Annotated in this window: 50 protein-coding genes, 4 tRNA genes, 4 rRNA genes and 2 riboswitches (1 of these 60 running past the window's edge); of the genes, 26 read left to right on the top strand and 32 right to left on the bottom strand. The window is 47.5% G+C overall.

The features are described 5' to 3' along the window. The 3 genes in view from INR79_RS00290 to INR79_RS00280 are tightly spaced (each overlapping or abutting the next) and all read left to right on the top strand, a layout consistent with a single transcriptional unit that may run on beyond the window. Positions 1-96: the final stretch of a DUF692 domain-containing protein gene (locus INR79_RS00290; protein ID WP_223095497.1), read on the top strand. The gene continues 753 nt to the left of window position 1, outside the view; only the last 96 of its 849 coding nucleotides appear in the window; its start codon lies beyond the left edge, outside the window; it ends in the stop codon at positions 94-96. Next, positions 77-856 carry a DNA-binding domain-containing protein gene (locus tag INR79_RS00285; protein WP_262415365.1) on the top strand — a complete coding sequence of 260 codons (780 nt, stop codon included), beginning with the start codon at positions 77-79 and terminating at the stop codon, positions 854-856. The genes INR79_RS00290 and INR79_RS00285 overlap by 20 nt, the downstream gene beginning before the upstream one ends. Then, on the top strand, positions 853-1308 hold the full coding sequence (locus tag INR79_RS00280; protein ID WP_223095496.1) for a DoxX family protein: 456 nt from the start codon (positions 853-855) through the stop codon (positions 1306-1308). The genes INR79_RS00285 and INR79_RS00280 overlap by 4 nt, the downstream gene beginning before the upstream one ends. Positions 1309-1728: 420 nt before the next feature. Here INR79_RS00280 and INR79_RS00275 read toward each other — a convergent pair whose 3' ends face one another. Together INR79_RS00275 and INR79_RS00270 are read right to left on the bottom strand one after the other, a co-directional pair. Beyond that, the gene (locus INR79_RS00275) at positions 1729-2013 is read right to left on the bottom strand and encodes a hypothetical protein (RefSeq protein ID WP_004407702.1); all 285 of its coding nucleotides are present in this window, start codon (positions 2011-2013) and stop codon (positions 1729-1731) included. 121 nt (positions 2014-2134) lie between these two features. Continuing rightward, complete coding sequence (locus INR79_RS00270; RefSeq protein WP_223095495.1) at positions 2135-3331, bottom strand: multidrug effflux MFS transporter; 1197 nt, start codon at positions 3329-3331, stop codon at positions 2135-2137. A 102-nt stretch (positions 3332-3433) separates the two neighbouring features. Between INR79_RS00270 and INR79_RS00265 the strand changes: the two genes are divergently transcribed. Then, positions 3434-4402, top strand: coding sequence for a LysR family transcriptional regulator (locus INR79_RS00265; RefSeq protein ID WP_022552131.1), 969 nt, complete (start codon positions 3434-3436; stop codon positions 4400-4402). Between the two features lie 150 nt (positions 4403-4552). Further along, a complete protein-coding gene (locus INR79_RS00260) occupies positions 4553-6346 on the top strand; it encodes an aminopeptidase P family protein (protein ID WP_223095493.1) in 1794 nt (597 codons plus the stop codon). Between the two features lie 101 nt (positions 6347-6447). On the opposite strand, the gene thiH is transcribed toward INR79_RS00260, so the two are convergent. From thiH to INR79_RS00170, 18 genes are all read right to left on the bottom strand, one after another. After that, positions 6448-7560 carry a 2-iminoacetate synthase ThiH gene (gene thiH / locus INR79_RS00255; RefSeq protein ID WP_004407689.1) on the bottom strand — a complete coding sequence of 371 codons (1113 nt, stop codon included), beginning with the start codon at positions 7558-7560 and terminating at the stop codon, positions 6448-6450. A gap of 3 nt (positions 7561-7563) precedes the next feature. Beyond that, entirely contained in the window at positions 7564-8325 is a 762-nt protein-coding gene (locus INR79_RS00250) for a thiazole synthase (RefSeq protein WP_223096926.1), read from the bottom strand. 2 nt (positions 8326-8327) lie between these two features. Then, entirely contained in the window at positions 8328-8537 is a 210-nt protein-coding gene (thiS, locus tag INR79_RS00245) for a sulfur carrier protein ThiS (RefSeq protein WP_223095491.1), read from the bottom strand. Further along, positions 8537-9307, bottom strand: a complete 771-nt coding sequence (locus tag INR79_RS00240) for a HesA/MoeB/ThiF family protein (protein WP_223095489.1) — start codon at positions 9305-9307, stop codon at positions 8537-8539. The genes thiS and INR79_RS00240 overlap by 1 nt, the downstream gene beginning before the upstream one ends. 4 nt (positions 9308-9311) lie before the next feature. Next, the gene (locus INR79_RS00235) at positions 9312-10508 is read right to left on the bottom strand and encodes a thiamine phosphate synthase (protein ID WP_223096924.1); all 1197 of its coding nucleotides are present in this window, start codon (positions 10506-10508) and stop codon (positions 9312-9314) included. Continuing rightward, positions 10505-12445, bottom strand: coding sequence for a phosphomethylpyrimidine synthase ThiC (gene thiC / locus INR79_RS00230; protein WP_022590274.1), 1941 nt, complete (start codon positions 12443-12445; stop codon positions 10505-10507). The genes INR79_RS00235 and thiC overlap by 4 nt, the downstream gene beginning before the upstream one ends. A gap of 145 nt (positions 12446-12590) precedes the next feature. Then, positions 12591-12710: riboswitch (TPP riboswitch) on the bottom strand. Positions 12711-12760: 50 nt separating this feature from the next. Next, positions 12761-13144 carry a fluoride efflux transporter CrcB gene (crcB, locus tag INR79_RS00225; RefSeq protein WP_004407667.1) on the bottom strand — a complete coding sequence of 128 codons (384 nt, stop codon included), beginning with the start codon at positions 13142-13144 and terminating at the stop codon, positions 12761-12763. A 199-nt stretch (positions 13145-13343) separates the two neighbouring features. Continuing rightward, positions 13344-13460: ribosomal RNA gene (gene rrf, locus INR79_RS00220) — 5S ribosomal RNA — on the bottom strand. A gap of 50 nt (positions 13461-13510) precedes the next feature. Next, a tRNA-Thr gene (locus tag INR79_RS00215) sits at positions 13511-13586 on the bottom strand. Positions 13587-13655: 69 nt separating this feature from the next. Then, positions 13656-13771, bottom strand: a 5S ribosomal RNA gene (gene rrf / locus INR79_RS00210). A gap of 93 nt (positions 13772-13864) precedes the next feature. Continuing rightward, positions 13865-16750, bottom strand: a 23S ribosomal RNA gene (locus tag INR79_RS00205). A gap of 375 nt (positions 16751-17125) precedes the next feature. Further along, a tRNA-Val gene (locus tag INR79_RS00200) sits at positions 17126-17201 on the bottom strand. Between the two features lie 30 nt (positions 17202-17231). Next, positions 17232-17307: transfer RNA gene (locus INR79_RS00195), tRNA-Lys, on the bottom strand. Between the two features lie 2 nt (positions 17308-17309). Further along, positions 17310-17385: transfer RNA gene (locus tag INR79_RS00190), tRNA-Glu, on the bottom strand. Between the two features lie 88 nt (positions 17386-17473). Continuing rightward, positions 17474-19025, bottom strand: a 16S ribosomal RNA gene (locus INR79_RS00185). The 16S, 23S and 5S rRNA genes sit together here with 4 tRNA genes alongside, the layout of an rRNA operon. A gap of 441 nt (positions 19026-19466) precedes the next feature. Then, positions 19467-20000 (bottom strand): menaquinone-dependent protoporphyrinogen IX dehydrogenase, encoded by a 534-nt coding sequence (gene hemG / locus INR79_RS00180; RefSeq protein ID WP_004400169.1) that lies wholly within the window; start codon positions 19998-20000, stop codon positions 19467-19469. A gap of 27 nt (positions 20001-20027) precedes the next feature. After that, positions 20028-21485 (bottom strand): TrkH family potassium uptake protein, encoded by a 1458-nt coding sequence (locus INR79_RS00175; RefSeq protein ID WP_004400170.1) that lies wholly within the window; start codon positions 21483-21485, stop codon positions 20028-20030. A 51-nt stretch (positions 21486-21536) separates the two neighbouring features. After that, the gene (locus INR79_RS00170; protein ID WP_223095487.1) at positions 21537-22157 is read right to left on the bottom strand and encodes a YigZ family protein; all 621 of its coding nucleotides are present in this window, start codon (positions 22155-22157) and stop codon (positions 21537-21539) included. A gap of 207 nt (positions 22158-22364) precedes the next feature. On the opposite strand from INR79_RS00170, the gene fadB reads away from it, so the two are divergent. The 17 genes from fadB to INR79_RS00085 all read left to right on the top strand — a co-directional run bounded on the left by fadB (position 22365) and on the right by INR79_RS00085 (position 40571). Next, a complete protein-coding gene (fadB, locus tag INR79_RS00165) occupies positions 22365-24536 on the top strand; it encodes a fatty acid oxidation complex subunit alpha FadB (protein ID WP_223095485.1) in 2172 nt (723 codons plus the stop codon). A 25-nt stretch (positions 24537-24561) separates the two neighbouring features. Further along, positions 24562-25728, top strand: a complete 1167-nt coding sequence (gene fadA / locus INR79_RS00160; protein ID WP_223095483.1) for an acetyl-CoA C-acyltransferase FadA — start codon at positions 24562-24564, stop codon at positions 25726-25728. Positions 25729-26074: 346 nt separating this feature from the next. Further along, positions 26075-28612 (top strand): leucine-rich repeat domain-containing protein, encoded by a 2538-nt coding sequence (locus tag INR79_RS00155; RefSeq protein WP_223095481.1) that lies wholly within the window; start codon positions 26075-26077, stop codon positions 28610-28612. A gap of 267 nt (positions 28613-28879) precedes the next feature. Further along, complete coding sequence (gene phnC, locus INR79_RS00150) at positions 28880-29749, top strand: phosphonate ABC transporter ATP-binding protein (protein ID WP_022549492.1); 870 nt, start codon at positions 28880-28882, stop codon at positions 29747-29749. 2 nt (positions 29750-29751) lie between these two features. Next, positions 29752-30747: a phosphonate ABC transporter substrate-binding protein gene (gene phnD, locus INR79_RS00145; protein WP_223095479.1), complete on the top strand. Its 996-nt coding sequence runs from the start codon at positions 29752-29754 to the stop codon at positions 30745-30747. A 78-nt stretch (positions 30748-30825) separates the two neighbouring features. Then, on the top strand, positions 30826-31608 hold the full coding sequence (gene phnE / locus INR79_RS00140; RefSeq protein ID WP_038143002.1) for a phosphonate ABC transporter, permease protein PhnE: 783 nt from the start codon (positions 30826-30828) through the stop codon (positions 31606-31608). 56 nt (positions 31609-31664) lie between these two features. After that, positions 31665-32360: a phosphonate metabolism transcriptional regulator PhnF gene (gene phnF, locus INR79_RS00135; protein ID WP_004400179.1), complete on the top strand. Its 696-nt coding sequence runs from the start codon at positions 31665-31667 to the stop codon at positions 32358-32360. Positions 32361-32362: 2 nt separating this feature from the next. Next, the gene (gene phnG, locus INR79_RS00130) at positions 32363-32818 is read left to right on the top strand and encodes a phosphonate C-P lyase system protein PhnG (RefSeq protein WP_022549490.1); all 456 of its coding nucleotides are present in this window, start codon (positions 32363-32365) and stop codon (positions 32816-32818) included. After that, positions 32815-33426 (top strand): phosphonate C-P lyase system protein PhnH, encoded by a 612-nt coding sequence (phnH, locus tag INR79_RS00125; protein WP_223095477.1) that lies wholly within the window; start codon positions 32815-32817, stop codon positions 33424-33426. Before phnG ends, phnH begins: the two co-directional genes overlap by 4 nt. Beyond that, positions 33417-34511: a carbon-phosphorus lyase complex subunit PhnI gene (locus INR79_RS00120; RefSeq protein WP_223095475.1), complete on the top strand. Its 1095-nt coding sequence runs from the start codon at positions 33417-33419 to the stop codon at positions 34509-34511. Before phnH ends, INR79_RS00120 begins: the two co-directional genes overlap by 10 nt. Further along, positions 34504-35418: an alpha-D-ribose 1-methylphosphonate 5-phosphate C-P-lyase PhnJ gene (locus INR79_RS00115; RefSeq protein WP_262415364.1), complete on the top strand. Its 915-nt coding sequence runs from the start codon at positions 34504-34506 to the stop codon at positions 35416-35418. Before INR79_RS00120 ends, INR79_RS00115 begins: the two co-directional genes overlap by 8 nt. Beyond that, complete coding sequence (gene phnK, locus INR79_RS00110) at positions 35412-36236, top strand: phosphonate C-P lyase system protein PhnK (protein ID WP_223095473.1); 825 nt, start codon at positions 35412-35414, stop codon at positions 36234-36236. The genes INR79_RS00115 and phnK overlap by 7 nt, the downstream gene beginning before the upstream one ends. A gap of 4 nt (positions 36237-36240) precedes the next feature. After that, on the top strand, positions 36241-36957 hold the full coding sequence (phnL, locus tag INR79_RS00105) for a phosphonate C-P lyase system protein PhnL (protein WP_022597406.1): 717 nt from the start codon (positions 36241-36243) through the stop codon (positions 36955-36957). 28 nt (positions 36958-36985) lie between these two features. After that, positions 36986-38122: an alpha-D-ribose 1-methylphosphonate 5-triphosphate diphosphatase gene (phnM, locus tag INR79_RS00100; RefSeq protein WP_223095471.1), complete on the top strand. Its 1137-nt coding sequence runs from the start codon at positions 36986-36988 to the stop codon at positions 38120-38122. Between the two features lie 28 nt (positions 38123-38150). Beyond that, entirely contained in the window at positions 38151-38726 is a 576-nt protein-coding gene (gene phnN, locus INR79_RS00095) for a ribose 1,5-bisphosphokinase (protein ID WP_223095469.1), read from the top strand. Then, complete coding sequence (gene phnP / locus INR79_RS00090) at positions 38717-39472, top strand: phosphonate metabolism protein PhnP (RefSeq protein WP_223095467.1); 756 nt, start codon at positions 38717-38719, stop codon at positions 39470-39472. The genes phnN and phnP overlap by 10 nt, the downstream gene beginning before the upstream one ends. 118 nt (positions 39473-39590) lie before the next feature. Further along, on the top strand, positions 39591-40571 hold the full coding sequence (locus tag INR79_RS00085; RefSeq protein WP_022606837.1) for an MDR family oxidoreductase: 981 nt from the start codon (positions 39591-39593) through the stop codon (positions 40569-40571). Positions 40572-40623: 52 nt separating this feature from the next. Here INR79_RS00085 and INR79_RS00080 read toward each other — a convergent pair whose 3' ends face one another. Continuing rightward, on the bottom strand, positions 40624-41574 hold the full coding sequence (locus INR79_RS00080; protein ID WP_022612375.1) for a LysR family transcriptional regulator: 951 nt from the start codon (positions 41572-41574) through the stop codon (positions 40624-40626). A gap of 186 nt (positions 41575-41760) precedes the next feature. Next, entirely contained in the window at positions 41761-41943 is a 183-nt protein-coding gene (locus tag INR79_RS00075; RefSeq protein ID WP_079655540.1) for a hypothetical protein, read from the bottom strand. Positions 41944-42079: 136 nt separating this feature from the next. Here INR79_RS00075 and tusA point away from each other — a divergent pair, with 136 nt between their 5' ends. Beyond that, on the top strand, positions 42080-42328 hold the full coding sequence (gene tusA / locus INR79_RS00070; RefSeq protein ID WP_004400191.1) for a sulfurtransferase TusA: 249 nt from the start codon (positions 42080-42082) through the stop codon (positions 42326-42328). 49 nt (positions 42329-42377) lie between these two features. Here the strand turns inward: tusA and INR79_RS00065 are convergent, their stop codons facing one another. Both INR79_RS00065 and INR79_RS00060 read right to left on the bottom strand, forming a co-directional pair. Then, positions 42378-42635, bottom strand: a complete 258-nt coding sequence (locus tag INR79_RS00065) for a hypothetical protein (protein ID WP_004400192.1) — start codon at positions 42633-42635, stop codon at positions 42378-42380. An 87-nt stretch (positions 42636-42722) separates the two neighbouring features. After that, positions 42723-43286, bottom strand: coding sequence for a TMEM165/GDT1 family protein (locus tag INR79_RS00060; RefSeq protein WP_038123376.1), 564 nt, complete (start codon positions 43284-43286; stop codon positions 42723-42725). 92 nt (positions 43287-43378) lie between these two features. Further along, positions 43379-43511: riboswitch (yybP-ykoY riboswitch) on the bottom strand. A 207-nt stretch (positions 43512-43718) separates the two neighbouring features. Here INR79_RS00060 and glyQ point away from each other — a divergent pair. Together glyQ and glyS are read left to right on the top strand one after the other, a co-directional pair. Further along, positions 43719-44651 carry a glycine--tRNA ligase subunit alpha gene (gene glyQ / locus INR79_RS00055; protein ID WP_223095465.1) on the top strand — a complete coding sequence of 311 codons (933 nt, stop codon included), beginning with the start codon at positions 43719-43721 and terminating at the stop codon, positions 44649-44651. Positions 44652-44653: 2 nt separating this feature from the next. Further along, positions 44654-46720, top strand: coding sequence for a glycine--tRNA ligase subunit beta (glyS, locus tag INR79_RS00050; protein ID WP_223095461.1), 2067 nt, complete (start codon positions 44654-44656; stop codon positions 46718-46720). Positions 46721-46781: 61 nt separating this feature from the next. Here glyS and INR79_RS00045 read toward each other — a convergent pair whose 3' ends face one another. Then, positions 46782-47147, bottom strand: a complete 366-nt coding sequence (locus INR79_RS00045; protein ID WP_022549477.1) for a hypothetical protein — start codon at positions 47145-47147, stop codon at positions 46782-46784. Between the two features lie 107 nt (positions 47148-47254). Then, positions 47255-47617, bottom strand: coding sequence for a hypothetical protein (locus tag INR79_RS00040; protein ID WP_223095458.1), 363 nt, complete (start codon positions 47615-47617; stop codon positions 47255-47257). Positions 47618-47961: 344 nt separating this feature from the next. Between INR79_RS00040 and INR79_RS00035 the strand changes: the two genes are divergently transcribed. Beyond that, complete coding sequence (locus INR79_RS00035; protein WP_223095454.1) at positions 47962-49212, top strand: valine--pyruvate transaminase; 1251 nt, start codon at positions 47962-47964, stop codon at positions 49210-49212. Positions 49213-49288: 76 nt separating this feature from the next. On the opposite strand, the gene INR79_RS00030 is transcribed toward INR79_RS00035, so the two are convergent. From INR79_RS00030 to dnaA, 6 genes are all read right to left on the bottom strand, one after another. Next, a complete protein-coding gene (locus INR79_RS00030; RefSeq protein ID WP_262415363.1) occupies positions 49289-50407 on the bottom strand; it encodes a Wzz/FepE/Etk N-terminal domain-containing protein in 1119 nt (372 codons plus the stop codon). A 282-nt stretch (positions 50408-50689) separates the two neighbouring features. Continuing rightward, positions 50690-51124 (bottom strand): Hsp20 family protein, encoded by a 435-nt coding sequence (locus INR79_RS00025; protein ID WP_223095451.1) that lies wholly within the window; start codon positions 51122-51124, stop codon positions 50690-50692. Between the two features lie 449 nt (positions 51125-51573). Next, positions 51574-53991 (bottom strand): DNA topoisomerase (ATP-hydrolyzing) subunit B, encoded by a 2418-nt coding sequence (gyrB, locus tag INR79_RS00020; protein ID WP_004400201.1) that lies wholly within the window; start codon positions 53989-53991, stop codon positions 51574-51576. A gap of 14 nt (positions 53992-54005) precedes the next feature. Beyond that, positions 54006-55085, bottom strand: coding sequence for a DNA replication/repair protein RecF (gene recF, locus INR79_RS00015; protein ID WP_223095449.1), 1080 nt, complete (start codon positions 55083-55085; stop codon positions 54006-54008). 12 nt (positions 55086-55097) lie between these two features. Continuing rightward, positions 55098-56198 (bottom strand): DNA polymerase III subunit beta, encoded by a 1101-nt coding sequence (dnaN, locus tag INR79_RS00010; RefSeq protein ID WP_223095445.1) that lies wholly within the window; start codon positions 56196-56198, stop codon positions 55098-55100. A gap of 15 nt (positions 56199-56213) precedes the next feature. Continuing rightward, positions 56214-57614, bottom strand: coding sequence for a chromosomal replication initiator protein DnaA (gene dnaA, locus INR79_RS00005; RefSeq protein WP_004400204.1), 1401 nt, complete (start codon positions 57612-57614; stop codon positions 56214-56216). Between the last annotated feature and the right edge of the window lie 57 nt (positions 57615-57671).

Here is a 57671-nt window from a genome sequence, read left to right as displayed (position 1 = left end):
ATTCCTGAGCCACAAGTTTTGCTGCAGGAAGCAAGTAAAGCCAGCCATTACCTGCTTCAGGCGCAAGGAGACAACCATGTCACTGCCTCTCGCTAAATTGCAGTCTCAGTTTGCCCAAGCGCTGCACTACAAAGCCACAGGGGAGTCGTGCGAAGTGGTCTCGGATGTATTTACCGCTGATGAGCGCATGCAGATCTACCGCAATAACTTCGTCATGAGCCTTTGTGAAGTGCTGGAAGTGACCTATCCGAAAGTGTTGGCATTGGTTGGAGAAGAGTGTTTCCACCAGATGGCTCGACAGCACGTTTTAACGCAGCCACTCACAGAAGGGGATGTATCCGGTTATGGTGAGGGGTTTGGCGACACTATCCGCCAGTTTGATCAGGTGATAGCTGCTGTGCCTTATCTATCCGATATGGCAGATCTGGAATGGAAAATAGACACCAGTGAATACAGGTTGTCTTCCACTCAAGAGACCAATTATTTCCCAATGGAAGCTTTGGCAGAGGTAACAGAAACACAACAACCTGCATTGGTGTTTCATCTCGCGCCTCAGGTACAAAACATTCAGAGTGCCTTTGCCATTTTTTCGTTATGGGAAGCCTTGGAAAAAGAAGAGTTTGAAGGCTTAGAACTTAACGTACCAGAGCAGGGAGTTGTCTGGTTAGACATAAACCGTCAGCTCCATCTGGACCCAGTAGCCCAAGAAGTATGGGCTCTGATTAACGCCTGTTCGATGGGGTTAGCACTAGCAGAAATTGAACCGGAATTATTAGGACATCTGAACACATTGATGGCTTCAGGTTATATCGATGGGTTTAGCTTAAAAGAACAACAATTAGAGGAAGAGTTATGAGTTCAGCAGTCAGAAATATCATCGACGCCTACGACGGTATCGTAGAAAAGCTCCAGGCAGGGTTTATCCCTTTACTGCTTTTATTCTGCCGACTTTGGGTCGCCTGGGTATTTTTCAATTCAGGGCTAACCAAAATTGCCTCTTGGGACAGTACTCTTTATCTGTTCGAGTTTGAGTATGTGGTTCCTTTACTTCCCTGGGAGTTGGCTGCGTATACAGGTACTGCCGCAGAGTTGATTCTACCTGTCTTTCTCGCATTAGGGTTGTTTACCCGCCCTATGGCAGCAGCTTTGTTCATGTTTAACATCATTGCCGTGGTTTCGTATCCCCTGCTTTGGGAAAAAGGCTTCTACGACCACCAGCTATGGGGCTTGATGATTCTGTTGAATGTGGTTTGGGGTGCTGGTGTGATCTCGGCAGACTATATCCTGAAGAAGAAATTTACCGACTGAATCTCCCTTTAGTAAAGTAGCAACCTGTAAGCTACCTACCAATTTGCCCCAGTTTTTGGGGCATTTTTTTGTTTGTATGTTTTATAAACCTGATTAAAGATTCTATTAATATCAATATTAGTAATGTATTCGAATTGCTCAGATGTTTATCAGTCATGCACCAAGGCTCGGTGCAAAAGCAATATGAGCAAATATCCTTAATTAGTTAGAAAGGGATTTAGCCAATCACTCCCCCTCAAAACGGTGATTGGCGTCGGCAGCAGACTACGGCTGCCTTTTTTTTCTAAAAGTTTCGATTACCTGAATTTGTCACCAATAAATTAAGAAATGAAATTAATATTCATCTCTTAATTATCTTTTCCTGTGACTAATTAAATTAAAAGCCAGCACTTTGGCTGGCTTTTAATTCGAACAATTCATTTATTTCTTAGCAAGAAATTCTTTTAATTCTTCTGCGGATATTCCCTGTTGAGCTAATTCAGCGGCGAGCTGCTGAACGCTTTCGCTTTTACGCGATTCTATGACTTGCTGAAATTGATAAACAATATCTCTTAGCATGTGAAGGGGTACTTGTTTAGCCGCACTGCGAATACGTTCTTCGCTTTGGTTACCAAGTTCATTTAGCAGCTTCCCAAACATTACTTTTTCTGGAGACTCTTCTAACTGCTCAAGAATACGAGCCATCTCATAAGTTGTCATCGACATTGATTATGTATCTTCCAAATAGGTAGAACGGAATAATTATATAAGAGGAGCTAAATATACACCCCTTTTGCTGCTGGGAAAACAATCAATTTCAATTATTCGTCATTTATTTGTATAGAAATTAATTCACTGCTTCTGTATGCCAGTTTTTTCCTTTGCGGCTAAATAATATTAGCAGTGCCGGTGCTAAAAGCCACATATGCAAAGCAATTAATACCTCAGATTCAAGTGGTAAGCGCTGCATGATACCGACCATTAAGCCAGAGCCACTCATCTGCATCAATCCAAGTAACGCTGCGGCAGTACCCGCTTTGTCACCAAATGGTGCCAACGCTTTACCAGCTCCTGCCCCCATCAGACAAGCAAAGCCAATAGAAGACATAAAGATAGGTAGCATAAACCCAATTGGAGTCTGCCATGACTTCATGACCAACATCACAAGGCCACCGATTAGAAGCATGGATACGCCAAATACCAATGTACCGTGTGTACCCCATTCATCCATCAGCTTTGGTGCCGCCATACAAAAGACAATATTGAAGACGGCGTTAATACCAAACCAGAAAGTAAATGCATTCATGGAAATACCCATATTTTCCATTAATACCACGGGGGCAGACGTGACATACGCCAATATCACTGCCATAGCAAACATGCACAGTGACGAATGGAAAATGAAGCTTTGGTGTTTAAGTACGCTGAGGTAACGAGAAGGTCTGAATAGTGGCTCTTCAGAACGGGCTGGATTGGTTTCCTTGAAGTTGACCAGTAGGCAAAGCCCGACAATTACTGCAAAGCCAGCCATAAAACTAAAGTTACTTCGCCACCCAAACTGCTGCGTCAGCCAGCTTCCAAGAATAGGAGCCAAAGCAGGGATAAAGCAGATAGCACCATTAAGGTAGCTGATCATACGTCCGCTTTTCTTGGGTCCAAACATATCGCGAACTGTTGCAAAAGCCGCTACCGATGTCGCACACGCACCTAAGCCTTGTAGCAGCCGAGCCATCAGCATCCATTCAATAGACTGAGCGACCCACGCCAAATAAGCGCTCAAGCCATAGATCGCGATGCCTCCTAATGCAACAGCTCGACGTCCGTATCTGTCGGCGATAGGTCCAGCAAATAACTGCCCGACTCCCATAGCAAACAAGAACCAGGTAATGGTGTCTTTAGCCAGCCCATTATCCACCTGAAATGCCTGTGCCATGGTTGGCAACGCTGGAAGGTAGATATCTATAGCCAAGGGGCTGAATAGCACCAGCATAATCAGCATGGTGAACTGGAGCCTGGACACTTTTTCTGGATTTATCGTCGACATAATTACCGTCACTTTTGTTTTCTGAGGTGGCAGTTTATTATTGAAGCAATATGAATAGAAATGGTCTATTTTCATCTCAGATATTCCGATGGGGAATTTCTTATGAACATTGAACAATTGGGTCGAATCGACCTTAACCTACTGGTTTGCCTTAACGTATTGCTCGAAGAAAGAAACGTCACGCGTACTGCGTCTCGGCTGTGCCTGACTCAGTCTGCAGTCAGTAAGTCTTTAGCTAAGCTGCGAACCCAATTTGATGATCCTCTCTTTTATCGCAGTGCCCATGGATTGAATCCCACGCCAAGAGCCTTGTTCCTAAAGCCCAAACTGGAAGCGTTGATCTACCATCTGGAATCCATAACGCAACCTGAAACTTTCGACCCTAAGACATCAAAACGTAGATTTCATATAGCCTTAGTTGAAAGTGTGTACCCACTTATCTTACCTCACTTTCTTCCCAGTATGTTTCAGCAGTCACCCGGTATAAAAATCACGACTCATCCATGGAAAGACGATACGTTCAAGTTACTACAGTCCGGTGATATTGATTTTGGTATTACAGGCAAGGATATCGATATTAACGATGCAGCGTTGACGCTCCTTCCGCCATCAGACATCGACACTCAGGAAATTTATCGGGATCAGCAGGTATGTCTGGTGCGAAAGTATCACCCCGTTTTAAGCAGACACTGGGATTTGGACGCGTATCTGGCTGAAAGGCATGTACAGGTACGTTGCGACGGCAACGATCGCTGGCTGTTGGATTACAAACTGGCGGATATCGGGTTAGAGCGTGATATTGCTTTGTACGTCCCGGATTTCAACAGCGCAGCCAGTTTGTGTACTTACACCGATTTTGTCTTTACAGCCCCGATGCATTTCGCGCAGTACATTTCCAGCTATCTGGATCTGGTGGTACTTCCTTTACCAACGGAGTTACCTCCTATGGCTTACACCCTGTTCTGGCATAAAGACAGAAGTGAAGACGCGGCATTAAGTTGGTTTCATCAGATTATTAAATCCAACACGCTTCATTTGAACAGCAAGGATTCAGGCTCAAAGAGTGATTAGGAAAGACTATATTGTGAGACGCCTGAAACTCCTCAATTTTGGTAGCACTTCTTACCGCAGAATACATTGCTTGTCGGATCAAAAAGCGATAGTTTGTACGCAATTTCGTCATTAAAACGAATATAAGAACAGGTAAAAGGATTCCTACGGATGGATGTCATGATTAAAGAAAGAGTAGAAGCCCTGCGTAAGTGGTTGGCAGAAAGCAACGTTGACGCACTGATCATTCCTCATGAAGATGAGTTTTTAGGGGAATACGTGCCTGCTCATCACGAGCGTTTACTTTGGGCGACTGGGTTCACAGGCTCAGCAGGTGCTGCAGTTATTACTGCCGACAAAGCTGCAATTTTTGTTGATGGTCGTTATACCGTTCAGGTCACCAAGCAAGCGCCTGCAGAAGTGTTCGAATACCGCCACCTGATTCAAGAGCCTGCTTTAGACTGGGCAATTGAAAACCTGCCAAGCGGAGCGAAACTCGCTGTTGATCCTAAAATGCATTCTCACACATGGCTGCAAAAAGCGCAGGATAAGCTCGAAGATCAGCTTGAACTGGTATTGGTTAGTCATAACCCTGTTGATGCGCTTTGGGATGATCGCCCGGAGCCAACGGTAACAGACGCTCGCTTGATGGGCATCGACCTTGTTGGACAAAGCAGTCAAAGTAAACGCACTGAAATCGCAGAACTTGTCAAAGAGAGCAAAACAGACGCAGCGTTACTGACCCAGTTGGATTCCATCTGCTGGCTACTGAACATTCGCGGGTTAGACGTATCTTGCCTTCCTGTTCTTCTTTCGCATGCCATTATTCACTCTAATGAACAAGTAGAGTTCTTCATCGATCCAGCTCGACTGCCTGAAGCATTTTCTGAGCACGTCGGTAGTGGTGTTACCGTCTATTCTCCACAAGAGCTTGAAGCGCGACTACAGGCTCTTTCGGGCAAAAATGTATTGGTTGACCCAGCAACAAGCAATGCTTGGTTCACTCTCACTCTTCAAAATTCAGGCGCAGAAGTCATCAACGGTGATGACCCATGCTTGCTACCTAAAGCGGCAAAGAATGACGCTGAAATTCAAGGTATGCGTGCCTGCCACCTGCGCGACGGCGCTGCTATGGTGAACTTCTTGTCCTGGTTGGACGGTGAAGTAGAAGCCGAACATTTCCACGATGAAGCAGTGCTGGCTGATAAGCTTCACGAGTTCAGAAAAGTAGACCCTACTCTTGCGGATTTAAGCTTTGATACTATTTCTGCATCAGCAGGTAATGGCGCGATGTGTCATTACAATCATTTAAATCAGCCAGAACCTGGCAAGCTTGAGCCTAACTCGCTTTACCTTGTCGATTCAGGCGGTCAGTATTCAGATGGCACAACAGACATCACTCGTACCGTTGCCATTGGAAAACCAACAGATGAAATGATTCAGCAGTTTACTTTAGTTCTGAAAGGTCACATTGCACTTGCAAATGCAGTGTTCCCTCACGGTACGACTGGTCATCAGCTGGATATTCTGGCTCGCCAATTCTTATGGTCCAATGGTTATAACTTTGACCACGGTACTGGTCACGGTGTCGGACATTTCTTAAGTGTTCATGAAGGTCCGCAAAGAATTGCTCCTGCAGTTAACACTGTTGCCTTGCTAAAAGGCATGGTGCTTTCTAATGAGCCGGGTTACTACCGCGCTGACGAGTTTGGTATTCGTATTGAGAACTTAGAGCTGGTTGTCGATGTAGAAACACAAGGCGACTCCAACATGCTAGGGTTTGAATCTTTAACCCGTTGTCCTATCGATAAGCGAAACATCGACGTTAATCTGCTGACTCGTCCTGAGCTTCAATGGCTGAATGATTACCACCAAAAAGTTTGGGATGAAATTAGCCCGCTAGTTTCCGGTAATGCTTTAGAGTGGTTGAAAGACGCAACGTCACCACTGTCCTACCCTAATTAATCTGGCTTCACTAAAGATAAAAATGCCGCTTTAAAAAGCGGCATTTTTGTTTCTTCATAGTGTGTTTCACGTGAAACACTCACTGGTCTAAACCAGTAACTCTATCCCGAATAAGCATGATGCCAATCCTTCCAAACAGGTTCAAACCCGCGATTTTTCACAGCTTGCGCCACCTGCGCAGCAGAACGCTCATCACTGATCGCGAATTGCTCTAGTTCTACGTCGTCGTTCGCATACCCACCCGGTTGAGTTTTAGAGGCGGCTGACAGACTGGTCACGCCCAAGGGTAAAACATTATCTCTAAATGACTCAGATTCACGTGTGGAAAGCGACAGTTCAACTTCAGGGTTAAGCATTCGATAAGCACAAATCAGTTGCACTAACTGTTTGTCAGACATAACCGATTTGGGCTGAAGAGCGCCTTCGCAAGGTCGAAGCCTTGGGAAAGAAATGGAGTAACGCGTTTTCCAATAAGTCCTTTCCATGTAACTTAAGTGAGCCGCAACATAAAAGCAGTCTGTGCGCCACTCTTCCAAACCGATTAGCGCACCCAGCCCAATCTTGTCTATACCAGCAGATGCAAGTCGATCTGGCGTGTTGAGTCGGTAATTGAAATCTGTTTTGTTTCCTCTCAGGTGGTGCTGACCATAGGTAGAAGGATGATAAGTTTCCTGATAGACCATCACCGCATCTAAGCCTAACGTTTTTAGCTCTGCGTAGCATTCCTGGTCAAGGGGCTGCACTTCCATGGCAAGATAGCTAAACCGCTTTTTAATCTCTGGTACCACTTCGCGGAAATACTTCATTCCCACTTTTGTTTCATGTTCACCAGTCACCAGAAGAACAGAGTCAAAATTCATTTTCTTGATCGCGTCAATTTCCAAATGAATATCTTCAACGTCAAGGGTTCTTCTCTTGATGCGGTTTTCCATCGTAAAGCCGCAATAGGTACAAGAGTTCGCGCAAAGGTTGGATAGATAAAGGGGGATATAAAAGCCAATCGTATTACCAAAGCGTTTCCGCGTCAGGGCGTAAGATTGCTGCGCCATTAACTCTAAATACGGCTCCGCCGCAGGAGAAATCAGTGCCTTAAAATCTTCTAGATCTCGCTTGGGTTTGGCTATCGCCCGCTTTACATCTTCAGCCGTTTTACTGTAGATGGACATGCGGATTTCGTCCCAATTCATCTGTTCAAACTGATCTGAAAAGTTCATGTTCTACCCCAGAAACGATGTCAGAGGGCTTGAGGCTACCGCGTGATTCACCTGCCCCGCCAGACCGGATTCATAGGCTAAACGACCACTTTCTACAGCCAACTTAAACGCTTTTGCCATTTGCACTGGATCCGCCGCTGCTGCGATTCCGGTATTAACTAGCACGGCATCGGCACCTAGCTCCATGGCTTCTGCCGCATGAGAAGGGGCACCAATCCCCGCGTCGACAACCACTGGAACATTAGCCTGATCAATGATGATTTCCAGAAAGTCGCGTGAGGCAATCCCCTTATTGGAACCGATTGGAGCACCAAGCGGCATGACGGCGGCACAACCTACTTCTTCAAGATGCTTACACAAAACAGGATCGGCGTGGCAATAAGGCAGAACGATAAACCCTTGCTCAACCAGTTTTTCAGCTGCTTTTAACGTTTCAATCGGGTCAGGCATCAGGTATTTCGGATCGGGGTGTATCTCGAGTTTCAACCAATTTGTCTCTAATGCCTCGCGAGCAAGCTGAGCTGCGAAGATGGCTTCCTTGGCATTTTTGGCACCGGAGGTATTAGGTAACAATCCGATGTTTTGCTCAATCAACGGCGAAAGAATGTCATCGTCTTTTGCGTCCAAGTCGACGCGCTTAAGTGCCATTGTTGCAAGCTGAGAACCCGATGCAATGATTGCCTCACTCATAACGCGACTGTTTGAAAACTTACCCGTTCCCGTAAACAACCGAGATTCGAAGGTCTTGTTTGCGATAGTTAACATCATTAACCTCCTGCTATTGCTTTAAAAACGACGACGTCATCACCTGCACTTAGGAAGGTTTGATCCCACGTTGTTTTTGGCTGAACTTCTTGGTTGATTGCCGCAGCAATCCCTTTAAGTTCAATGTTTTTGCTTTCCAGCAACTTGGTCAGTGTCGTGCTTGAATCAGCCTCTTCCGACTCACCATTAAATATAATTGTAAAAGTACTCATTATTCTTCCTGAGTATCTGAGTTTGTATTGCAAACAGGGCAAGCCGGGTCTTTGGCGACTTTGAGCTGATGAAACTGCATTGACAGTCCATCAAACAAAGTGAGTCTGCTTTCCACAGCTTTTCCTGTTGTAATAATTCTTATGGCAGTAAGCGCTTGATGAGTACCAATGATTCCCACAACCGGTCCAACAACACCGGCATCAGAGCAGCGCATGTCGGGTTGTGATTCATTGATAGGATATAGACAGTGGTAACAGGGCTGTGAATCCTGATACAAAAACGTAGAAAGTTGACCATCCCACCCGATTGCGGCTCCGGAGATAAGCGGTGTTTTTGATTTCATGCAAGCCAGATTAACTGCTTGCCTGGTTTCAAAGTTATCGCTGCAATCCAGAACTAAGTCAGCCATCATACATTCCAGTTCGAGTTGGCTTCCCTCGAGCCGCTTGTTTATGGTTCTGACTTTAGTTGATGCGTTGAGACGCGCGATGGCTTTCTTCGTCGCTTCTACTTTTGTTAGACCTACTTCGTTTTCCGTGTACAGAATCTGTCTTGGAAGATTGCTAATTTCTACCGTGTCTCCGTCGGCGACAACAAGGTTGCCGACACCGGAGCAGGCTAAATGCTGTATTGCAGAACAACCAAGCCCGCCACATCCAATGACCAGCAATCGCGCTTTTTTCAGCTTACTTTGCCCACTATCACCAATCTCAGGAAGAGCGATCTGTCTTTGATAACGGAGAAATTCTGAATCAGAAATCGAAGCCACTCTTTTACCTACTACTCATCAAAGTGTGAAACTGTTCGATCACTTCTTTTGGATCGTCGCTCAGCGTAATCGCTCTAACTACAGCTAAACTCGAAACGCCACACTTCCATACGGAAGGAGCACGTTCCAGATCAATTCCACCTATTGCTACTGTTGGAAAAGCCCCTACAAGCTTTTGGTATAGTTCGAGTCGAACCAGTCCTTGGGGTCTCGAAGGCATGACCTTAGTCGTCGTTGGGAAGATATGCCCGAGTGCAATGTAGCTCGGATTGACCTGCTTGATTCGCAAGATTTCGTAATAGCCATGAGTAGACAACCCAATACGTAGCCCTGCATCAGCGATGTCATCAAGCTCTGCTACTTCCAAATCTTCCTGACCAAGATGCACGCCGTAAGCACCATGCTTGATGGCTAGCTGCCAGTAATCATTGATATATACCTGAGCATCATACTGTTGCCCTAGCTCTATCGCCTGTTTCACCTTTGACTCAAGGTCTGGGTCTTGCGAATCCTTAATTCTTAGCTGGACGGTTTTTAAACCCAGCTCAAGCAACCTTGCAACCAACTCTACCGTATCGACTACTGGGTATAGTTTTAGTCTTTCGGAATCTGTAGACGGGAACTGAATATCACTCTCGATATTCCAACCTACATCAATATTCAAAAGGCTATCGGATAACACCGGGACAGGAAAAGCCTCGAGATTCAAAGGCCATGTTTCACGTGAAACATCCTCACGGACTGCCGCTCGAGCAATAACTAATGCGTCCTCAATAGGAAAATCAATGACCAAAGCCGTCAGTAGCCAAGCAACATATGACTCTTGTTCTTGCTCATTGAGTGGCGAACCTTCAAAAGCAATCGCTCGGTTTGTACCTTCATGAGCCCATAAGTCGACCAACTGAAAATCATGGTAGACATCCAGCAGCAGCAAATTAGCCTGCTTAGACAGATCAGAAATCGCCAAAGGTGAAGCCTGACCAGAAGCAAAGCGACAAACAAAATCGGCGTCGCTTTCTCCTTCACCAAGAAACAGTGTTGTCGTCCTGTCATCAACATGGCACTGAACAAGTGGAGTTGGGCTAATGCCCAACTCGATATCGGAAATATCAAATCCCTGTTCTTTCGCTAGCAATAAGCGCGACTGCACCAAACCCGTAAGATGTACTTTATCTTGCGGAAGAAGTAGCTGTGGCATTATTCCTCCAAAACGCTTTGCTTAGCGGGATGGTAAAGTTCCGATCCTGATGCCTTAAATTCCTCAGACTTCTGGCGCATGCCCTCAAGTGGGTCATCTAGCATTTTGATCTCAATTGCCTGATCGAGCGCAACCTGTTTGGTGTCTTTTGCGTATTCACGGACTTCCTGAGAAATCTTCATAGAACAGAACTTAGGTCCACACATAGAACAGAAGTGCGCTACTTTTCCAGACTCTTGAGGGAGAGTTTCATCGTGGTAAGTACGTGCTGTATCCGGGTCTAGAGCCAAGTTGAACTGGTCTTCCCAGCGGAATTCAAAGCGAGCCTTAGAGAGTGCGTTATCACGAATCTGCGCACCAGGGTGACCTTTCGCCAAATCAGCGGCATGAGCTGCAAGCTTATAAGTGATAAGACCGGTTTTAACGTCTTCCTTGTTTGGCAGACCTAAGTGCTCTTTAGGCGTCACATAACACAACATGGCACAGCCGTACCAACCGATCATGGCGGCACCGATACCTGAAGTGATGTGGTCGTAGCCAGGTGCAATATCAGTTGTTAGTGGCCCAAGTGTATAGAATGGCGCTTCATGACAGTGCTTAAGCTGCTCGTCCATGTTCTCTTTGATCATGTGCATTGGGATATGACCCGGACCTTCAATGATCACCTGCACATCGTATTCCCAAGCAACCTTAGTCAGCTCACCCAACGTTCTTAGCTCAGAAAACTGAGCTTCATCGTTTGCATCGGCAATGGAGCCAGGACGAAGACCATCACCCAGTGAAAGCGCTACGTCGTACTTGGCACAAATTTCACAGATTTCACGGAAATGCGTGTACAGGAAACTTTCCTGGTGATGAGCCAAACACCACTTAGCGATGATTGAGCCGCCACGAGAAACAATACCTGTGACTCGCTTAGCCGTCATCGGAACATAACGAAGCAACAATCCAGCGTGAATGGTGAAGTAATCAACCCCCTGCTCCGCCTGCTCGATAAGGGTGTCTCTCATCACTTCCCAGTTGAGGTTTTCTGCGATACCGTTCACTTTCTCAAGCGCCTGATACATTGGAACCGTACCAATCGGAACCGGGCTGTTACGCATGATCCATTCACGTGTTTCGTGAATGTTTCGACCGGTTGAAAGGTCCATAACCGTATCGCCACCCCAACGAGTTGCCCAAACCAGCTTTTCTACTTCTTCTTCAATTGAAGAGGTGACCGCAGAGTTACCAATGTTGGCATTTACTTTAACCAGGAAGTTTCGACCAATGATCATTGGTTCTGATTCAGGGTGGTTAATGTTGGAAGGAATGATGGCACGACCTTCTGCCACTTCTTTACGAACAAACTCTGGGGTGATTTCTTTCGGTAAGTTCGCTCCAAAGCTTTCACCTGGATGCTCGATATTCAGTTGCTCATCCGCAAACTTACGACGCTGCATGTTTTCACGAATGGCGATGTATTCCATCTCTGGAGTGATGATGCCTTGGCGCGCATAGTGTAGCTGTGTAACACACTGTCCCTCTTTTGCACGGCGAATTTTTGGAAGGTTTCCGTAACGAAGATCGTCAAGTGTATCGTCTTCAAGGCGCTCTTTAGTGTAGACCGAGCTTACATCCGCAAGGATTTCTGTATCGGCACGCTCTTCAATCCACTTCTCTCGCAGTTTTGGTAAACCGCTGTACAAGTCGATGTCGTAATTTGGATCTGTGTAAACACCGGAGGTGTCATAAACGCGAATTGGGTCATTTGGCTCGAATATAGGGTCTTTCTTAGTACCACCAACCAGGCTATCAGCCAGGCTGATTTCACGCATTGGGACCTGAATGTCACTACGTGAACCTTCTACGTAAACTTTATGAGAGTTTGGATAGGGTTGGGTCGACAGATTATCAATAAACTGTTTGGCTTCCAGTCTCGCTTGCTTGCGATTCGACATAGCATTTTTCCTTGCATCATTATTTTTGAGGGCATAACCCTAGGAAGAAAATGCTTGACGGATTGTTGTGACAAGAGGGCAGTGAGCAGATAAAACAAGTTCGTGCTCAACTGTAAATCAGATAGATCTCGATTGTATTCGAGTGATGGTATCTTCTCTTGTTCCCTTCGCAGGTATTAGCCTGATCAGGTTCAACGGATCCCGCTACGCGGTCTCAGCTCTTTATTTAACACGCTACGTGTTGCGAGCACTCCGACAAGTGAAGCCAGTATAAGGGAAAGGCTATGTCAAAACCAAGACTAAAGGTAAAAAAGACTAACTTTTAATCAACAATTGAAAACCGATCCAGGCAGCAGAGATACTGAGAATAACATTTAACAAAACATTCAGACCCATCTTAAAAAAAGCGCCCTGCTGCATCAGTAAAACATTATCCATAGAGAAAGTTGAGAAGGTGGTCAGCGCCCCCAAGAAACCTAACCCGATAATCTGTCTCCAGGGCTCTGTGGCAAGACTTCCATTCTCAAACGAGGCAATGAGCATTCCCATCGCTAAAGAGCCCACAACGTTCACTGTGAGCGTTCCATAGGGAAACCCTCGCCCAAATAAACTTGCACATAACTCCGACACCAAAAATCGTGAGCAGGCACCAAATGCACCACCTAGTGCAATAAAGCCAAGAACGGATAATTGTCCCATCTTTCCCTATCCTTCATTTGAATATTGCGATTATTCTATCTCTATATGCATAAAAAATTGTTTTTATTTTCGGATACATTGAGACACAAAGAGTGTGAGATATTAAAAGTTACAGGAGTCACTTTTGGTGACTTGGAACAAGTTTTTATGGTGTAGAAACGAAAAAGCCCTGATCGGCTGATCAGGGCTTGGGAATTGAACCTGGCGATGTCCTACTCTCACATGGGGAAACCCCACACTACCATCGGCGCTATTGCGTTTCACTTCTGAGTTCGGCATGGAAATCAGGTGGGTCCACAATGCTATGGTCGCCAAGAAAATTCTTTTTTGTTTCAGACTGACTCACAATCTGTAAACAATAATTAATGGTGCTAGTACCCAGATTTGAACTGGGGACCTCACCCTTACCAAGGGTGCGCTCTACCAACTGAGCTATACCAGCACATTCAATTCTTTTATGCGATGGATTAAAAAAGCCCGTTCTTGCAAACGGGCTTCTTTTAAATTTGAAGCCTGGCGATGTCCTACTCTCACATGGGGAAGCCCCACACTACCATCGGCGCTATTGCGTTTCACTTCTGAGTTCGGCATGGAATCAGGTGGGTCCACAACGCTATGGTCGCCAAGCAAATTCTTTAATCTGGAAAGCTGTTTTTTTAAGTTCTAGTTCTTACACATTCAATGTTCTTATCTGAGCCCACAAAACCCCTTGGGTGTTGTATGGTTAAGCCTCACGGGCAATTAGTACAGGTTAGCTCAACGCCTCACAACGCTTACACACCCTGCCTATCAACGTTCTGGTCTCGAACAACCCTTTAGGATACTTAAAGTATCAGGGAAGACTCATCTCAGGGCTCGCTTCCCGCTTAGATGCTTTCAGCGGTTATCGATTCCGAACTTAGCTACCGGGCAATGCCATTGGCATGACAACCCGAACACCAGAGGTTCGTCCACTCCGGTCCTCTCGTACTAGGAGCAGCCCCCTTCAATCTTCCAACGCCCACGGCAGATAGGGACCGAACTGTCTCACGACGTTCTAAACCCAGCTCGCGTACCACTTTAAATGGCGAACAGCCATACCCTTGGGACCGACTTCAGCCCCAGGATGTGATGAGCCGACATCGAGGTGCCAAACACCGCCGTCGATATGAACTCTTGGGCGGTATCAGCCTGTTATCCCCGGAGTACCTTTTATCCGTTGAGCGATGGCCCTTCCATTCAGAACCACCGGATCACTATGACCTGCTTTCGCACCTGCTCGAATTGTCATTCTCGCAGTCAAGCGGGCTTATGCCATTGCACTAACCACACGATGTCCAACCGTGTTTAGCCCACCTTCGTGCTCCTCCGTTACTCTTTGGGAGGAGACCGCCCCAGTCAAACTACCCACCAGGCACTGTCCTCACTCCCGATAAGGGAGCCAAGTTAGAACATCAAAGCTACAAGGGTGGTATTTCAAGGACGGCTCCACGCAATCTGGCGACTGCGTTTCAAAGCCTCCCACCTATCCTACACATGTAGGTTCAATGTTCAGTGCCAAGCTGTAGTAAAGGTTCACGGGGTCTTTCCGTCTAGCCGCGGGTACACTGCATCTTCACAGCGATTTCAATTTCACTGAGTCTCGGGTGGAGACAGCGTGGCCATCATTACGCCATTCGTGCAGGTCGGAACTTACCCGACAAGGAATTTCGCTACCTTAGGACCGTTATAGTTACGGCCGCCGTTTACCGGGGCTTCGATCAAGAGCTTCGTCCGAAGACTAACCCCATCAATTAACCTTCCGGCACCGGGCAGGCGTCACACCGTATACGTCATCTTACGATTTTGCACAGTGCTGTGTTTTTAATAAACAGTTGCAGCCACCTGGTATCTGCGACTCTCGTCAGCTCCATCCGCAAGGGACTTCACCGATAAGAGCGTACCTTCTCCCGAAGTTACGGTACCATTTTGCCTAGTTCCTTCACCCGAGTTCTCTCAAGCGCCTTGGTATTCTCTACCCGACCACCTGTGTCGGTTTGGGGTACGATTCCTTACAATCTGAAGCTTAGAGGCTTTTCCTGGAAGCATGGCATCAATGACTTCATCACCGTAGTGACTCGACATCGTGTCTCAGCCTTAAAGAGAGCCGGATTTACCTAACTCTCAAGCCTACGCACTTGAACCTGGACAACCGTCGCCAGGCCCACCTAGCCTTCTCCGTCCCCCCATCGCAATTGTAAGAAGTACGGGAATATTAACCCGTTTCCCATCGACTACGCTTTTCAGCCTCGCCTTAGGGGTCGACTTACCCTGCCCCGATTAACGTTGGACAGGAACCCTTGGTCTTCCGGCGAGGGAGTTTTTCACTCCCTTTATCGTTACTCATGTCAGCATTCGCACTTCTGATACCTCCAGCAGCCCTTACAGACCACCTTCAACGGCTTACAGAACGCTCCCCTACCCCGCATACAAAGTATGCAGCCGCAGCTTCGGTGTATTGCTTAGCCCCGTTACATCTTCCGCGCAGGCCGACTCGACCAGTGAGCTATTACGCTTTCTTTAAATGATGGCTGCTTCTAAGCCAACATCCTGGCTGTCTGAGCCTTCCCACATCGTTTCCCACTTAGCAATACTTTGGGACCTTAGCTGGCGGTCTGGGTTGTTTCCCTCTCCACGACGGACGTTAGCACCCGCCGTGTGTCTCCCGGATAGTACTTACTGGTATTCGGAGTTTGCAAAGGGTTGGTAAGTCGGGATGACCCCCTAGCCTTAACAGTGCTCTACCCCCAGTAGTATTCGTCCGAGGCGCTACCTAAATAGCTTTCGGGGAGAACCAGCTATCTCCAGGTTTGATTGGCCTTTCACCCCTAGCCACAAGTCATCCGCTAATTTTTCAACATTAGTCGGTTCGGTCCTCCAGTTGATGTTACTCAACCTTCAACCTGCCCATGGCTAGATCACCTGGTTTCGGGTCTATATCCAGAGACTGAGCGCCCAGTTAAGACTCGGTTTCCCTACGGCTCCCCTAGATGGTTAACCTTGCCACTGAATATAAGTCGCTGACCCATTATACAAAAGGTACGCAGTCACCCCGAAGGGCTCCTACTGCTTGTACGTACACGGTTTCAGGTTCTATTTCACTCCCCTCACAGGGGTTCTTTTCGCCTTTCCCTCACGGTACTGGTTCACTATCGGTCAGTCAGTAGTATTTAGCCTTGGAGGATGGTCCCCCCATATTCAGACAGGATATCACGTGTCCCGCCTTACTCGATTTCACTTTAAATCCGCTGTCGGTTACGGGGCTATCACCCTGTATCGCGCTCCTTTCCAGAAGCTTCACCTGACGCATAAAAAGCTTAAGGGCTAATCCAATTTCGCTCGCCGCTACTTTCGGAATCTCGGTTGATTTCTCTTCCTTCGGGTACTTAGATGTTTCAGTTCCCCGAGTTCGCTTCACTGAGCTATGTATTCACTCAGCAATACTTACTTATGTAAGTGGGTTTCCCCATTCGGAAATCCCAGACTCAAATGACTCTTACTGTCTTATCTGGGCTTATCGCAAGTTAGTACGTCCTTCATCGCCTCTGACTGCCAAGGCATCCACCGTGTACGCTTAGTCACTTAACCATACAACCCCAAGAGGTTTCTGTATGTTCAAACAACCAAGGTTTGTGTCTCTCATTATTGAATGAGCGAGAGACATTCGATTTTGCCGGACTCAAATATAAACATCACAAGGATGTTTCCAAGAACACTTGAATGTGTGTTGGTACCTAATTCATAGAATTAGGATTTGAGAACTTTTAATTGAATAACAACGCTTATCCGTAGATAAGGGGATTGTTGTTATTCGTCAGCTTTCCAAATTGTTAAAGAGCGAATCACTTCCTAAGAAGCACATTTTCTAAAGACTTTCAGCTACGCTGCATAGGCGTCAAAAATTCCAACCACATACGTTTTAATGAAGTGGTTTGGAAAGATTATCCAAAAATACTTAGAGAATGGTGGGCGATACCGGGCTCGAACCAGTGACCCCCTGCTTGTAAGGCAGGTGCTCTCCCAACTGAGCTAATCGCCCACATATATTTTGATTTCCTGTGGCAGGAAATGGTGGGTCGTGCAGGATTCGAACCTGCGACCAATTGATTAAAAGTCAACTGCTCTACCAACTGAGCTAACGACCCAATGGTATCCCGTAGGGGAGTCGAACCCCTGTTACCGCCGTGAAAGGGCGGTGTCCTAGGCCTCTAGACGAACGGGACACTAGTTGTGAGTGTTTGGGAACACTCTGCTCTCTTACGTTATAAACCGTACCAATCTGTGTGAACACTCATCGCAATAATCATCGTATAAGGAGGTGATCCAGCCCCAGGTTCCCCTAGGGCTACCTTGTTACGACTTCACCCCAGTCATGAACCACAAAGTGGCAAGCGTCCTCCCGAAGGTTAAACTACCTGCTTCTTTTGCAGCCCACTCCCATGGTGTGACGGGCGGTGTGTACAAGGCCCGGGAACGTATTCACCGTGGCATTCTGATCCACGATTACTAGCGATTCCGACTTCATGGAGTCGAGTTGCAGACTCCAATCCGGACTACGACGCACTTTTTGGGATTCGCTCACTCTCGCAAGTTGGCCGCCCTCTGTATGCGCCATTGTAGCACGTGTGTAGCCCTACTCGTAAGGGCCATGATGACTTGACGTCGTCCCCACCTTCCTCCGGTTTATCACCGGCAGTCTCCCTGGAGTTCCCACCCGAAGTGCTGGCAAACAAGGATAAGGGTTGCGCTCGTTGCGGGACTTAACCCAACATTTCACAACACGAGCTGACGACAGCCATGCAGCACCTGTCTCATAGTTCCCGAAGGCACCAAAGCATCTCTGCTAAGTTCTATGGATGTCAAGAGTAGGTAAGGTTCTTCGCGTTGCATCGAATTAAACCACATGCTCCACCGCTTGTGCGGGCCCCCGTCAATTCATTTGAGTTTTAATCTTGCGACCGTACTCCCCAGGCGGTCTACTTAACGCGTTAGCTCCGAAAGCCACGGCTCAAGGCCACAACCTCCAAGTAGACATCGTTTACGGCGTGGACTACCAGGGTATCTAATCCTGTTTGCTCCCCACGCTTTCGCATCTGAGTGTCAGTATCTGTCCAGGGGGCCGCCTTCGCCACCGGTATTCCTTCAGATCTCTACGCATTTCACCGCTACACCTGAAATTCTACCCCCCTCTACAGTACTCTAGCCTGCCAGTTTCAAATGCAGTTCCGAGGTTGAGCCCCGGGCTTTCACATCTGACTTAACAAACCACCTGCATGCGCTTTACGCCCAGTAATTCCGATTAACGCTCGCACCCTCCGTATTACCGCGGCTGCTGGCACGGAGTTAGCCGGTGCTTCTTCTGCAGCTAACGTCAAAATGCGCATCTATTAAATACACACCCTTCCTCACTGCTGAAAGTGCTTTACAACCCGAAGGCCTTCTTCACACACGCGGCATGGCTGCATCAGGCTTGCGCCCATTGTGCAATATTCCCCACTGCTGCCTCCCGTAGGAGTCTGGACCGTGTCTCAGTTCCAGTGTGGCTGATCATCCTCTCAGACCAGCTAGGGATCGTCGCCTTGGTGAGCCTTTACCTCACCAACTAGCTAATCCCACCTGGGCATATCCTGACGCGAGAGGCCCGAAGGTCCCCCTCTTTGAGCCGAAGCTGTTATGCGGTATTAGCCATCGTTTCCAATGGTTATCCCCCACATCAGGGCAATTTCCCAGGCATTACTCACCCGTCCGCCGCTCGACGCCGTTGTCGTTCCCCGAAGGGTCAGACAACTCGTTTCCGCTCGACTTGCATGTGTTAGGCCTGCCGCCAGCGTTCAATCTGAGCCATGATCAAACTCTTCAATTTAAGATTTTGGTCGGCTCAATGAATACTGATTACATTACATAGTAATGTTGAATTGACTGTGCCGGTATTGCTACCGATTGGTCACTCAGTTCATTGAAACCTAATTTGAAACCGAAGTTTCTCATTGGATTATCATCAACGAGTGCCCACACAGATTGATAGGTCTATATTGTTAAAGAACATTGATTTGAGCTCTGCTCAAATCGGACGGCTATTTTAGCGAGATAAACATTTGTGTCAAACACTTTTTTTCAGTTTATTTCGTTTGCTTTTCAGCGTTCTAATCTAACCTCTGACTCGCTTGGTTTCTTTAGAAGCCATCCCGTGTCAGCGAGGGTGCATTATAGAGATCGGCATCACTTTGACAACCCTTTTTTCCTATTTTTTTCGCCTTTTTCGTTGTTCGGGCAAAAAGCATTCAAAAAAGGAGATTTATGACGGTTATTTACTCAAATTCTTCACGGAATCTACGAAAAGAGACACCTTTTCCCAGTTTGTGTATTCCACTTCTTTTGTCGTATCGGTCTCTCCACCTGTCATCTTCATAATAAAACGTATCATTACACGGTCGAACCAACGATAACGGGGATAATAGAGTGCTCCGGCAAACACGCCAATCAAGGAAGGTTTCCACGGAGACTTCGTCAGGAACTTTCTAATATAGGCACTTCCTTCCGGAGTGTCTTTTCCTTCGGCTTCTTTTCGAGCCGTCAGATTGACACAAAAGAAAGCTGCGTTTGCCTGATTGAGAGCCTCAAGATGACGATCAATAAACTGATAAAGCTTTTTATTAAGATGCCCGTATCGGATAGAAGCGCCAATGACCACTTTGTCGTAGCCAGATAAATCCACCGTTTCGATTTGATGGAGATCCATCATGGTGCAATCGACCGAACCCAGCTTCTCTTCTATATAGTGTAGAATTTTGATGGTTTGCCCTTCGCGGCTTGAATGCAACAGCAGTACTTTTTCCATCGAATGCCCTTTATCGCTCTTTTGAAGTTAGCTACGCCAAAAAGTTGGTGTCAGCAAAATTAGGAGAGTAAATATTTCTAATCGCCCGAACAGCATAGAAACCACAAGTACCCACTTTGCCGTGTCGTTGATGTCGCCAAAGTGTAATGCCACATCACCCAAACCAGGACCAAGGTTGTTAAGTGTAGCGGCAACAGCAGAGAAAGCACTCAGCTCATCCATGCCTGTAGCAATAAGTGCCAGCATACAAACTACAAAGACCAGCGCGTAGGCTGAGAAGAAACCCCACACCGCATCCACAACCCGTTGAGATAGTGCGGTTCCACCCACTTTGATGGTGTACACCGCTCTTGGGTGAACTAAGCGTTTTAATTCACGCGCACCTTGCAACGTCAGCAAGAGAATGCGGATAACCTTCATTCCTCCCCCGGTTGACCCTGCGCATCCTCCTATAAAAGAGGAGAACAGAAGTAATACTGGTAAGAACAAAGGCCACTCGGAGAAACCCGTAGTGGTAAAGCCTGCTGTGGTCGAAATAGAGACGGTTTGGAAGAGTGCCTGATCAAAGGCATCAAACACCGAATTATAACTGTGGTGTTTGAGCAAAAGTAAGAAGCAGATTAAGAAGAGTATGCCCTGTATAAAGAAGAAGGCACGAAACTCAGGGTCTTTCCAATAGTATTTCGGATGCACGCCACCAGACGCAAATGCCGCAAAGTGAAGCGAATAGTTACACGCCGAAATCAGTAGAAACACCACGGTGATCATATTAATGGCGGTACTATCGAAATAGCCGATACTGGCATCGTGTGTTGAAAACCCACCAATCGCGATAGTTGAAAAGCTGTGGCTGATTGCATCGAACAAGCTCATTCCCGCCAGCCAGAATGCGGCGGCACAGGCAATGGTCAAACTTAAATAGATGTACCAGAGGGCTTTGGCCGTTTCGGCAATGCGCGGAGTCATCTTACTGTCTTTGACTGGACCAGGAATCTCCGCACGATAAAGCTGCATACCACCGATCCCCAGTACTGGAAGAATCGCGACGGCTAATACGATGATCCCCATTCCACCAAACCATTGAAGAAGCTGTCGGTAAAAGAGTATCGCTTTGGGTAAATCATCTAACCCCACCAGCACTGTTGCTCCCGTGGTGGTTAGAGCAGAAAAGGATTCGAAAAAGGCGTCGGTTACCGAGATGTCCGGAGTGTCGGAGATGAGAAAAGGCAGCGCACCCGCACTGCCGATTACCGTCCAGAATAGCACCACAATAAGAAAGCCATCTCGGGCTTTGAGTTCGTGTCTGTGATGACGATTAGGGAACCAGAAAAATCCACCCGCGATCAGCAGAACGAAAAAGGTGGTCACAAAAGGCACACCTGCACCATCTCGATAGATGAGTGCGACAAAGGCGGGCGCCAGCATGGATACGCTAAACAACGCGAGTAACAAGCCGACGATACGGATAATTGAACGAAATTGCATTCTTGCTTCAGAAGCAGAGCTTCTTTGATTCCTAATCTAGGGTCTGTTGACCTAATGTTCTATTGGTGTGACAGATGCTTTAGCGCCACTTTTATTTATAACAGCCTGGGTAAACCGTTCCACTTGGCTCACTTCAATTTCAACGATGACCTCAATGGACTCACCGTATTGCGCATCAACCTGAACCGCTTGATAGGCTTCCATTAAAGCCTGAGCTATGGGCATAAACGAATAGTCTAACCTTAGCTTAAGATTTGTGGTTATTTTTTTCTCTATTGTTTGAAGCAGCTTAAGGGCTTGCTGCACACCGCCACCGTATGCTTTCACTAAGCCACCGGTTCCCAGCTTAATCCCGCCGGAATAACGCGTTACCACCGCACTGATTTCGCCAACACCAGAACCCGATAACTGAGCCAGAATTGGTTTCCCTGCCGTTCCTGACGGTTCACCATCATCACTGAACCCGTATTTCATGGAGTCTTCTGGTCGACCAGCGACAAAACCCCAGCAGTTGTGACGTGCAGAAGCGTGTTCTGTTTTAACTGAATCAATGAACGCTTTGGCATGTTCGATGGAAGGGGTATGCGCCAGATGAGTAATGAAAATACTCTTTTTGATCTCTTCTTCGAATATCGCAGGTTCGGCTGGTATTAAAAATGGGAGCAAATTCATGGCACATAGGTCCGCTTTCAAGGGGAGCGAAGTGTATCACGTGACATTACAAAAAGTGTACAACTCGACAAAAATCAAACACGCGTTTGAAAATGTATTGAAATTAACCAAAAGTCAGCGCAAACTTACAAAGTCGAACAATAAGACAACATAACTATAACATTCACTCTCTCAAGCAATCTCGGATTGCGTATCGCGGAGTTAGACATGATTTACCAATCAAATACTCTACAAGTAAAGGAACTGAAAGACGGCATCGCCGAGCTTAGCTTTTGCTCTCCAGGCTCAGTCAATAAGCTCGACCTTGCTACTTTAGAATCGCTCGATCAGGCGCTGGATGCACTTAAAGACCATTCAGGCTTGAGAGGGCTGATTCTCACCTCGGATAAAGACAGCTTTATTGTGGGTGCGGATATCACCGAATTTCTTGGCTTGTTTGCAAAGCCTGAAGACGAACTGGACCAGTGGGTGCAGTTTGCAAACAGTATTTTCAGTAAGTTGGAAGATTTGCCCGTTCCGACTCTATCAGCAATGAGCGGTCACGCTCTGGGTGGTGGCTGCGAATGCGTTCTGGCTACCGATTTTCGTATTGGTGATGCCACTACCAGCATTGGACTACCAGAAACCAAGTTAGGCATCATGCCGGGCTTTGGTGGCTGCGTCAGGTTGCCTCGTGTTATCGGCGCAGACAGCGCCATGGAAATCATCACACAGGGTAAAGCTTGCCGAGCTGATGAAGCGTTAAAAGTTGGACTGCTGGACGCCATAGTAGATACCGAATCACTTCGCCAATCGGCGATCACGACCGTTTCCCAAGCTGCAGACGGCACTCTGGACTGGCAAAGCCGCCGTCACCAGAAAACATCAGCCCTCACCTTGAGCAAAATGGAAGCCATGATGAGCTTTACCATGGCCAAGGGCCTGGTTGCGCAAAAAGCAGGTCCACATTACCCAGCACCGATGACAGCAGTAGTCGCAATTGAAGAAGCGGCTCGCAGCGCAAGAGACGAAGCGCTTGATGTTGAACGCAAACACTTTGTTAAGCTCGCCAAATCAGAAGAAGCCAAATCTTTGGTTGGTTTGTTCCTGAATGACCAATATATCAAAGGGCTGGCGAAGAAATCCGCCAAGTCCGCATCGAAAGATACAGCACGTGCCGCGGTACTCGGCGCTGGCATCATGGGGGGCGGCATCGCTTACCAATCGGCTCTGAAAGGTGTGCCAGTGATGATGAAAGATATCGCACAGGCATCTCTCGATTTAGGTATGACGGAAGCATCGAAACTGCTGAACAAGCGTCTGTCTCGTGGTCGCATCGACGGGTTTAAGATGTCTGGAATTCTGGCTTCGATTACCCCAAGCTTGCACTACGCAGGTATTGAGAGTTCCGATGTCATCGTAGAAGCGGTTGTAGAAAACCCGAAAGTTAAAGCAGCAGTGTTGAGCGAAGTGGAAGCTTTGGTTGATGACAATACTGTGATCACCTCCAACACTTCAACCATCCCCATCAACTTGCTGGCAAAGTCGCTGAAGCGACCAGAGAACTTCTGTGGTATGCACTTTTTCAATCCGGTACATCGCATGCCTCTCGTCGAAATTATCCGAGGTGAGCACACCTCAGAAGAGACCATCAATCGCGTTGTGGCGTACGCTGCGAAAATGGGTAAATCCCCGATCGTAGTCAACGATTGCCCGGGATTCTTCGTCAACCGCGTGCTCTTCCCGTACTTCGGCGGATTCAGTCAATTGCTGCGCGATGGCGCTGACTTCACCAAAGTCGACAAAGTCATGGAGCGCAAATTCGGCTGGCCAATGGGTCCGGCGTATTTGCTTGATGTGGTCGGGATTGATACCGCTCATCACGCCCAGGCTGTTATGGCAGAAGGCTTCCCAGAACGAATGGGTAAAGAAGGCAAAGATGTCATTGACGCGTTGTTTGAATCAGATCGCTACGGTCAGAAAAACGGCACAGGTTTTTACCAATACAGCGTAGACAAGAAAGGCAGACCAAAGAAAACGTTCAGCGATGAAATTCTCCCTGTTATTTCCTCTGTCTGTTCTGATCAACAAGCTTTTGACGAAGACACCATCATGCAACGTATGATGATTCCTATGATCAACGAAGTCGTGTTGTGTTTAGAAGAAGGCATTATCGCCTCTCCTCAAGAAGCCGACATGGCATTGGTGTACGGATTAGGTTTCCCACCATTCCGAGGTGGTGTCTTCCGCTACCTAGACAGCATCGGTATTGCCGAGTTTGTAGCAATGGCAAAACCATACGCGGACCTCGGTGCTATGTATCAGCCACCACAAATGCTGATCGACATGGCGGAAAGAGGCGAAAGCTTCTACCAAACTCAACAAGCTGGCACGTTATAACCCTCTTTGGAAAAGGAATCTTAAAATGAACAATGTAGTGATCGTTGATTGCCTTCGAACCCCAATGGGTCGCTCCAAAGGCGGGGCATTTCGCAATGTCCGTGCAGAGGATCTCTCTGCACATCTGATGAAAGGAATCTTAGAGCGTAACCCTCAGGTTAACCCATCTGAAATTGAAGACGTTTACTGGGGGTGTGTTCAACAAACCCTGGAGCAAGGGTTTAACGTCGCGAGAAACGCCGCGCTGCTCGCTGGTTTGCCTATTGAAGTAGGCGCGGTGACGGTGAACCGTTTGTGTGGCTCTTCCATGCAAGCACTGCACGATGCATCGCGCGCTATCATGGTGGGCGATGCCGATATCTGCCTGATTGGTGGTGTCGAGCACATGGGGCACGTCCCTATGACGCACGGCGTTGACTTCCACCCTGGCTTATCCAAAAACGTGGCCAAAGCCGCGGGGATGATGGGTTTAACGGCTGAGATGCTGGGTAAACTTCATGGCATCAGCCGAAAGCAGCAAGATGAGTTTGCAGCACGTTCTCACGCTCGTGCCTACGCCGCCACGCAAGAAGGCAGGTTCAAAAATGAAATCTTGCCGACCGAAGGTCATGCGCCAGATGGCTCATTGATGCTGCTGGATTACGATGAAGTGATTCGCCCAGAAACAACCGTCGACGGATTATCTCAGCTTCGCCCAGTATTTGACCCTGCAAACGGTACGGTAACCGCAGGGACATCATCTGCCCTGTCGGACGGCGCGTCTGCGATGCTGGTAATGAGTGAGAGCAAAGCCAAGGAACTTGGATTGAACATTCGTGCGCGCATTCGCTCTATGGCGGTTGCAGGCTGCGATCCATCCATCATGGGTTACGGTCCAGTTCCTGCGACCAAAAAAGCACTCAAGCGTGCCGGATTGTCGATTGAAGATATGGATGTCATTGAGCTGAATGAAGCCTTTGCAGCCCAATCGTTACCATGTGCGAAAGACTTAGGCTTACTGGATGTGGTTGACGAGAAAGTGAACCTTAACGGAGGCGCTATTGCATTGGGTCACCCACTGGGTTGTTCAGGCACTCGTATCTCGACAACCCTGATCAATTTAATGGAAGCAAAAGAAGCCAAATACGGTCTTGCGACCATGTGTATCGGTCTCGGACAGGGCATCGCAACGGTGTTTGAACGAGTCGATTGAAGCTCACCTACCTCCTAGAATCAACAAAGCCAGCGTTCAAACGCTGGCTTTCTATTATCAAACAACGAATTAGAGTCACTTCACGCTTTTATCATTTCCGTTGATATGAACATAGTTTCTAACTGTCAGAGATTATAAACTGCGCTTATATTGATCATTGCCATATAAATTCAAATAGTTACAAGCGCAATATCATCAAAACACCGTTAGGCAGTCTAATAATAATTCTAACGACTAAATCATTTGTTGGCTCTGAACCCCCACTTACCCCTGTTATGTGTACAGGGCACTGAAAGTGCGGGTATCAAAAATTTAGAAATACTCAAGTATTCAAAGGCTAGGTACCATGAACATTATTAGAACCGCAACACTGATCGCGGCGCCCTTATTGCTTTCTGCGTGTGGAGGAGGAGGGGACAGCTCGACACCGTCAACCCCTTCTACACCTAGTACTCCTTCAACACCAAACGTGGCTCCCGTGATAACCACAAATGGCGACAAGGTGGCATCTGGTGCACAAACTGTCATTCTGTCAGCCAACATCTCCGACTCGGATAGCGGTATTGCCTCTTACAAATGGGAACAAGTTTCAGGTCCAGCCGTCACTATTTCTGAGATCAATGGCACTATGGTGTCTTTCGTTGCCCCCTCTAATTCACAACAGCAAACTCTGGTATTCAAGCTGACGGTTACGGATACCCAAGGGGCAGTAAGCAGTGAAACAGTCACTGTCACAGTAAATGCAACAATCTCCACAAACCGTGCACCAACTATTGCTCCTATTGCGGCTCAAACTCTTAGACCCAATGTCAGTGCCAGTATTACAGGCAACGCTTACGACTTAGACGGTCATATAGTGAAGTATCAGTGGGTACAGCGATTTGGTACCAGTGTCACATTGACCAACTCGGATACTGCGCAACTTTCCTTTACTGCGCCGTCAATTACTCAAGCTGAGTGGCTAGAGTTTCAGCTCACCGTCACAGATAACCAAGGTGCAACGACCAGCCAGCAAGCTCGGGTGCATGTAAAGCCTAACCAAGCGCCTGTATTTCACTTTATTGGTGATGTGACTACAGATATTAACCAACCCGTGACTATTGCGGCTTCTGCCTACGATAGAGATGGCAGCATCCAATCCTATCGCTGGGAGCAAACCTCGGGAACGAACGTCACAATTGCTAACCCGGATTCGCAAACCTTAAGCTTCACATCTCCAACCCTAAACAGAGAAGAAACCCTGACGTTTAAAGTTACAGCGACGGATAATGAAGGAGCAACGGGTTCGAGAACGGTTGATGTGACTGTTCAGAACGCGAGTAATTTGATTTCCAACCTGACGTTTGAAAATAACCTCAATAAGAATTGCATGGATGTCATCGCACAAAACAAAGGTTGGAAGTACATTGATGAAGTCACTGAATTTGGTTGCAGTTATAGTGGGTATGAAGCCACTGTAGCAGAGCTTTCTTCGCTCACCCGACTCTATATTGGTTCACTGAAATCTGCTACTGCCAGCTTAGATGTCTCACTATTTGACAATCTGAAATCCCTAACCATTAGCGGTCAGGCATCAAGTGCGGCTCAAAATGATAATATAACCCTATCTCAACATGCCAATCTTGAAGACGTTACTCTGAAACACTTAGGTGAAGGCAGCATCGTTGTATCTAACAACCCTAAGCTAAAAACCATCACCTTAGATAATGTCCGCTCAAGCACCATAGATTTATCCCGAAACACACAGCTCAATTACATTTCGTTGCTTGCAAATCCCGAGCTAACAAGTTTAAACGTGTCAAATAACTCTGCCTTGGACACGTTTTTAGTCAGAGACGCCTCTTCGCTTTCGGGAATTGATATCGCGAGTACCCCCGCACTGCGTCGATTGACGATTATGCGATCATCGCTCGAAACACTAGACCTAAGTAATAACGCAAGCTTAGAGCAGCTAGTTATCGCAAATCTCAAAGGTCATTCTTTATTTGATGGTAAGCTCCATACGATCACACTTCCTTCATCAAGCCGTCTCCAACAAGTAGTGATTAAATCTAACAAACTGATCACCATCAACACAGCACAACTTCCAGCTCTCAAGGTGTTAGTTTTACCCTTGAATGAACTCACCAGTATTGATTTGTCGTCTAATGTGGCGTTGACTCATTTGTCCTTGCAAGGTAACCCACTAACAAGCCTCGATTTAACCAACAATTCGCTTTTGAGCCACTTGAATATCAGTGAAACAGGTAGCGCGGTTATCAATATTGACCACCTCTCAGAGCTAACAGAGTTGTTTATCGCAAACAAAGGTCTGAGTACATTTGCCACCCAACTGTACCCTAAGTTGATCAAGCTAGTTTTATCGACTAACCCAATTACCACGATTGAACTGGGTAATCTGCCTCTTCTGCGACAACTGAGACTCAACGAGACCCAAGTCGATACTATTGATGCCTCATCTGCTTCTCAATTGATCTATCTAGAAGCGAAATCAACGCCACTAACTTCTATTGAACTTCCGACAGAAAAGGGCACTCTCGCTTGGCTACGACTTAGCTACAACCGCCTAACCAGCCTTTCTCTTAACGGCTACTCCCAGCTATCTGATTTACATTTAGCGGGTAACCAGCTCAGTAGCATTGATGTAAGTACTCTCTCAAACCTCAAAACGCTGCACGCAGGTGCCAACCTGTTTACGGACCTCGATATCAGCCAAAACAGCCTTCTCACGTGCCTTTCGGTCTATGATAGTCAACTAACACAAAGCGCCAAAGACTCCCTCAACCGCTATGTCTCTGAGTTTGAGAACCTCGATGCAATAACCTACACCCAAGCCACCAGCGAAGGGCAATGTGGATACGACCCTTATACTCCGGCCCCTTAGTCACATCGCTACCTCCAACTTCGGTTGGAGGTAGCATCTTCAAAACCAGCTTCACTTCAAGCTTTTCACGCTATTCCATGAACTTTTGATGAAACACCTATCTAGACAACTGCTCACACTTGTCTAGACATCTCTTATCAAGCCTTTTAACAACAGACTTTTAAGCGAATTACCAATATTTCGCTGCATTTTTCTGACATTTCGCTGCAATAAAACCGTCATTTCACGCTAGCAGGATAGAGCCGAACAAAATAGAAGGTTCGCTCTATGGACAGCATCGTTACCGTCACGGATTTAAACAAAACATTTGGCAAAAACCGTGCACTGAACAGTATCAATCTGGATCTCACGCACCGTGGTATGACGGCGCTTTTAGGTCCTTCGGGGTCGGGAAAGTCGACTCTGTTGCGCCACCTCAACGGGTTAATGGCTGGCGACAAAACCGACGCGTCGGGTGACATCCGTATTATGGGTCAGCCCGTTCAACAGTCGGGCAAAGTGAATAAGCAGATCCGCGCCACTCGCTCGCAAGCTGGCTTTATCTTTCAGCAATTCAATCTGGTCAATCGCCTGTCTGTCATGACCAACGTTTTGATAGGGGCGCTCAGCGAAACACCTTGGTGGAGAACCGTCAGCGGGCAATTCACCATAGAACAGAAACGCAAGGCACTGGAAGCACTTGATCGCGTCGGCATGGCAAGCTTTGCGCATCAGCGAGTTTCTACCCTTTCTGGTGGTCAGCAACAACGCGTCGCCATTGCAAGAGCACTGATGCAGGACGCCAAAATCATCTTCGCCGATGAACCTATTGCCTCACTCGATCCCGAATCGTCTCGTGTGGTGATGGAATTACTTCAGCAGATCAATCAACAAGAAAACATCCCTGTCATTGTGACACTTCATCAGGTCGAGCATGCACTTAACTATTGTGAGCATGTTATCGCTCTGCGGGATGGGCACATTTTTTACCAAGGCAGTAGCAACGGGCTGACATCGAGCCAGCTTGAAGCGCTGTATCGCGGAAAAACAGAAGAAGCGGGCGTGATTGTGGAAGGCAACTTCGCAGGTTCACCGGCTCCTTCGCCAGCAATTGAACTTAATCAACCTACAGTCAACATTCAGTCAAAAGGAATCTGAACATGTTACGTGTACTTCGTAAGATCTCAGTGGGTATCGCTTTAGCAGCAACGGCGCTTGCGCCAGCATGGGCAGAGGAAGCCCCTCTGAAAACTCTGAACTTCGGCATCATCTCGACCGAATCTCAGCAAAACCTAAAAGCATCATGGACACCATTTTTGGATGATATGAGCAAAAAACTGGGCGTTGAAGTGAAAGCTTACTTCGCTCCCGATTACGCAGGCATCATTCAAGGCATGCGTTTCAACAAGGTCGATATCGCATGGTATGGCAATAAGTCGGCCATGGAAGCTGTTGACCGTGCGGGCGGTGAGATTTTTGCTCAGACTGTCGATGTAGAAGGGAACCCAGGGTACTGGAGCCTGTTAGTTACACACAAAGACAGCCCAATTAACTCAGTTGAAGACATGTTGAAAAACCGCTCAAACCTAGCGTTTGGTAATGGCGACCCAAACTCAACATCTGGCTTCCTGGTTCCGTCTTACTATGTGTTTGCGAAAAACAACGTTCAACCAAGTGAATTCAAGCGTACTTTGAATTCTAGCCACGAAGTGAACCTGTTTGCGGTTGCCAACAAGCAAGTGGATGTCGCGACCAACAACACTGAAAACTTGCGTCGTTTCGAGCGCAACAACCCAGACAAGTTCAAGAACATCAAAGTCATCTGGAAATCTCCGCTGATTCCAGCCGACCCAATCGTATGGCGTAAGAACCTGCCAGAAGCAACCAAAACCGCGGTTTACGATTTCTTCATGACATATGGCACAACAGGCAACGCAAAAGAAGTAGCGGTGTTGAAAGAGCTGGACTGGGCACCGTTCAAAGCCTCTTCAGATCTTCAACTTCTCCCAATCCGTCAACTGGCTCTGTTTAAACAGCTTAACAAGCTCGCGACCGATAAGAAGTTGGACAAATCTCAGATGGAAGAAGCCAACAGCGTGAAGTCCGAACTGGCTGCGCTGAACCGCCAAATGGCGGCTTTGGATGCCATGGAATAACACTCAAACCCAAGTGGGGCGAACCTGCCCCACTTCTTACAAAGAAAAATGAGAACAAACATGGACACCAATATTTCGATGGATGCCTTAAATACCTCTCAGAGCCTCAGTCAGAAGCTGAAACAGCTTGCGAGCCTGATGGTCATCGCTCTGATACTGGCTTGGGCGTGGCAAGGTGCAGAGATGAACCCGGTTCAACTCATCGCCGACTCCAGCAACATGGCAGAACTCGCCAGTGATTTCTTTCCCCCCGATTTTTCACATTGGGACCTGTATGTGGAAGAAACTTTAATCACCATTCAGATTGCGATTTGGGGCACCGTCCTCTCGGTTATTTTCTCTATCCCACTTGGGCTGATGTGTGCTGACAACATTGTGCCGGCTTGGGTTTATCAACCGACTCGTCGCTTGATGGACGCCGCACGTGCCATCAATGAAATGGTGTTTGCCATGCTCTTTGTGGTCGCGGTGGGTCTGGGACCTTTTGCTGGTGTCTTAGCACTGTTTGTCCACACCACCGGTGTGCTTGCCAAACTGTTTTCGGAGGCGGTAGAAGCCATTGATTTGGGACCTGTTGAAGGGGTGCGTGCAACCGGAGCCAACAAGCTGGAAGAAGTCATTTATGGCGTAATTCCACAAGTATTGCCTCTCTGGATCTCATTTACCTTGTATCGGTTTGAATCCAACGTCCGCTCAGCAACGGTTGTCGGCATGGTGGGCGCAGGGGGTATCGGAGTGCTGCTTTGGGAAGCCATTCGCGGATTCCAGTTCCAGCAAACCGCCGCCATCATGCTGGTCATCATTGTAACAGTGAGCCTGATTGACTTCGCCTCTCAGCACATTCGTAAGGCGTACATCTAAAAAATTTGTCTGAACTTGTCTAGACAACCAGGCAGCGTTGGTCGGAGGAAAACCCCATGCAACTCTATATGGACATCGCCAAACAGCTCGAACAGGAAGTACACAGCCAGTTTAAAGTGGGCGACTTTCTTCCTTCCGAGTCGCGTCTGGCAGACCGATTTCAGGTCAACCGCCACACCGTCAGGCGCGCCATTGATGAGCTGGTCTTTTGTGGGTTGATTGAGCGCCAGCAAGGCAGAGGCAACCAGGTCATTCGTCAGCCTTACGCCTACCCGCTCAATCAGGGCGCGTACTTCACGCACAACCTGACCAAGCAAGGCTATATGCCAAGGTGCGAAGTATTGAGCCGTCAATTGATCACCGCCAGTGAACACCTAGCCAAAGTTCTGAACATTGAGTTGGATGCTCAGCTCATCAAGCTCACCACACTCAGAGTGATTGACGGATTGCCATGCAGCTTGATTGAGCATTACCTCCCTAACACCGACTGGTGGGGACCATTGCAATATTTTGAGAGTGGTTCACTGCACAACTACCTCCACCAGCAATTGGATACGGAACTTATCCGTCAATCCACCAAGCTTCGTTCACGCATGCCCAATCGGCAGGAACGAAAGCAACTCAAACTCTCGGAGAACATTCCGCTGATTATTTTCCGAACGGTAAATGTGGCAAGCCAGACTGAACAGGTCATGGAATATTCTTGCTCCTACACCCGCTCGGACATGATTGAAATCGTATTGGAGCATTAACCATGAGCACGACGACACAGTCGGAGCGACAGAGCTGGATGTCAGTTCTCGCTCGGACCGACTTCTTGCACCTTAAAAAACTGTGGGAGCCGCTGAATCTATCACCCGACCATCAGGTGATTCGCGCTCCGGAAACTGGCTTAGTTCAGGTTCAGTCCCGAATGGGCAGCACAGGAAACCCATTCAACATGGGCGACATGACCGTCACGCGCAGTGTAATCAAACTGGCGGAAGGTGAGATGGGTTACAGCTACGTCAAAGGTCGCAATAAAGAACATGCGCACCTTGCCGCGTTGATCGATGCCTTGATGCAAACCCCAACTTACAGCCCAGCTTTGCAACGACAGATTATTGAACCCTTAATGGCCACGATGGAAGAACACGTACGCGCAAGACGCCAACAAATCGCCACCAGCAAAGTGGAATTCTTCACCATGGTGAGAGGAGAAGACGAATGAAATTCGTAAAACCCGGTTTTAACGACCCGATTCACGATGCCCAATGCGTTTTCCGTCTGGTTTTAAATGCCGTGTCGATGCCTGGCAGCACTCAAACCATGCCAAGCGATTTATCGTTTGGCGGCGCGAACAGTGCAACTACGCAGATTTTATTGGCGTTGTCTGACAGCACCACACCGATTTGGTTAGCTGAAAACTTTCTCGAAGACACAGAGCTTACACAAAACCTTCAGTTTCACGCCAATGCACCCCTGACATCACCTGCTGAAAGCGTCAGCTTCGCGCTATTGGATCATCAGCAAACCATGAACATAAACGACTTTTGCTGGGGCAGCGCTGAATTTCCAGAAACCAGCACCACCCTACTGATTCAGGTCACCAGCTTACAAAAAGGGACACCTTTGTCTCTGCAAGGTCCCGGCATTGATGGGCACAAGAACATTCAGGTTGAAGGCATTCATCCGGATTTGTTGGCACAGATTCAAGACATTCATTCGTCGCAGCCACTGGGTATCGATGTATTGCTTACCTGCGGCTGCGAACTGATGGCACTGCCTCGCACAACCCAAATCACCCAATTAAACACGGAGAGTTCGCCATGTACGTAGCAGTAAAAGGCGGCGAGAAAGCCATTGAGTCGGCACACAAACTCCAAGACAAAAAGCGTCGAGGAACAGGAGCAGAGCTGAGCGTCAGCCAAATCGAAGAACAATTGAGTGGCGCGGTCGATCGCGTGATGACCGAAGGGGGCATCTACGATACCCAGTTGGCTGGTCTGGCACTCAAGCAAGCCAGTGGCGACATGATTGAAGCCATTTTTCTGTTGCGCGCCTATCGCACCACGCTGTCTCGCTTCGCCACCAGTAATCCAATTGACACCAGCAATATGGAAATCGAGCGCCGCATTTCCGCCACGTTTAAAGACTTACCCGGCGGGCAGGTCTTAGGTCCGACGCTGGATTATACCCATCGCCTGTTGGACTTCTCGCTATTAGCCGAAAACGACACTTCTGAAATAGAGACCCAAGACATCGCAAACGAGCTGGAAGTCTGCCCGCAAGTGATGTCGATATTGGAGCATCAGGGCTTAGCCAGACAAGAACTCGACGAAGGGGAGACGGCAGAAGACATTACTCTGCACCCTCCGACGTATCCGGCAACCCGCAGCGCGCGATTGCAACAGCTGATGCGTAGCGATGAAGGCTTCTTGCTGTCGATGGGCTACTCAACTCAGCGAGGCTACGGGCGAAACCACCCTTTCGCTGCCGAGATTCGTACCGGGCAAGTCACGGTATCTCTCTGCCCTGAAGAACTGGGATTTGATATCGACATTGGCGATATCGAACTTACGGAATGCCAGATGATCAACGGATTCACCGGCTCAAAAACCGTTAAGCCGCAATTTACCCGCGGCTATGGCGTGGCGTTTGGTGCCGCAGAGCGCAAAGCCATGTCGATGGCACTGGTTGATCGTGCCTTGCAAGCGGAAGAGCTGGATGAACCCGTTCAGGGACCCGCGCAAGATCAGGAGTTTGTGTTGTCTCATGGCGACAACGTCGAAGCCGCAGGTTTTGTTTCCCACCTCAAGCTGCCGCACTACGTGGACTTCCAGTCGGAGTTGGAGCTGATACGCAAACTCCAGAAGGAATACGAGTTACGCCAAACCCAGCAGGAAGAATCAGACCATGAGTAATTCGACGCAACAAAGTCATGCATCAACACAAGACGCACCTGAACTTGCTCTGACGAGCAATACTCAGGCAATACAGGGCTACAACTATGGCTACCTCGATGAGCAGACAAAACGTATGATCCGTCGCGCCATTTTAAAAGCCGTTGCCATTCCGGGATATCAGGTGCCATTTGGCGGTCGCGAGATGCCTATGCCTTATGGTTGGGGCACAGGCGGTATACAGATTACTGCGTCCATTATCGGCACCGACGACACGCTCAAGGTGATTGACCAAGGAGCAGACGACACCACCAATGCAGTGTCAATTCGCAAATTCTTTGAAAAAGTCGCCCACGCCGACACCACAGAGAAAACCGATTCCGCCAGCATTATCCAAACGCGTCACCGCATTCCAGAAAAGCCACTCAAAGAAGGGCAAATTCTGGTGTATCAAGTGCCGATTCCAGAGCCATTGCGCTTCTTAGAGCCGAGAGAAACGGAAACCCGAAAAATGCACGCGCTAAGTGAATATGGGATCATGCACGTGAAGCTTTATGAAGACATAGCCCGTTACGGGCACATCTCGACCTCTTACGCCTACCCGGTCAAGGTGAACCAGCGATACATCATGGACCCGTCTCCGATTCCAAAATTCGACAACCCGAAAATGGATCGCATGTCGGCGCTGCAATTGTTCGGAGCTGGTCGGGAAAAGCGCATTTATGCCATTCCTCCATTTACCGATGTAAAAAGCCTCGACTTCGAAGACCACCCATTTGAAGTGCAACGCTGGGAAGAACCTTGTGCCCTTTGTGGAGCAACACACACCTTCCTTGACGAAGTAGTGACCGATGATCAGGGCAGCCGAATGTACGTTTGTTCCGATACCGATTATTGCGCCGAACAGCAGGAGAAATTGTCATGTTAAATCACGCGGAATGTGTCTCTCCTTCGTCTGTTGTCGAGAGCCAAGTAAATGAATCACCTCTTTTGAAAGTTACGGAATTATCCAAACTCTACTCACCGGGCAAAGGCTGTCAGAGCATCAATCTGGAACTGTATCCGGGCGAGGTATTGGGCATTGTCGGCGAATCCGGCTCAGGGAAAAGTACCTTGCTACGCGTATTGTCGGGAAGGGAAATGCCCGATGCTGGTCATGTGGACTACCACAATGGTGACTCCGTGATTGACCTGTACAACCAACCCGACCGAGAGCGTCGCCGATTGCTGCGTACTGAGTGGGGCGTGGTTCATCAGCATCCAATGGATGGGCTAAGACCCCGCGTGTCGGCGGGGGGCAACATTGGTGAGCGGTTAATGGCGATTGGCGATCGCCACTATGGTCAGATCCGTGCACAGGCAGAAAAGTGGCTGCACGATGTGGAGATACCACTTGATCGCATTGACGACTCGCCAATTACGTTTTCCGGCGGCATGCAGCAACGGCTGCAAATTGCGCGCAACTTGGTCACACACCCCAAATTGGTGTTTATGGATGAACCGACTGGCGGTCTCGATGTGTCTGTTCAGGCAAGACTGCTCGACCTGATTCGCAATCTGGTCACCAATCTGGGGCTGTCCGTGATTATTGTCACTCACGATCTGGCCGTCGCAAGGCTACTGGCTGATCGCCTGATCGTGATGAAAGAAAGCCGCATTGTCGAAACCGGGATTACCGATCAGGTATTGGACGATCCTCAACACCCTTACACCCAGTTATTGGTGTCTTCTGTGCTTCAAGGATAGCCCCATGTTAAGAGTCGAAAATATCAGTAAAAGCTTTGTGCTCCACAACCAGCAAGGTATCACCTTACCCGTCATGAATTCGGTCAGCTTTGAAGTCGATCAAGGCGAATGCTTGGTCCTGCATGGCGAATCCGGTTCGGGTAAATCCACTCTGCTTCGGGCGTTGTACGCCAACTACATCGTCAACAGCGGGTCGATTCGGGTTTACAGCAATGAACAGTGGGTAGACATTGCAAACGCCTCCCCAAGGCAGATACTCCAGGTGCGCCAGCACAGTCTGGGCTGGGTGAGCCAGTTCCTGCGTGTTATTCCCCGTATTTCCGCCTTAGAGGTGGTGATGCAACCTTTACTGGAGCGCGGCGTGGATGAAGAACAAGCTCAGCAAAAAGCGGCTGCAATGCTCACTCGCCTTAATGTGCCAGAAACTTTGTGGCACTTAGCCCCCGCGACCTTCTCAGGTGGTGAGCAACAACGGGTCAATATTGCGCGAGGCTTTATCGTCGATGCTCCGATTCTCCTGCTTGACGAGCCTACAGCATCGCTGGATGAGAAAAACCGCGATGTGGTGATCAACCTGATTCTGGAAGCCAAAGCACGCGGTGCCACGATCGTCGGCATTTTCCACGATGAATACGTTCGTCAGCGCGTCGCCAATAAGTTCTTTGATGTGAAGACCGCGACCACGTATTTGAACCCGCAGCCTTGCGCCACATTGCAATAGAAAGGCAACGCAATAGAAGAGACATACCATGAAAATCACTAACGTAAATATCGTGCTGCCTGACTCGGTTGTGTATGGCACCGTTGAAATCGATAATCACACCATAGCGTCCGTCTCAGAAGGCTTGGACAGCGATCCCAATAGCCTTAACGGGCAAGGTCATTGGTTGCTGCCAGGATTGATTGAACTTCACACCGATAATCTGGAAAAGTACTTTACCCCTCGCCCGAAAGTGAGTTGGCCCGAGTTTTCTGCCATGGCGGCACATGATGCACAGCTGATTGGCTCTGGCATCACCACTGTGCTGGATGCCGTCGCCGTTGGCGACGTGCGCGATGGTGGGACAAGGCAGGATTATCTCGACAAGATGATCGACACTTTGGTGGAATCAGAGCGCCGTGGCGTGAATCGCGCCGAGCATTTCCTCCATATCCGCTGCGAACTACCGCACTCTTCCACCTATGGGCTAGCGGAGCGGTATCTGGGATTACCGCAGGTGAAAATGGTCTCTTTGATGGATCACTCGCCCGGTCAGCGCCAATTCGTCAATCTTCAAAAATACTACGAGTATTACCAAGGCAAATACGGCTTAAACGATGTAGAGATGCAAACCTACGAAGCCGAGCAGCGACGTCTTTCGGAGCAATGGTCGGATACCAACCGCAAAGCCATTGCTGAACTGTGTCGTGAACGCGGTATCCCGATGGCGAGCCACGACGATGCGACCAACGCGCACGTGGAAGAATCCCACGATCTCGGCTTGGTGCTGGCAGAGTTTCCAACCACCGTGGAAGCGGCAACGCGTTCCCACCAGCTTGGGTTACACGTTCTGATGGGGGCACCTAACGTGGTTCGCGGTGGGTCGCACTCGGGTAACGTCGCCGCTCACGAACTGGCGAGCATGGGGGTTCTGGATGTGCTTTCTTCCGACTATTTCCCGTTAAGCCTGCTGGATTCCGTATTCAAACTGGCAGAAGACGAAAGCAACACACTGGATCTACCTGCTACGGTGAAACTCGCTACAGCCAACCCTGCAGACGCTTTAGGCATGCACGATCGCGGTGAAATTCGAGAAGGCAAACGCGCCGATCTGATTCTGGTTGAGCAGGTAGCAGGGCAAGCCTACGTCAAGCGTGCATGGTGCAAAGGACAGATCGCGTACTAAGCTAATTCAATGAATGTGGGAGAAAACAATGGCGACACTCTTTTATGTGATGGGCGCATCGGGAAGCGGAAAAGACAGCGTGATTCAGGCGATTCGGGAGGATGCCAGACTCTCAGTACAAGTAGCGCATCGATACATCACGAGGCGCGCAGACAGTGGAAGTGAAAACCACGTCGCATTAACACCGGAGGAGTTCCAGCAACGCGTCCAGTCAGAGTTGTTCGCCATGCACTGGCAAGCCAACGGCTTGTTTTACGGGGTAGGAAAAGAAATCGAACACTGGTTAAGCCAAGGTCAGGACGTCTTTCTGAATGGGTCACGCGCCTACTACCCCGAAGCCCTAAAGCGATTTGCCACCTGTATCCAACCTGTGTGGATTGATGTTAACACTCACCAATTGAAGCAGCGACTGCAAGCGCGAGGAAGAGAAAGCGAGGCGGAAATTAACGCCAGAATCGATCGCGCTATTCAATATCAGCAAAAAATGCCTAGCAACGCCTTAGTCATCGACAACAGTGATACACTTCAAAGCAGTGTGGAACAATTTATTCTTAAGTTTAAACATATAAAGCAATGGCAAAAGGAAACACGTCTATGCAGCTAACCCTATTGGGCACGGGTAATACTGGGCATGTTCCGGTTTATGGCTGCGATTGTATCGCCTGTGAGCGGGCGAAAGAAGAACACGCTTTCCGACGGGGCAAAACCTCCGCTTATATCGAACATAGTGGCAAAACCCTGCTGCTGGATGCCAACCACCCTCACCTGCTTGAGCGTTTTCCTGCGGGCAGCATCGATACCATCTTGCTGACCCATTTCCATATGGACCACGTGCAATCGCTGTTTGATTTGCGCTGGGGGAAAGGGCAACCCATTCCAGTGCTGTCGCCACCGGACAAATACGGGTGCGATGACCTATACAAACACCCTGGGCTATTAGACTTTCAGCCACTGAAAGCGTTTGAGCCTTTTGAGTGGGAAGGCATCACCATTACACCCGTGCCGCTTTCACATTCCAAACCCTGTTTTGGTTATCTCTTCGAGTGGCAAGGCAAAACATTCGCTTACCTCACTGACACGGTTGGATTGCCTAAGAACACACACGCATTTTTGAAAGACAAACCTCTAGATTTGGTACTGATGGATTGCAACCACCCGCCGATGCCGGATTCTCCACCCCGAAACCACAACGACATCCTGCTGGCGCAGTCCATCAAACAGCAGCTCACCATTTCCAAAATGGGGCTAATTCATATCAGCCACGACCTGGACTGCTGGGCAATGGAAAATTCAAACCAATTCTCTTCTTCTTTTTTTCTCGCCAAAGACAACCAATCTTTTCATCTGTGATGAGCATGCACTTTTTGCATACCTATAATGCTAAAGTGTCATTTTTTTCATAGATAAACCGAGCTTAAAATAGGCGTTATTGGCTTTGCCAGCAACCCTCACTATTGTGGAGAAGACTATGTTCCAAGCTCTCGTACTGAACCAAGAAGACAAAAAGACCATTGCGACCATTGAATCGTTGGACGATTCGCAGTTGCCAGAAGGCGATGTGGTGATCGAGGTCGATTACTCTTCCTTAAACTACAAAGACGGACTCGCCATTACAGGCAAAGGGAAAATCATCCGTCAGTTTCCTATGGTGCCAGGGATCGATTTAGCAGGAACGGTCTTGTCTTCTTCCGACGAGCGCTACCAAAATGGCGATCAGGTGGTTCTTACCGGCTGGGGAGTGGGCGAAAATCACTGGGGTGGCATGGCTCAAAAAGCCAGTTTGAAAGCAGACTGGCTGGTTCCGCTTCCTAAAGGATTAAGCAGCAAACAAGCTATGATGGTCGGCACTGCTGGATTAACCGCTATGCTGTGTGTTCAGGCCATTCTAGACGGTGGCGTAAAACCCGAGGACGGTGAGATTTTGGTGACCGGTGCAAGTGGCGGTGTCGGATCTGTGGCTATCAATTTACTGAGCGTGCTCGGCTACAAAGTGGCTGCGGTAAGCGGTCGCGTCGAAGAAAATGGACCTTTGCTCGAAAAGCTCGGTGCAGCCCGAGTCATTGAACGCAGCGAATTCGAAGAACCTGCTCGTCCGCTTGAAAAACAAATCTGGGCTGGCGCAATCGACACCGTGGGCAGCAAAATGCTGGCAAAAGTGCTGGCACAGATGGATTACAACAGCACCGTTGCCGCTTGCGGCTTGGCGGGCGGTTTTGATCTGCCAACCACTGTTATGCCGTTTATTTTGAGAAATGTTAGGCTTCAAGGTGTGGATTCGGTTTACTGCCCTTATGAAAAGCGTGTAGCTGCGTGGGAGAAACTGACCGAACTGCTGCCAGAAAGCTACTACGAACAGGCTTGTACAGAAGTCACCTTGAACGATGCAGCGAAATACGCGGAAGACATCACCAACGGTCAGGTAACGGGGCGAGTGGTGATCAAGCCATAAAAACTCGACCTTTAAGAAACGTCAGCATTTATGCTGGCGTTTTTATTTCTAGTTACCCTTTACTGTCCAACCCTAAATCTTCTACCCGCTTAGCAATCAGCTTGCTGCATTCTTGTTTAACCACTGCACGAAGCCATTCTTGCGCGGGAGAATGTTCGCATCTGGGATGCCAGATCATTGAATATTCAAATGGCGTAAACTCAAACGGCAGTGGCTTCACTACTAGGTCGTAACGCTCTGCGACCAAATAGGCTAAATCGGCTGGTACTGTGATGATCAGTGGTAACGTATCGACAATCGCCAGAGCGGCTTCCAAATGATAGGCGCGTAAAACCATGTTCCGAGAAGGTTGGTCCACCAATGCCTGATCGAGTAACGCTTTCACACCATCGCTGATCGCAATCATCGCATGAGGATATTGAAGATAATCGGTGAGCGTCATTTTCTGGTCTGCAATCGGATGATGCTTAGAAACCAAGCAAGACACCCCCACTCGACCAAGCACATCGCTGTTTAAAGGTTCCACCGGACCAATCGGGCGGCATATCGCCAAATCCGCGCCGTGATGAGTCAGTTGTTGTGGCAACTGATCATGAAGTAACGGAATGAATTCAAACTTAACTTGCGGGGCTTCTTGATAAATCCGTGGCAGTGCAAACGGCAGTATGGTTTGCATGGCGTAGTCAGTTGTAGCGATGGTAAAGGTTTGATCGCAGGTTTCCGGGTCAAATTCTTCCGGTGTCAGGAGTGAGCGTAACGCTTCAAGTGGCTCGTTAAGAGATTGATTCAGCGTAAGTGCTTTTTCGGTCGGCATCAGATGCTGACCTTGCCGGATAAACAATGGATCACCCACCATGTCTCTCAATCGCCCCAGTACACGGCTCATCGCGGATTGGCTCAAGTTGAGTCGATCGGCAGCACGGCTCACACTGCCTTCTTCAATGATCACGCGAAGTGCCACCAGCAAATTTAAATCTCGGCGATAAATATCTTCCAGTTCCAAAGCGTTTACTCGACTGATGTAAAAGCTTCATAATACCAGAGGCAGCAAAATAAGATTCAAATCAAGATCAAGTGAGTTAACGTGAAAAATTAACAAACTTGTAAATAAAAAGTAAAAAAAATCCCGCCTTTCAGCGGGGAAGCCCAAGAAAAATGGGATAGTGTCGGAATGTGTAGTAGTGTCGTGTTAATTCTGTTTTTCGCCGTGTTTCTGCCAGCGATGCATTTCCACCCAAATACCAAAAATCGTTGCAAATAAACCAATTAGAGGTAAAAGGGATACTTCAGATGAGCTTCTAAGTATCAGTGCGCAAAATGTAATAAAACACAGTACGCTGTAAATTGTTAGCCTGTCTAACTGCGTTAGCATTCACACCCCTAGCTCAAATGTTATTTAATTGTTAAAAGCCAACTTACATGGATTTTTTGCCTTTGCCAAGAGGTTATTGAATATTTTTTCGACATCAGTATGATTTGCCCTCCAAAATCTAATTGAACGCACAACTATGACTTTTGATCCGACACTCGCGACGAAAACACTGGAAGCTGAAGGGCTGCGTTGCCCAGAACCAGTGATGATGGTAAGAAAAACCATTAGAACAATGAATGATGGGGATGTTTTGCTGGTTAAAGCCGATGACCCGTCTACTACGCGTGACATTCCGAGCTTCTGTCGATTTATGGATCACCAACTGATAGGAAGTCAGACAGAATCTCTCCCTTATCAATACCTGATCAAAAAGGGATTGGATTGAGATTTCAATCAATACAAATGCAAAAGGGCGACCTAATGGTCGCCCTTTTCTATTCTTCTGATTGCTTGCGTTGCTGCTTTTGAACTTGTTCTATTTGATGATGCAAGTCTCTTAACTCTTTTCGAATCGGGATTAAGTGCTGGACGCGAATCCAGGATTCAACGGCGAGCCCTGTCATGATGATGGCACCAACAACCATGGGTAGCCACATGTCCGTTAACACCATACCTAGCAGCGTTAATGCCAAGCCAAACGTAAACAAATAACTCTGACTTTCTGGGGTCATGCCCATATAGCGCGTTAACATGGTTTTACCCTCCTGCTCCACACTCTATATGGGAAAGTACCATCTCGTGAAAACCAAGTATGTGCCTGTTTTCACAATTACGTTCGTTTATTCCGTTCCAAAAATCAAAGCACCAATGGCGAGTAATACAAACAGCACGCTGGCGGCACGACGGATGGTGACAAAAGGCAATTTATCTCCACTCAGCTTACCGAAAATCACAACAGGCACGTTAGCCAGCATCATCCCCACGGTTGTCCCCAAAATCACGATCATTAAGTGTTCTGAAAACTGCGCACCTAAAATGGACGTCGCTACCTGGGTCTTGTCTCCGATTTCCGCAATAAAAAAGGCAATGAAACTGGCAATAAACGGACCACGAAAAGACACCGATTCCTCTTCTTCCATGTTGTCGGGAATCAACACCCAAAGTGCCATGGCTAAGAAGCTCAATACCACGACCCAACGCAGAACTTCCTGGGATAAATGGTCAGCTACAACCACGCCTAACCAAGCCGCAAGCGCATGGTTGAGCAACGTAGCCAAAAAGATAGCCATAACAATGGGCACCGGCTTTCGATACCGAGAGGCGAGGATAAGAGAAAGGAGTTGGGTTTTGTCCCCAATTTCCGCCAGTGTGACACTGGTAATAGAGATAGCTAATACACTCACGACATGCTCAATGGGGCAGGGCATCGAGAAAAAACCAGAGACAAGACCCACGCCCCACCCCTGGTTTGTGATTCTTGTCTATGGTCTCGCTAAACTCAGCCTGATTTCATTTTTTATAGGCTACTGAGTCTCATACGCCATGATGGGTATCCATCAATTATGTTGACGTACAAACTTGTTCCGCTTCCAACAAGAACAAGCAAGCTACTCCCCAAAGACTTTTAAAGTGTAATTTCAAGGCTGGATATTGGCAAGTTACAGACATCAAAATTCGAAAAACGTCTTTTTTTCGAGGGTTGTACCGAGTTTGGTATGAAAAGCGACTTTTGAGCATGATTTAGGCGACATTTCCTCTACTCGGCAAGGCATTATCTGGGTATACTCAATGGTTATTTTCATTGAAACATACAGAAGAATTGCGCGAACCTGATTATGCAAAATTACGATATCAAAACCTTCCAGGGAATGATCCTCGCGCTGCAGGATTATTGGGCTCAAAATGGTTGTACCACTGTTCAACCGCTAGATATGGAAGTGGGAGCAGGTACCTCTCACCCAATGACATGTCTTCGTGCACTCGGTCCCGAGCCAATCTCGACCGCTTACGTGCAGCCTTCACGTCGTCCAACGGACGGTCGCTACGGTGAAAACCCGAACCGTCTGCAGCACTACTACCAATTCCAAGTGGCACTAAAACCATCTCCAGACAACATTCAGGAGTTGTACTTGGGTTCATTGGAAGTGCTAGGCGTAGACCCGCAAGTTCATGATATCCGTTTTGTAGAAGACAACTGGGAAAACCCGACTCTGGGTGCCTGGGGTCTTGGTTGGGAAGTGTGGCTTAACGGCATGGAAGTGACTCAGTTTACCTACTTCCAACAAGTCGGTGGGCTGGAGTGTAAGCCGGTAACGGGCGAAATCACTTACGGTATCGAGCGTTTGGCTATGTATATCCAAGAAGTGGACTCTGTTTACGATCTGGTTTGGAATATCGGTCCTGATGGTACGCCAGTCACTTACGGTGACATTTTCCACCAAAATGAAGTGGAACAATCGACGTACAACTTTGAGCACGCCGATGTCGACTTCCTGTTCAGTTTCTTCGATCAATGCGAAAAAGAATCCAAAGAACTGCTTGAGCTTGAAAAGCCTCTGCCACTACCGGCGTATGAGCGCATTCTAAAAGCGGCTCACGCCTTTAACCTACTAGATGCACGTAAAGCCATTTCGGTTACCGAGCGTCAACGTTACATCCTTCGAATCCGTAACCTCACCAAAGGGGTAGCGGAAGCCTACTACGCGTCGCGTGAAGCTTTGGGCTTCCCAATGTGTCGCAATCAAGAACAAAAGGGCGAGGAGAAGTAATCATGGCTAAGAATTTTCTAATTGAACTGGGTACAGAAGAGTTACCACCAACGGCACTGCGTACCCTAGCTGAAGCCTTTGCATCCAACTTTAAAGCAGAGCTAAAAAGTGCGGAGCTGGCACACGAAGGCGTGAAGTGGTTCGCCTCCCCTCGCCGTTTGGCATTGAAAGTGGCAAGCCTTGCAGAAGGTCAGGCGGACAAAGTGGTAGAAAAGCGCGGTCCTGCAGTTTCTGTTGCCTTTGATGAAGAAGGTAACGCAACCAAAGCCGCTCAAGGCTGGGCACGCGGCAATGGCATCACTGTAGAGCAAGCTGATCGCCTAAAAACCGACAAAGGTGAATGGCTACTGTTCAAACAAGAAGTTAAAGGCAAGCCTGTTCAGGAGTTGGTGGTAGACCTCGCCGCTAAAGCGTTGGCAAACCTGCCGATTCCAAAGCCAATGCGTTGGGGTAACAAAGACACTCAATTCATTCGTCCAGTAAAAACGCTGACTATTCTGCTTGGCGAAGAGCTGATAGAAGGCGAAATCCTTGGCGTTGCTTCAGCACGCACCATTCGCGGTCACCGCTTTATGGGTGAGCAGGAATTCACTATCGACTCAGCAGATCAGTACCCTGCAATTCTGGAAGAGCGCGGTAAAGTGATGGCGGATTACGAAGCGCGTAAAGCCATTATCCTTGCCGACTCTCAAAAAGCCGCTGCCGCGGTTGGCGGTGTCGCCGATCTGGAAGATGACTTGGTTGAAGAAGTGACCTCTCTGGTTGAGTGGCCGGTGGTTCTGACCGCGAAATTTGAAGAAGAGTTCCTGAAAGTACCGTCTGAAGCTTTGGTTTACACCATGAAAGGCGATCAGAAGTACTTCCCTGTCTATGACGACAGCAAGAAGCTTCTTCCAAACTTCATCTTTGTCTCCAACATCGAATCAAAAGAACCTCGCTACGTTATCGAAGGCAACGAGAAAGTGGTTCGTCCTCGTCTGGCGGATGCAGAATTCTTCTTTAATACTGACCGCAAACGTCCGCTGATTGATCGCCTGCCAGAACTTGAGCAAGCCATCTTCCAAAAACAGCTGGGAACGATTAAAGACAAAACCGACCGCATCACCGAACTTGCTGGCTACATTGCCGAACAAATCGGTGCCGACGTCGAAAAATCAAAACGTGCAGGTCTATTGGCTAAATGTGACCTCATGACCTCTATGGTGTTCGAGTTTACGGATACGCAAGGCGTGATGGGCATGCACTACGCACGCCACGACGGTGAAGACGAGCAAGTCGCACTAGCTTTGAACGAGCAATACATGCCTCGTTTTGCGGGTGATGACCTACCAAGCACAGGTGTCTCTTCTTCGGTTGCGATGGCAGACAAACTGGACACCATCGTCGGTATTTTCGGTATTGGTCAAGCACCAAAAGGTTCTGACCCATTCGCACTTCGCCGTGCGTCTCTAGGTGTACTTCGTATCCTCGTAGAAAACGGCTACAACCTAGACCTAACAGACCTTATCGCGAAAGCGAAATCTCTGTTTGGCGACAAACTCACCAACGCAAATGTTGAATCCGATGTTATCGAGTTTATGCTGGGTCGCTTCAACGCATGGTACAAAGACGAAGGCTTCAGCGTGGATATTATCCTGGCGGTACTGGCACGTCGTCCAACAAAACCTGCGGATTTCGACCAACGCGTGAAAGCTGTTTCTCACTTCCGTGACCTGGAAGCCGCTGAAGCACTGGCTGCCGCCAATAAGCGTGTGGGTAATATCCTTGCGAAGTTTGACGGTGAGCTAGCAGCAGACATCGACCTGTCTTTACTTCAGGAAGACGCTGAAAAAGCGCTGGCTGAAAATGTTGAAGTCATGACCGAAGCGCTAGAACCAGCATTCGCTACTGGCAACTACCAAGAAGCGCTGAGCAAGCTTGCAGACTTACGTGAACCAGTCGATGCATTCTTTGACAACGTGATGGTAATGGCGGATGACGAAGCACTTAAGAAGAACCGTCTGACGCTTCTAAACAATCTGCGTAACTTGTTCCTGCAAATCGCAGATATTTCTTTGTTGCAGAAGTAACTGACTGAATAAAAATGAAAAAGGAAGCCAAATGGCTTCCTTTTGTTTATCTGTCTAGAAATCAGTTAGTTTCTTCAGCGTCGCAACGTGCTTTGTCAAAATACTCTTCACGACCACCTTTCCCTTTAAAAAATATCTTGGTGACAAATCCCATTTCTAGGAAAGAATACAAATTATCACATGACCATTCGTAACTGATTTTCTTAATAGTAGTGGTCTGCCACTTATAGCCAGAGCTAGGAAGGGAGGCAACATAACTGATATACCCATCATCTGATACTTTTAGCTCAGGTACTTCAGAGAATGCTTGCCTTGCTATCTCAATATTTTCAGGCGTCACATTTGGAGGGGTTGGCTCATAATTGGTGAGATTACAGCCAGCCAAAACTGACAACATAGACGTTGCTGCTATTAACTTAAACTTCATAACAATCCATAGTAATTTTTTATATGAATCGTCATTTTATCTTTAATTTCTATTCATTAAAGGAGGTAAAGCACACATTTATAACATTTCAGTCAATAGCTACAGTTTTAGTTAGTCTCTTCAGCATTACAACGTGCTTTGTCAAAATGTTCTTCGCGCCCACCTTCACCCTTGAAGCCAATTTTTACCACAAACCCCATCTCCAAGAAGTCGTATAAATTTTCACATGCACCTTCATAGCTGGCTTGTTTTATAGACTGGGTATCCCACATGTAGCCATGCGGCACCATTTCAAAGTAAGTGATATAGCCTTCGTCTGTAACTTTCATACCTTCTATGCCACTCAGTTTACTTTTGGCCTCCGCTATATCCTGTTTACTCGCAGTGGGCTTTACGGCGTCATAGTTAGTAATGTTGCACGCAGTCAAAGAAAGAGCGGTCAATACCGCTAAAAGAATGTGACGGTTCATGATATTTCCAATTGCTGATTAATGACGGAGAGTATATTTCAGCGAGTTGGAACGCTCTTGCAGATTCATTGAATGAAATCGCAGTAAAGCACAAAGAGTTTTACCCGTTACTCTCTATCTATTTGAAATATCGGAAACACCATTTGAACGAGAACTCGTGATGATATAGATAAAAACAAAGCTTCTTATGCCCTTTCACTTGCTGATTCGATCAGGTATGTTGAGCAGTCTTGCACAACATTTTATCAACATCTGTATCAACGCTGGATAGCCCTTACAAGCCAAGCAATTTGATACAAAAAATATATGACAGATACAACAAGATATAACTAGGAAAAGAAGTAATGCAGTTCTCTACATTTGGTGAAAAATTCAATCGATACTCAGGTATTACGCAGCTAATGGACGACTTAAACGATGGTCTTCGTACACCAGGCGCCATCATGCTCGGGGGCGGTAACCCAGCCGCCATACCTGCGATGCTCGAATATTTTCATCAAGCCAGTGCAAAAATGCTGGAAAGTGGGGAACTGGTAGCCTCTATGGCAAATTACGATGGTCCTCAAGGTAAAAACGCATTTATTGCGGCATTGGCATCTTTATTAAAAGAGACTTATGGGTGGGATGTTTCAGAGAAAAACATCAGCCTGACCAACGGCAGCCAGAGTGGCTTTTTCTATCTGTTTAACTTACTGGCTGGTCAGCAGGCAGACGGATCGCATAAAAAGATTCTTTTGCCACTTGCGCCTGAGTACATTGGCTATGGTGATGCAGGTATCGATGACGACATATTTGTGTCTTATCACCCAGAAATCGAAATGCTGGACAACCGAATGTTCAAATACCATGTCGACTTTGAACAACTCAAAGTCGATGAGTCCATTGCTGCGATCTGTGCTTCCCGCCCAACCAATCCAACAGGTAACGTATTGACGGATGAAGAAGTTCGCAAACTGGATAAGCTAGGTCGTGACAACGGCATCCCGCTGATCATCGACAACGCGTATGGCACTCCGTTCCCAAATATCATCTTTGAAGATGTATCGCCATTTTGGAATGACAATACCATTCTTTGCATGAGTATGTCTAAACTCGGTTTGCCTGGGCTTCGCTGCGGCATCGTAATAGCTAATGAAGAAGTCACCCAAGCACTAGCCAACATGAATGGCATCATCAGCTTGGCACCGGGCAGCTTGGGACCTGCACTGGGCAAGCATATGATTGAATCCGGAGATTTACTTAACCTTAGCCAAAACACCATAAAACCTTTCTATCAGCAGAAATCACAACGTGCGGTTCAACTTCTTCAAGAAGCGATTGACGATCCACGCTTTCGTATCCACAAGCCTGAAGGGGCAATTTTCTTGTGGCTATGGTTTGATGAGTTGCCTATTACGACCTTGGAACTTTACCAACGACTGAAAAACCGTGGCGTTCTGATCGTTCCCGGAGAGTATTTCTTTATCGGTCAGGAAGACGAATGGGAACACGCTCACCAATGCTTACGTATGAATTACGTGCAAGACGATGAGACGATGCAAAAAGGAATTAGAGTGATAGCAGAAGAGGTAAAAAAGGCTTATGAAAATATATAAGCTTTTCAGAGGATAAAACGTAAAAAGCCAACAGTTTAGTTCTGTTGGCTTAGATCACTATAATAAAATTCAAAACCTAAGGTTGTTTAAATGCTGTCCGTACCAGCACAATGCCTATTCCCAAGAACATACCTAATATAATACCAAGTAATACAATTAAAATTCGCTTAGGTTTATCTCTTGAATCAGGTTTAGTTATATCATCAAGTAATCGGAAATTATCAAACTGAATGTCATTGTTTATTTTTAGCTTTCCTAATAAATCAAGCTTAGCTTGTACTTGCTGAAGCCTAGGTTCTATTACACCCAAATTTTTAATAGAACGTAAAACCTCAACCTTCTCCTTCAACGCTTTTACACCAAGATCTATATGGAAACGCTCTTTGTCACTATTTGTCTGAATAGGAGATATCACATTCGCAGCAACTGCCATTCTAAGTGCATATTCCGCACTTTCGATTTCAACTTCTATACGAGACTCTGCTTGAGAAACCAAAATTCTTTTTTGCAAATGAAGTTCATCTTGTTTTGCATCTACAATTGATTGCAAATTTCGCAAAGCAGACTCGTGAGTCTTTAATTTTACAAACCGAACGTAGTCTTGCAAGTTTAGCGCACTACTTTCCTGTGTTTTAGCTGTAAAACTTAATTCATAAACGTGATCATCGCTCTTTTTATTTTCTTTATCCGCTAAAATATTTTCAAACCAAAGAGAATAAAACTTATCCAAGTATTCCTTATCTTCATCTTCATCATATTGCTTCAAGTATTCAACAAATTCTGGATTTGAGGATAGAAATAGCTTTTTGTTGTTAGAAGAGTTAAATGCCTGTATGAATTGTGCAAACAAGATCTCTGGATCCCTCAAAGGGTCCAATTTTTCACTCACCAATACAGTCCCATCTTCTTGATAAACATCAAAAATGGGTTGAAATTGACTGACTTGCTTCTCGTATTCAGCTAGGTTGTATAACTGAGGAAGTGCTACTTTGGCTTTTGAAGTCCACCATTCTTGTGCTAGCAGAGCATATAGTAGCGCAACAATGGCAACTAAAGCTGTAGATGCGAACACAACCAATTTGCCTTCCCAAATAGACTGACACAGTTCACGTAAGTCAATCTCGTCATTCTGTTGGTAATTGTTAGTCATCTGGGTATTTTGTTTACTCATTATTGGATTGTTATGATTGTGCACTTGCGTTCCTTACACTTTGAGATTGATACTGCTAGTTCAAAGTCAAAGCAGGAGTTTATCATACACTAATAGTGAATTCTCATCGAAAATTCTGTTCAAAGCTTATACTGTTAAGTATCAATACTTTTCTTAGATTGATTGGCATTATGAGTACATATTTCTACTATTTCTTCACAAAGATCTATTTAAACCTTCGTCTTAATCTACTTTCAAGTCAATTCTTTATGTCTACAACTAAAACCGCCCGCAATTGCGGGCGTTTTATTGCTCTTTCGTCAATGATCAGCTTTCGATGAGGTTTTTGCCATTTATGGCAATTTTACGTGGCTTCATTGCTTCTGGAATCTCGCGCTCTAGATCTACGTGCAGTAGTCCATTTTCCATGTTTGCTCCAACGACTTTTACATAATCGGCGAGTTGGAATTTGCGCTCAAAGTTGCGCTCGGCAATGCCTTGGTATACGTAGTTCTTGCCTTCTTCGGCCTGTCTTTCACCTCGAACAATCAGCATGTTCTCTTTTTGAGTTAGCTCTAGATGCTCTTCAGCAAAACCAGCGACAGCCATAGTAATGCGGTAGTTGTTTTCGTCTTTTTGCTCAATGTTGTACGGAGGGTATCCGCCAGAAGAATTTTTCGCTGAGTTGGCTTCCATCAGGTTTAACAGACGATCAAAACCAATGGCGTTACGATATAGGGGAGTGAAATCTACATTACGCATAATACTATCCTCATGATAAGCAATAGCCTTGGCTATTTTCATAGATGCCAAGGAGTTAGTCTTACCATTCCACGAGCAATGGATGCCTTGGGACATGGTCGCTAACAAAAGTTAAATTGTGTGCTTTCCGTATTCGTTTGTTCTCTTTTGCCTTCTTGGCGAGACACAAACTGGACAAGCGTTTTAAGAGACCCTTACGGCGTCCTCTCAAAACAAGATATGTGGATAGTCGCTTAGCCTTTCAAGAGAAAAGACAAAAATAATTTTAAAAGCATTATTTTTCATAGTGTTAAAAATCAAAAAGACCGCCTAAGAAGGCAGTCTTTAAAGTGATTTCGCATATTTATCAAAGCTGGATGAGCTTAGTTCGAGAAGAAGGCGCGGAGTTTATAAACATAAATGAGCACCTTCGACATAGACATCAGCTCATCCAGCGAAGAGAAATAAATCTAAACGTCCAGGTTGGCTACTTTTAGCGCATTCTCTTCAATGAAGTTACGACGCGGCTCAACCTGATCACCCATTAATGTGGTGAACAGCTGATCTGCGCCAACGGCATCTTCAATGGTTACTTGCATCATACGACGAGTTTCTGGGTCCATGGTGGTTTCCCAAAGCTGATCAGGGTTCATCTCTCCCAGACCTTTGTATCGCTGTAGGCTCAAACCACGACGAGACTCTTTGAATAGCCATTCTAGCGCTTCGACAAAGTTTGAAATTGGCTGAGTACGTTCACCACGTTTGATGTAGGCACCATCTTCGATCAGACCGTCCAGAGCTTCAGACAGATCCGCTAGCTTGCCGTATTCTTTTGAGTTGAACAGATCAACACTCAATACGTGTTCATGAGTCACACCATGAGTACGGATCACTACTTTTGGTAAGCTAACACCCAACTCTTCGTGTTTCTCAATTTCCAGGCTGTACTGGCTTGCCCCTACTTCTTTGGCATTCAACTGGTCAACTAGCTGTTTGCCCCAAGCTTCAACCGCGGCGGTGTCTTGACACTGCTCAGCTGTGATACGAGGTACATAAATAAACTCATGCATCAACGAATGTGGGTAACGGCGGCTCATACGCTCTACCAGCTTCATGCCCGCATTGTATTGCTGAACCAGTTTCTCTAGTGCTTCACCCGCCAGAGCTGGCGCTTCAGCGTTAACATGCAGTGCAGCATTATCCAGTGCCAATGACACCTGGTATTGGCTCATTGCATCTTCGTCTTTAATGTACTGCTCTTGCTTGCCTTTCTTCACTTTGTAAAGCGGTGGCTGAGCGATGTACACGTAGCCGCGTTCAATAAGCTCTGGCATTTGACGGTAGAAGAAGGTCAAAAGAAGCGTACGGATGTGCGAACCATCGACGTCGGCATCGGTCATGATGATGATGTTGTGGTAACGCAATTTGTCTGGGTTGTACTCGTCTCGACCGATACCACAGCCTAGAGCGGTGATCAGCGTTGCGACTTCTTGTGAAGACAGCATCTTGTCAAAACGCGCTTTTTCGACGTTCAGAATCTTACCTTTCAGTGGCAAGATGGCTTGGTTCTTACGGTTACGACCCTGCTTGGCACTACCGCCCGCAGAGTCACCCTCCACAATGTAGAGTTCAGAAAGCGCAGGGTCTTTCTCTTGGCAATCCGCCAGTTTACCCGGAAGCCCCGCAAGGTCGAGTGCGCCTTTACGACGTGTCATTTCACGTGCTTTACGCGCCGCTTCACGGGCACGAGCTGCATCGATGATTTTGGAACAGACTGTTTTCGCTTCGTTCGGGTTTTCAACGAGGAACTCTTGCAGTTTCTCGCCCATTGCAGATTCTACCGCTGACTTCACTTCTGAAGACACTAGCTTGTCTTTGGTCTGGCTTGAGAACTTAGGGTCCGGCACTTTCACCGAGATAACTGCCGTCAGACCTTCACGAGCATCATCACCGGACGTCGCTGCTTTGGCTTTCTTCGAGAACCCTTCTTTATCCATGAAGCTGTTTAAAGTACGAGTCAGCGCTGCACGGAAACCTGCAAGGTGAGTACCGCCATCGCGCTGAGGGATGTTGTTAGTAAAACAGTAGATGTTTTCCTGGAAGCCGTCGTTCCATTGCATCGCAACTTCAACGGTGATGCCGTCTTCGCGCTCAGAGTCAAAGTGGAAAATCTTTTGGATGATCGGTGTTTTGTTGGTATTTAGATGCTCAACAAAGGCTTGAATACCCCCTTCAAACATGAAGTGGTCGTTCTTATCTTCTTCACGCTCATCAACCAGTTTGATTGAAACACCCGAGTTCAGGAAAGAAAGCTCACGCAGACGTTTCGCCAGGATGTCGTAGTGGAATTCCACATTAGAGAAAGTGTCTTCACTTGGCCAGAAACGGATTTGGGTACCGGTTTTATCAGTATCACCAATCACTGACAATGGCGCTTGTGGCTCACCGTGGTGGTAAGTTTGAGTATGAATTTGACCGCCGCGATGGATGGTAAGCGTCACCTGCTTAGACAGGGCGTTTACTACCGAAACACCTACCCCGTGAAGACCGCCTGATACTTTGTATGAGTTGTCGTCGAACTTACCACCAGCGTGAAGAACCGTCATGATCACTTCAGCCGCGGATACGTTTTCTTCTGGGTGCATTTCCGTTGGGATACCACGACCATCGTCGCTAACGGATACCGAGTTATCCTCATGAATCGTCACAATGATGTCTTTACAGTGACCCGCCAACGCTTCATCAATGGAGTTGTCCACCACCTCAAAGACCATGTGGTGCAAACCGGTGCCATCGTCTGTATCGCCGATGTACATACCCGGACGCTTACGTACCGCATCCAGACCCTTCAGTACCTTAATACTCGATGAATCGTAATTTTCAGACATGAGTTACTCTCTTTTTATCCTTGCTCTATCGTACCGTGTTCCACATGAAACATTTTGCCATTTTCGTCGAGCATATCAACGATTTGACTCTCAGTAATAGAACTTACAAATACTTGTGCCCCCGTCGCTTTTAAGCAGTCGGCTAACCGCTGGCGACGTTGGCTATCTAATTCAGAAGCAAAATCATCTATCAGGTAGATACACTGCTTTCCGGTCATTTCAGTCAAATGCTGCCCCTGCGCGACTCTTAGCGCACACACCATGAGTTTCAGTTGACCGCGTGACAGAACGTCTTCTACAGGCGTCCCATTCACTTTGATTCTTAAATCTGCCTTGTTGGGTCCACTAAAGGTGTACCCGAGTGACTGATCGCGTTCGAAGTTGTTTTCGAGGATATCCTGATAGGGGGTATCTTTGTCCCACCCACGATAATACTTCAATTGGATATCAAATTCTGGCAAAAATGTGCGACAGATTTCCTCCGCCACTTTTGCCATGTTTTCAACGTATTCTTTGCGCCAGTGGCTGATGTTTTCAGCCAACGTTGCCATCTGCTGATCCCAGTAGCTGAGCTCCCGGTAATGAGTAGCAGTTTTCAACAGCGCATTACGCTGTTTGTTGAGCCTTTTAAATCGCCCCCATGCATCGTAAAAATGGGGTTCAGTGTGAAACACGCCCCAGTCGATAAACGCACGTCGAAACTTGGGTCCGTCTGTGAGCAATTCAAACCCTTCAGGATGTATCAGTTGCAACGGCAAAACCTGAGCTAGCTGCGCCAGTTTTTGTCCGGACTCACCGCCTATTTTAACCTCTGTAGAGCCATCGCGCTGCTTATTAATCCCAATCGGAAGCTCAAATTGATCCGGGTTCAAAAAACGCCCGTGAACAAAGAGTTCATCGCACTCGTTTTGGATAACTCGACCCGTGAGTGAGCTCTTGAATGAACGACCATGACCAAGCAGATAGATGGCTTCCAGCACACTGGTTTTGCCACTGCCGTTCGGTCCCACAAGAAAATTAAAGCCTGGTGACAGTTCGACATCACAGGCTTCAATATTACGAAATTGCTGAACAATCAGTCTGGTGAGTGGCATCTGCCGAATCCATTACAGACGAATTGGCATAACCACGTACATGGCACTGTCGTCTTCGGCATTCTCAATCAACGCACTGGCATTGGCGTCAGACATGGAAATACGGACCTGATCACAACGCAACGTGTTCAATACATCCAACACGTAACTCACGTTGAAGCCGATTTCTAAGTCGTCCCCCTGGAACGAGACGTCCAACATCTCTTCCGCTTCTTCCTGCTCAGGGTTATTGGCCGTAATGCGCATTTCACTGCCATTAAAATTCACACGAACGCCGCGGAATTTCTCATTCGACAGAATCGCCGCACGTGAGAAGGCACTTTTCAGTTCTTCACACGGGGCTTCGAGTGTTTTGTTACTGCTTTGTGGCATCACACGTCGGTAGTCAGGGAATCGACCATCCACCAGCTTCGACGTGAAGGTAAAGTTATTCACAGCGGCACGCAGGTTAGCGCTGCCAATTTGCAGCGTCACTTCCGCTTCAGGGGCATCGAGCAGCTTCACCAGCTCCTGAACACCTTTGCGTGGCAAGATAATCTGCTGGTTTGGCAGCTCCGAAGCGAGCTGGGTTTGAGATACCGCCATACGGTGTCCGTCTGTGGCAACTGAACGCAGTGTCGTACCTTCGATTTCAAACAGCATGCCGTTGAGGTAATAGCGAACGTCTTGGTTCGCCATAGAGAATTGGGTTTTCTCGATCAGGCTACGTAGCTCTTGCTGCGACAGCGTAATATCGGCTTCGCTTTGCCAGTCTTCAATGTTTGGAAAATCACTGGCTGGCAGAGTAGAAAGTGAGAAACGGCTGCGACCTGAGCGTACTTGTACGCGATCAGCTTCCATCACTACAGTGATGATCGCATTGTCTGGCAGACCACGGCAGATATCCAAGAATTTACGGGAAGGCACTGTAGTGCTGCCGGCTTCAAATTCCCCTTCCAACGCGACATTGGCCACCAGCTCTACTTCAAGATCAGTCGCCGTCATTGCCAGCTGACCGTTTTCTACTTTCAGCAGAAGGTTACCCAGAATTGGTAACGTGGGACGTCCACCCAGAGCGCCAGAGACTTGTTGTAATGGTTTGATCAGATGGCTGCGTTCGATGGTAAATTTCATTGGTATCTCTTTGCCTTATGACGATAAGGTTCTAATTAGGTTTGAGTAGTCTTCTTTTATATCATGGCTCTCTTCACGAAGCTGCTCTATCTTGCGACAAGCGTGCAGTACCGTGGTGTGGTCGCGACCACCAAACGCATCACCAATTTCAGGCAAGCTGTGGTTAGTGAGCTCTTTAGACAAAGCCATAGCCAATTGGCGAGGACGCGCAACCGAGCGAGAGCGGCGCTTAGACAACAGATCGGCCACTTTAATTTTATAGTACTCGGCGACGGTTTTTTGAATATTGTCGATGGTGACCAGTTTTTCCTGAAGCGCAAGCAAATCGCGCAGCGCTTCACGAACGAAATCAATGGTGATCGGGCGACCAGTAAAGTTCGCGTTGGCAATGACACGGTTCAGCGCCCCTTCCAGTTCACGAACATTAGAGCGTAAACGCTTCGCAATGAAGAACGCCACTTCATCGGCAAGATGAATTTGGTGATCTTCCGCTTTCTTCATCAAGATCGCCACACGGGTTTCCAGCTCTGGTGGTTCAATCGCAACGGTTAAGCCCCAGCCGAAACGAGATTTAAGACGATCTTCTACGCCGTTGATCTCTTTCGGGTAGCGATCAGAAGTCAGGATGATTTGCTGATTGCCTTCCAGCAATGCGTTAAAGGTATGGAAAAACTCTTCCTGGGAGCGCTCTTTATTGGCAAAGAATTGGATGTCATCAATCAGCAATGCATCCACGCTGCGGTAATAACGTTTGAACTCTTCAATGGCGTTATTTTGTAGGGCTTTTACCATGTCCTGAACGAATCGTTCAGAGTGCATGTACACCACTTTCGCATTGGGCTTGTTATCCACAATGGCATTGCCAACCGCATGCAACAGGTGGGTTTTACCTAAACCTGTGCCACCGTATAGGAAAAGCGGGTTGTATGCGGCGCCCGGATTATCAGCAACCTGACGCGCAGCTGCCAAACCTAACTGGTTCGACTTACCTTCAACGAAGTTATTGAATTTATGTTTAATGTTGACGTTTGAGCGATGGTTGATGTCCACCACTTCGCTGTCATTTTCCCAGGTTTTGTGCACGGGCTTGCGCGCCTGAAGCTGCGCCGGAGCCGAGGTTTCTGCCGCTACATCTGCTTGAGAGCGGGTCGCCTGAGCTGGTGCGGAAACACGTCGACTGCCGACTTCAAATCGAAGGCTAGGTACATCGTTACCACAAAATTGCAGAAGCAGGCGATTGATGTTGTCGAAATATTTATCGCGCACCCAGTCGAGTACAAAACGGTTTGGGGCGAATAAAGTCAGGGTATTGTCATTGAGCTCCGCCTGAAGCGGTCTTACCCACATGCTGAATTCAGTCGATGGTAGCTCTTCTTGTAGCTGTTGCAGACACTGCAACCAAAGCGAAGATGACACGTTGCCCTCACTCTTATAATCATTCTTTGGAAAAGGTTGGTAATTCTAGCGCTCTGT

The sequence above is a fragment of the Vibrio sp. SCSIO 43132 genome (assembly GCF_019904195.1).
Lineage (GTDB): Bacteria > Pseudomonadota > Gammaproteobacteria > Enterobacterales > Vibrionaceae > Vibrio > Vibrio nigripulchritudo.
Note: the sequence above shows the minus strand (reverse complement) of the source record. Positions and strands in the feature narration are given on the sequence as shown.

Excerpts from the sequence above, each read along its gene's own strand:
- phnF (WP_004400179.1), top strand. The coding sequence starts at position 31,665 with ATGCAACTCTATATGGACATCGCCAAACAGCTCGAACAGGAAGTACAC.
- phnM (WP_223095471.1), top strand. The coding sequence starts at position 36,986 with ATGAAAATCACTAACGTAAATATCGTGCTGCCTGACTCGGTTGTGTAT.
- phnE (WP_038143002.1), top strand. The coding sequence starts at position 30,826 with ATGGATGCCTTAAATACCTCTCAGAGCCTCAGTCAGAAGCTGAAACAG.
- dnaN (WP_223095445.1), bottom strand. The coding sequence starts at position 56,198 with ATGAAATTTACCATCGAACGCAGCCATCTGATCAAACCATTACAACAA.
- INR79_RS00250 (WP_223096926.1), bottom strand. The coding sequence starts at position 8,325 with ATGTTAACTATCGCAAACAAGACCTTCGAATCTCGGTTGTTTACGGGA.
- INR79_RS00120 (WP_223095475.1), top strand. The coding sequence starts at position 33,417 with ATGTACGTAGCAGTAAAAGGCGGCGAGAAAGCCATTGAGTCGGCACAC.
- fadA (WP_223095483.1), top strand. The coding sequence starts at position 24,562 with ATGAACAATGTAGTGATCGTTGATTGCCTTCGAACCCCAATGGGTCGC.
- tusA (WP_004400191.1), top strand. The coding sequence starts at position 42,080 with ATGACTTTTGATCCGACACTCGCGACGAAAACACTGGAAGCTGAAGGG.
- INR79_RS00265 (WP_022552131.1), top strand. The coding sequence starts at position 3,434 with ATGAACATTGAACAATTGGGTCGAATCGACCTTAACCTACTGGTTTGC.
- fadB (WP_223095485.1), top strand. The coding sequence starts at position 22,365 with ATGATTTACCAATCAAATACTCTACAAGTAAAGGAACTGAAAGACGGC.
- INR79_RS00270 (WP_223095495.1), bottom strand. The coding sequence starts at position 3,331 with ATGTCGACGATAAATCCAGAAAAAGTGTCCAGGCTCCAGTTCACCATG.
- phnH (WP_223095477.1), top strand. The coding sequence starts at position 32,815 with ATGAAATTCGTAAAACCCGGTTTTAACGACCCGATTCACGATGCCCAA.
- INR79_RS00280 (WP_223095496.1), top strand. The coding sequence starts at position 853 with ATGAGTTCAGCAGTCAGAAATATCATCGACGCCTACGACGGTATCGTA.
- thiC (WP_022590274.1), bottom strand. The coding sequence starts at position 12,445 with ATGTCGAATCGCAAGCAAGCGAGACTGGAAGCCAAACAGTTTATTGAT.
- INR79_RS00040 (WP_223095458.1), bottom strand. The coding sequence starts at position 47,617 with ATGAACCGTCACATTCTTTTAGCGGTATTGACCGCTCTTTCTTTGACT.
- crcB (WP_004407667.1), bottom strand. The coding sequence starts at position 13,144 with ATGGGACAATTATCCGTTCTTGGCTTTATTGCACTAGGTGGTGCATTT.
- gyrB (WP_004400201.1), bottom strand. The coding sequence starts at position 53,991 with ATGTCTGAAAATTACGATTCATCGAGTATTAAGGTACTGAAGGGTCTG.
- phnN (WP_223095469.1), top strand. The coding sequence starts at position 38,151 with ATGGCGACACTCTTTTATGTGATGGGCGCATCGGGAAGCGGAAAAGAC.
- glyQ (WP_223095465.1), top strand. The coding sequence starts at position 43,719 with ATGCAAAATTACGATATCAAAACCTTCCAGGGAATGATCCTCGCGCTG.
- INR79_RS00035 (WP_223095454.1), top strand. The coding sequence starts at position 47,962 with ATGCAGTTCTCTACATTTGGTGAAAAATTCAATCGATACTCAGGTATT.
- phnP (WP_223095467.1), top strand. The coding sequence starts at position 38,717 with ATGCAGCTAACCCTATTGGGCACGGGTAATACTGGGCATGTTCCGGTT.
- INR79_RS00075 (WP_079655540.1), bottom strand. The coding sequence starts at position 41,943 with ATGCTAACGCAGTTAGACAGGCTAACAATTTACAGCGTACTGTGTTTT.
- INR79_RS00275 (WP_004407702.1), bottom strand. The coding sequence starts at position 2,013 with ATGTCGATGACAACTTATGAGATGGCTCGTATTCTTGAGCAGTTAGAA.
- phnK (WP_223095473.1), top strand. The coding sequence starts at position 35,412 with ATGTTAAATCACGCGGAATGTGTCTCTCCTTCGTCTGTTGTCGAGAGC.
- thiH (WP_004407689.1), bottom strand. The coding sequence starts at position 7,560 with ATGAACTTTTCAGATCAGTTTGAACAGATGAATTGGGACGAAATCCGC.
- INR79_RS00285 (WP_262415365.1), top strand. The coding sequence starts at position 77 with ATGTCACTGCCTCTCGCTAAATTGCAGTCTCAGTTTGCCCAAGCGCTG.
- thiS (WP_223095491.1), bottom strand. The coding sequence starts at position 8,537 with ATGAGTACTTTTACAATTATATTTAATGGTGAGTCGGAAGAGGCTGAT.
- hemG (WP_004400169.1), bottom strand. The coding sequence starts at position 20,000 with ATGGAAAAAGTACTGCTGTTGCATTCAAGCCGCGAAGGGCAAACCATC.
- recF (WP_223095449.1), bottom strand. The coding sequence starts at position 55,085 with ATGCCACTCACCAGACTGATTGTTCAGCAATTTCGTAATATTGAAGCC.
- INR79_RS00155 (WP_223095481.1), top strand. The coding sequence starts at position 26,075 with ATGAACATTATTAGAACCGCAACACTGATCGCGGCGCCCTTATTGCTT.
- INR79_RS00025 (WP_223095451.1), bottom strand. The coding sequence starts at position 51,124 with ATGCGTAATGTAGATTTCACTCCCCTATATCGTAACGCCATTGGTTTT.
- INR79_RS00085 (WP_022606837.1), top strand. The coding sequence starts at position 39,591 with ATGTTCCAAGCTCTCGTACTGAACCAAGAAGACAAAAAGACCATTGCG.
- phnG (WP_022549490.1), top strand. The coding sequence starts at position 32,363 with ATGAGCACGACGACACAGTCGGAGCGACAGAGCTGGATGTCAGTTCTC.
- phnD (WP_223095479.1), top strand. The coding sequence starts at position 29,752 with ATGTTACGTGTACTTCGTAAGATCTCAGTGGGTATCGCTTTAGCAGCA.
- phnC (WP_022549492.1), top strand. The coding sequence starts at position 28,880 with ATGGACAGCATCGTTACCGTCACGGATTTAAACAAAACATTTGGCAAA.
- phnL (WP_022597406.1), top strand. The coding sequence starts at position 36,241 with ATGTTAAGAGTCGAAAATATCAGTAAAAGCTTTGTGCTCCACAACCAG.
- INR79_RS00045 (WP_022549477.1), bottom strand. The coding sequence starts at position 47,147 with ATGAAGTTTAAGTTAATAGCAGCAACGTCTATGTTGTCAGTTTTGGCT.
- INR79_RS00115 (WP_262415364.1), top strand. The coding sequence starts at position 34,504 with ATGAGTAATTCGACGCAACAAAGTCATGCATCAACACAAGACGCACCT.
- INR79_RS00175 (WP_004400170.1), bottom strand. The coding sequence starts at position 21,485 with ATGCAATTTCGTTCAATTATCCGTATCGTCGGCTTGTTACTCGCGTTG.
- INR79_RS00065 (WP_004400192.1), bottom strand. The coding sequence starts at position 42,635 with ATGTTAACGCGCTATATGGGCATGACCCCAGAAAGTCAGAGTTATTTG.
- INR79_RS00260 (WP_223095493.1), top strand. The coding sequence starts at position 4,553 with ATGGATGTCATGATTAAAGAAAGAGTAGAAGCCCTGCGTAAGTGGTTG.
- INR79_RS00170 (WP_223095487.1), bottom strand. The coding sequence starts at position 22,157 with ATGAATTTGCTCCCATTTTTAATACCAGCCGAACCTGCGATATTCGAA.
- glyS (WP_223095461.1), top strand. The coding sequence starts at position 44,654 with ATGGCTAAGAATTTTCTAATTGAACTGGGTACAGAAGAGTTACCACCA.